The sequence below is a fragment of the Thermoplasmata archaeon genome (genome assembly GCA_038729465.1).
Classification (GTDB): domain Archaea; phylum Thermoplasmatota; class Thermoplasmata; order Thermoplasmatales; family ARK-15; genus JAVRLB01.
Map to the genome: position 1 here is coordinate 1 of JAVYRZ010000006.1, position 57,671 is coordinate 57,671.

The 57,671-nt window shown below is 33.0% G+C and carries 60 protein-coding genes and 2 tRNA genes (1 of these 62 running past the window's edge); 31 read left to right on the forward strand and 31 right to left on the reverse strand.

The annotated features are described in order from the left end of the window. Positions 1 to 76: 76 nt before the first annotated feature. The gene (locus QXQ25_02955; GenBank protein ID MEM0160667.1) at positions 77 to 427 is read right to left on the reverse strand and encodes a winged helix-turn-helix domain-containing protein; all 351 of its coding nucleotides are present in this window, start codon (positions 425 to 427) and stop codon (positions 77 to 79) included. Between the two features lie 179 nt (positions 428 to 606). Here QXQ25_02955 and QXQ25_02960 point away from each other — a divergent pair, with 179 nt between their 5' ends. From QXQ25_02960 to QXQ25_02975, 4 genes are read left to right on the forward strand one after another with little or no spacing between them, the layout of a single operon-like run. After that, positions 607 to 1,224, forward strand: a complete 618-nt coding sequence (locus QXQ25_02960) for a translation initiation factor IF-2 subunit beta (GenBank protein ID MEM0160668.1) — start codon at positions 607 to 609, stop codon at positions 1,222 to 1,224. A 13-nt stretch (positions 1,225 to 1,237) separates the two neighbouring features. Beyond that, a complete protein-coding gene (locus tag QXQ25_02965; protein MEM0160669.1) occupies positions 1,238 to 2,482 on the forward strand; it encodes a pyridoxal phosphate-dependent aminotransferase in 1,245 nt (414 codons plus the stop codon). Further along, entirely contained in the window at positions 2,479 to 2,832 is a 354-nt protein-coding gene (locus tag QXQ25_02970; protein ID MEM0160670.1) for a PIN domain-containing protein, read from the forward strand. Before QXQ25_02965 ends, QXQ25_02970 begins: the two co-directional genes overlap by 4 nt. Further along, positions 2,829 to 3,485 carry a DUF120 domain-containing protein gene (locus QXQ25_02975; protein ID MEM0160671.1) on the forward strand — a complete coding sequence of 219 codons (657 nt, stop codon included), beginning with the start codon at positions 2,829 to 2,831 and terminating at the stop codon, positions 3,483 to 3,485. The genes QXQ25_02970 and QXQ25_02975 overlap by 4 nt, the downstream gene beginning before the upstream one ends. A gap of 382 nt (positions 3,486 to 3,867) precedes the next feature. On the opposite strand, the gene pyrI is transcribed toward QXQ25_02975, so the two are convergent. From pyrI to QXQ25_02995, 4 genes are all read right to left on the reverse strand, one after another. After that, on the reverse strand, positions 3,868 to 4,335 hold the full coding sequence (gene pyrI / locus QXQ25_02980; protein MEM0160672.1) for an aspartate carbamoyltransferase regulatory subunit: 468 nt from the start codon (positions 4,333 to 4,335) through the stop codon (positions 3,868 to 3,870). A gap of 2 nt (positions 4,336 to 4,337) precedes the next feature. Next, complete coding sequence (pyrB, locus tag QXQ25_02985; protein ID MEM0160673.1) at positions 4,338 to 5,255, reverse strand: aspartate carbamoyltransferase; 918 nt, start codon at positions 5,253 to 5,255, stop codon at positions 4,338 to 4,340. Positions 5,256 to 5,793: 538 nt separating this feature from the next. Beyond that, on the reverse strand, positions 5,794 to 6,438 hold the full coding sequence (gene rpe / locus QXQ25_02990) for a ribulose-phosphate 3-epimerase (GenBank protein MEM0160674.1): 645 nt from the start codon (positions 6,436 to 6,438) through the stop codon (positions 5,794 to 5,796). Between the two features lie 68 nt (positions 6,439 to 6,506). Next, complete coding sequence (locus QXQ25_02995) at positions 6,507 to 7,508, reverse strand: class I SAM-dependent methyltransferase family protein (protein MEM0160675.1); 1,002 nt, start codon at positions 7,506 to 7,508, stop codon at positions 6,507 to 6,509. Between the two features lie 273 nt (positions 7,509 to 7,781). On the opposite strand from QXQ25_02995, the gene QXQ25_03000 reads away from it, so the two are divergent. Further along, positions 7,782 to 7,973, forward strand: a complete 192-nt coding sequence (locus QXQ25_03000; protein ID MEM0160676.1) for a 4Fe-4S binding protein — start codon at positions 7,782 to 7,784, stop codon at positions 7,971 to 7,973. 34 nt (positions 7,974 to 8,007) lie between these two features. On the opposite strand, the gene QXQ25_03005 is transcribed toward QXQ25_03000, so the two are convergent. Genes QXQ25_03005 through QXQ25_03015 form a run of 3 tightly spaced genes read right to left on the reverse strand, consistent with a single transcriptional unit; the run spans position 8,008 to position 10,777 of the window. Then, a complete protein-coding gene (locus tag QXQ25_03005; protein MEM0160677.1) occupies positions 8,008 to 8,781 on the reverse strand; it encodes a DUF126 domain-containing protein in 774 nt (257 codons plus the stop codon). Beyond that, complete coding sequence (locus QXQ25_03010; GenBank protein MEM0160678.1) at positions 8,778 to 9,956, reverse strand: aconitase X catalytic domain-containing protein; 1,179 nt, start codon at positions 9,954 to 9,956, stop codon at positions 8,778 to 8,780. Before QXQ25_03010 ends, QXQ25_03005 begins: the two co-directional genes overlap by 4 nt. A 47-nt stretch (positions 9,957 to 10,003) precedes the next feature. After that, positions 10,004 to 10,777, reverse strand: coding sequence for an HD domain-containing protein (locus tag QXQ25_03015; GenBank protein MEM0160679.1), 774 nt, complete (start codon positions 10,775 to 10,777; stop codon positions 10,004 to 10,006). A gap of 164 nt (positions 10,778 to 10,941) precedes the next feature. Here QXQ25_03015 and QXQ25_03020 point away from each other — a divergent pair, with 164 nt between their 5' ends. Then, on the forward strand, positions 10,942 to 11,394 hold the full coding sequence (locus QXQ25_03020) for an OB-fold nucleic acid binding domain-containing protein (protein MEM0160680.1): 453 nt from the start codon (positions 10,942 to 10,944) through the stop codon (positions 11,392 to 11,394). A gap of 1 nt (position 11,395) precedes the next feature. Here the strand turns inward: QXQ25_03020 and QXQ25_03025 are convergent, their stop codons facing one another. Beyond that, a complete protein-coding gene (locus QXQ25_03025) occupies positions 11,396 to 11,632 on the reverse strand; it encodes a 30S ribosomal protein S17e (GenBank protein ID MEM0160681.1) in 237 nt (78 codons plus the stop codon). Between the two features lie 254 nt (positions 11,633 to 11,886). On the opposite strand from QXQ25_03025, the gene QXQ25_03030 reads away from it, so the two are divergent. From QXQ25_03030 to QXQ25_03040, 3 genes are read left to right on the forward strand one after another with little or no spacing between them, the layout of a single operon-like run. Next, the gene (locus QXQ25_03030; protein MEM0160682.1) at positions 11,887 to 12,909 is read left to right on the forward strand and encodes a CoA-transferase; all 1,023 of its coding nucleotides are present in this window, start codon (positions 11,887 to 11,889) and stop codon (positions 12,907 to 12,909) included. After that, entirely contained in the window at positions 12,894 to 13,679 is a 786-nt protein-coding gene (locus tag QXQ25_03035) for a CoA-transferase (GenBank protein MEM0160683.1), read from the forward strand. The genes QXQ25_03030 and QXQ25_03035 overlap by 16 nt, the downstream gene beginning before the upstream one ends. Before the next feature lie 5 nt (positions 13,680 to 13,684). Beyond that, entirely contained in the window at positions 13,685 to 14,806 is a 1,122-nt protein-coding gene (locus tag QXQ25_03040; protein MEM0160684.1) for an acyl-CoA dehydrogenase family protein, read from the forward strand. A gap of 118 nt (positions 14,807 to 14,924) precedes the next feature. Here QXQ25_03040 and QXQ25_03045 read toward each other — a convergent pair whose 3' ends face one another. Then, entirely contained in the window at positions 14,925 to 16,064 is a 1,140-nt protein-coding gene (locus QXQ25_03045; protein ID MEM0160685.1) for an acyl-CoA dehydrogenase family protein, read from the reverse strand. Between the two features lie 163 nt (positions 16,065 to 16,227). On the opposite strand from QXQ25_03045, the gene QXQ25_03050 reads away from it, so the two are divergent. After that, positions 16,228 to 16,590 (forward strand): ribbon-helix-helix domain-containing protein, encoded by a 363-nt coding sequence (locus QXQ25_03050; protein ID MEM0160686.1) that lies wholly within the window; start codon positions 16,228 to 16,230, stop codon positions 16,588 to 16,590. Next, positions 16,580 to 17,599, forward strand: coding sequence for a cell division protein FtsZ (locus QXQ25_03055; GenBank protein MEM0160687.1), 1,020 nt, complete (start codon positions 16,580 to 16,582; stop codon positions 17,597 to 17,599). Before QXQ25_03050 ends, QXQ25_03055 begins: the two co-directional genes overlap by 11 nt. Positions 17,600 to 17,614: 15 nt before the next feature. Here QXQ25_03055 and QXQ25_03060 read toward each other — a convergent pair whose 3' ends face one another. The 5 genes from QXQ25_03060 to QXQ25_03080 form a co-directional block, all read right to left on the reverse strand. Further along, positions 17,615 to 18,205: a hypothetical protein gene (locus QXQ25_03060; GenBank protein ID MEM0160688.1), complete on the reverse strand. Its 591-nt coding sequence runs from the start codon at positions 18,203 to 18,205 to the stop codon at positions 17,615 to 17,617. A 284-nt stretch (positions 18,206 to 18,489) separates the two neighbouring features. Continuing rightward, complete coding sequence (locus tag QXQ25_03065) at positions 18,490 to 18,663, reverse strand: hypothetical protein (protein MEM0160689.1); 174 nt, start codon at positions 18,661 to 18,663, stop codon at positions 18,490 to 18,492. After that, complete coding sequence (locus QXQ25_03070) at positions 18,660 to 18,992, reverse strand: SCP2 sterol-binding domain-containing protein (protein MEM0160690.1); 333 nt, start codon at positions 18,990 to 18,992, stop codon at positions 18,660 to 18,662. The genes QXQ25_03065 and QXQ25_03070 overlap by 4 nt, the downstream gene beginning before the upstream one ends. 4 nt (positions 18,993 to 18,996) lie before the next feature. Continuing rightward, positions 18,997 to 19,626 carry a ribonuclease HII gene (rnhB, locus tag QXQ25_03075; protein ID MEM0160691.1) on the reverse strand — a complete coding sequence of 210 codons (630 nt, stop codon included), beginning with the start codon at positions 19,624 to 19,626 and terminating at the stop codon, positions 18,997 to 18,999. A gap of 3 nt (positions 19,627 to 19,629) precedes the next feature. Further along, positions 19,630 to 19,989, reverse strand: coding sequence for a hypothetical protein (locus QXQ25_03080; GenBank protein ID MEM0160692.1), 360 nt, complete (start codon positions 19,987 to 19,989; stop codon positions 19,630 to 19,632). A 192-nt stretch (positions 19,990 to 20,181) separates the two neighbouring features. Here QXQ25_03080 and QXQ25_03085 point away from each other — a divergent pair, with 192 nt between their 5' ends. Beyond that, entirely contained in the window at positions 20,182 to 23,466 is a 3,285-nt protein-coding gene (locus QXQ25_03085) for a DNA polymerase II large subunit (protein ID MEM0160693.1), read from the forward strand. Beyond that, on the forward strand, positions 23,463 to 24,230 hold the full coding sequence (locus QXQ25_03090; protein ID MEM0160694.1) for an ATP/GTP-binding protein: 768 nt from the start codon (positions 23,463 to 23,465) through the stop codon (positions 24,228 to 24,230). Before QXQ25_03085 ends, QXQ25_03090 begins: the two co-directional genes overlap by 4 nt. Here QXQ25_03090 and QXQ25_03095 read toward each other — a convergent pair. The 4 genes from QXQ25_03095 to QXQ25_03110 form a co-directional block, all read right to left on the reverse strand. Beyond that, complete coding sequence (locus QXQ25_03095) at positions 24,227 to 24,868, reverse strand: metallophosphoesterase (GenBank protein ID MEM0160695.1); 642 nt, start codon at positions 24,866 to 24,868, stop codon at positions 24,227 to 24,229. The two genes, QXQ25_03090 and QXQ25_03095, sit on opposite strands and share 4 nt — an antisense overlap. A gap of 33 nt (positions 24,869 to 24,901) precedes the next feature. Continuing rightward, on the reverse strand, positions 24,902 to 26,116 hold the full coding sequence (locus QXQ25_03100; GenBank protein MEM0160696.1) for an adenosylhomocysteinase: 1,215 nt from the start codon (positions 26,114 to 26,116) through the stop codon (positions 24,902 to 24,904). A 365-nt stretch (positions 26,117 to 26,481) separates the two neighbouring features. Next, positions 26,482 to 26,566: transfer RNA gene (locus QXQ25_03105), tRNA-Ser, on the reverse strand. A 65-nt stretch (positions 26,567 to 26,631) separates the two neighbouring features. Beyond that, the gene (locus tag QXQ25_03110; GenBank protein ID MEM0160697.1) at positions 26,632 to 27,603 is read right to left on the reverse strand and encodes a 2-hydroxyacyl-CoA dehydratase; all 972 of its coding nucleotides are present in this window, start codon (positions 27,601 to 27,603) and stop codon (positions 26,632 to 26,634) included. Between the two features lie 78 nt (positions 27,604 to 27,681). On the opposite strand from QXQ25_03110, the gene QXQ25_03115 reads away from it, so the two are divergent. Together QXQ25_03115 and QXQ25_03120 are read left to right on the forward strand one after the other, a co-directional pair. Continuing rightward, complete coding sequence (locus QXQ25_03115; GenBank protein ID MEM0160698.1) at positions 27,682 to 28,908, forward strand: molybdopterin molybdotransferase MoeA; 1,227 nt, start codon at positions 27,682 to 27,684, stop codon at positions 28,906 to 28,908. Continuing rightward, on the forward strand, positions 28,905 to 30,854 hold the full coding sequence (locus QXQ25_03120) for a molybdopterin biosynthesis protein (protein ID MEM0160699.1): 1,950 nt from the start codon (positions 28,905 to 28,907) through the stop codon (positions 30,852 to 30,854). The genes QXQ25_03115 and QXQ25_03120 overlap by 4 nt, the downstream gene beginning before the upstream one ends. Here QXQ25_03120 and QXQ25_03125 read toward each other — a convergent pair. After that, positions 30,844 to 31,698, reverse strand: a complete 855-nt coding sequence (locus QXQ25_03125) for a presenilin family intramembrane aspartyl protease PSH (GenBank protein ID MEM0160700.1) — start codon at positions 31,696 to 31,698, stop codon at positions 30,844 to 30,846. The two genes, QXQ25_03120 and QXQ25_03125, sit on opposite strands and share 11 nt — an antisense overlap. A gap of 92 nt (positions 31,699 to 31,790) precedes the next feature. On the opposite strand from QXQ25_03125, the gene QXQ25_03130 reads away from it, so the two are divergent. The 12 genes from QXQ25_03130 to QXQ25_03185 all read left to right on the forward strand — a co-directional run bounded on the left by QXQ25_03130 (position 31,791) and on the right by QXQ25_03185 (position 42,411). Beyond that, positions 31,791 to 34,073: a DNA topoisomerase I gene (locus QXQ25_03130; protein ID MEM0160701.1), complete on the forward strand. Its 2,283-nt coding sequence runs from the start codon at positions 31,791 to 31,793 to the stop codon at positions 34,071 to 34,073. A 68-nt stretch (positions 34,074 to 34,141) separates the two neighbouring features. Further along, positions 34,142 to 34,408: a hypothetical protein gene (locus QXQ25_03135; GenBank protein MEM0160702.1), complete on the forward strand. Its 267-nt coding sequence runs from the start codon at positions 34,142 to 34,144 to the stop codon at positions 34,406 to 34,408. Beyond that, positions 34,405 to 35,007 (forward strand): METTL5 family protein, encoded by a 603-nt coding sequence (locus tag QXQ25_03140; protein MEM0160703.1) that lies wholly within the window; start codon positions 34,405 to 34,407, stop codon positions 35,005 to 35,007. Before QXQ25_03135 ends, QXQ25_03140 begins: the two co-directional genes overlap by 4 nt. After that, a complete protein-coding gene (locus tag QXQ25_03145; protein MEM0160704.1) occupies positions 35,004 to 35,570 on the forward strand; it encodes an exosome complex RNA-binding protein Csl4 in 567 nt (188 codons plus the stop codon). Before QXQ25_03140 ends, QXQ25_03145 begins: the two co-directional genes overlap by 4 nt. A 14-nt stretch (positions 35,571 to 35,584) precedes the next feature. Further along, positions 35,585 to 35,740, forward strand: coding sequence for a hypothetical protein (locus tag QXQ25_03150; GenBank protein ID MEM0160705.1), 156 nt, complete (start codon positions 35,585 to 35,587; stop codon positions 35,738 to 35,740). Positions 35,741 to 35,772: 32 nt separating this feature from the next. Then, positions 35,773 to 35,988, forward strand: a complete 216-nt coding sequence (locus QXQ25_03155; GenBank protein ID MEM0160706.1) for an LSM domain-containing protein — start codon at positions 35,773 to 35,775, stop codon at positions 35,986 to 35,988. 9 nt (positions 35,989 to 35,997) lie between these two features. Continuing rightward, positions 35,998 to 38,094 carry an ATPase domain-containing protein gene (locus tag QXQ25_03160; protein MEM0160707.1) on the forward strand — a complete coding sequence of 699 codons (2,097 nt, stop codon included), beginning with the start codon at positions 35,998 to 36,000 and terminating at the stop codon, positions 38,092 to 38,094. A gap of 4 nt (positions 38,095 to 38,098) precedes the next feature. Beyond that, positions 38,099 to 38,515, forward strand: a complete 417-nt coding sequence (locus tag QXQ25_03165) for a THUMP domain-containing protein (protein MEM0160708.1) — start codon at positions 38,099 to 38,101, stop codon at positions 38,513 to 38,515. A 101-nt stretch (positions 38,516 to 38,616) separates the two neighbouring features. Further along, positions 38,617 to 40,002 carry a radical SAM protein gene (locus QXQ25_03170; protein ID MEM0160709.1) on the forward strand — a complete coding sequence of 462 codons (1,386 nt, stop codon included), beginning with the start codon at positions 38,617 to 38,619 and terminating at the stop codon, positions 40,000 to 40,002. A gap of 290 nt (positions 40,003 to 40,292) precedes the next feature. Further along, positions 40,293 to 40,365 (forward strand) — tRNA-Phe (locus QXQ25_03175). A 263-nt stretch (positions 40,366 to 40,628) separates the two neighbouring features. Continuing rightward, positions 40,629 to 41,765, forward strand: coding sequence for a DUF373 family protein (locus QXQ25_03180; GenBank protein MEM0160710.1), 1,137 nt, complete (start codon positions 40,629 to 40,631; stop codon positions 41,763 to 41,765). Then, positions 41,752 to 42,411 carry a 6-hydroxymethylpterin diphosphokinase MptE-like protein gene (locus tag QXQ25_03185; protein MEM0160711.1) on the forward strand — a complete coding sequence of 220 codons (660 nt, stop codon included), beginning with the start codon at positions 41,752 to 41,754 and terminating at the stop codon, positions 42,409 to 42,411. Before QXQ25_03180 ends, QXQ25_03185 begins: the two co-directional genes overlap by 14 nt. Here QXQ25_03185 and QXQ25_03190 read toward each other — a convergent pair. Next, positions 42,405 to 43,223 (reverse strand): fumarylacetoacetate hydrolase family protein, encoded by an 819-nt coding sequence (locus tag QXQ25_03190; GenBank protein MEM0160712.1) that lies wholly within the window; start codon positions 43,221 to 43,223, stop codon positions 42,405 to 42,407. The genes QXQ25_03185 and QXQ25_03190 overlap by 7 nt on opposite strands. A 489-nt stretch (positions 43,224 to 43,712) precedes the next feature. On the opposite strand from QXQ25_03190, the gene QXQ25_03195 reads away from it, so the two are divergent. After that, entirely contained in the window at positions 43,713 to 44,267 is a 555-nt protein-coding gene (locus tag QXQ25_03195) for a YceI family protein (GenBank protein MEM0160713.1), read from the forward strand. 21 nt (positions 44,268 to 44,288) lie between these two features. On the opposite strand, the gene QXQ25_03200 is transcribed toward QXQ25_03195, so the two are convergent. From QXQ25_03200 to QXQ25_03235, 8 genes are all read right to left on the reverse strand, one after another. After that, positions 44,289 to 47,285 (reverse strand): hypothetical protein, encoded by a 2,997-nt coding sequence (locus tag QXQ25_03200; GenBank protein ID MEM0160714.1) that lies wholly within the window; start codon positions 47,283 to 47,285, stop codon positions 44,289 to 44,291. 25 nt (positions 47,286 to 47,310) lie between these two features. Next, positions 47,311 to 48,048 carry a geranylgeranylglyceryl/heptaprenylglyceryl phosphate synthase gene (locus QXQ25_03205; protein MEM0160715.1) on the reverse strand — a complete coding sequence of 246 codons (738 nt, stop codon included), beginning with the start codon at positions 48,046 to 48,048 and terminating at the stop codon, positions 47,311 to 47,313. Then, entirely contained in the window at positions 48,045 to 48,860 is an 816-nt protein-coding gene (locus QXQ25_03210) for a UbiA family prenyltransferase (GenBank protein ID MEM0160716.1), read from the reverse strand. The genes QXQ25_03205 and QXQ25_03210 overlap by 4 nt, the downstream gene beginning before the upstream one ends. Before the next feature lie 89 nt (positions 48,861 to 48,949). Further along, entirely contained in the window at positions 48,950 to 49,513 is a 564-nt protein-coding gene (locus QXQ25_03215; protein MEM0160717.1) for an aldolase, read from the reverse strand. A gap of 13 nt (positions 49,514 to 49,526) precedes the next feature. Next, positions 49,527 to 51,008 (reverse strand): bifunctional phosphoribosylaminoimidazolecarboxamide formyltransferase/IMP cyclohydrolase, encoded by a 1,482-nt coding sequence (gene purH / locus QXQ25_03220; GenBank protein MEM0160718.1) that lies wholly within the window; start codon positions 51,006 to 51,008, stop codon positions 49,527 to 49,529. An 80-nt stretch (positions 51,009 to 51,088) separates the two neighbouring features. Then, the gene (gene pheT, locus QXQ25_03225) at positions 51,089 to 52,687 is read right to left on the reverse strand and encodes a phenylalanine--tRNA ligase subunit beta (protein MEM0160719.1); all 1,599 of its coding nucleotides are present in this window, start codon (positions 52,685 to 52,687) and stop codon (positions 51,089 to 51,091) included. Positions 52,688 to 52,759: 72 nt separating this feature from the next. After that, the gene (locus QXQ25_03230) at positions 52,760 to 53,419 is read right to left on the reverse strand and encodes a hypothetical protein (GenBank protein MEM0160720.1); all 660 of its coding nucleotides are present in this window, start codon (positions 53,417 to 53,419) and stop codon (positions 52,760 to 52,762) included. After that, a complete protein-coding gene (locus QXQ25_03235; protein MEM0160721.1) occupies positions 53,416 to 53,736 on the reverse strand; it encodes a roadblock/LC7 domain-containing protein in 321 nt (106 codons plus the stop codon). The genes QXQ25_03230 and QXQ25_03235 overlap by 4 nt, the downstream gene beginning before the upstream one ends. 431 nt (positions 53,737 to 54,167) lie before the next feature. Between QXQ25_03235 and lat the strand changes: the two genes are divergently transcribed. Further along, positions 54,168 to 55,481: an L-lysine 6-transaminase gene (gene lat, locus QXQ25_03240; GenBank protein ID MEM0160722.1), complete on the forward strand. Its 1,314-nt coding sequence runs from the start codon at positions 54,168 to 54,170 to the stop codon at positions 55,479 to 55,481. Here lat and QXQ25_03245 read toward each other — a convergent pair. Together QXQ25_03245 and QXQ25_03250 are read right to left on the reverse strand one after the other, a co-directional pair. Then, on the reverse strand, positions 55,468 to 55,947 hold the full coding sequence (locus QXQ25_03245; protein ID MEM0160723.1) for an acyl-CoA thioesterase: 480 nt from the start codon (positions 55,945 to 55,947) through the stop codon (positions 55,468 to 55,470). The two genes, lat and QXQ25_03245, sit on opposite strands and share 14 nt — an antisense overlap. Before the next feature lie 591 nt (positions 55,948 to 56,538). Next, positions 56,539 to 56,733 (reverse strand): hypothetical protein, encoded by a 195-nt coding sequence (locus tag QXQ25_03250; protein MEM0160724.1) that lies wholly within the window; start codon positions 56,731 to 56,733, stop codon positions 56,539 to 56,541. 684 nt (positions 56,734 to 57,417) lie between these two features. Here QXQ25_03250 and QXQ25_03255 point away from each other — a divergent pair. Together QXQ25_03255 and QXQ25_03260 are read left to right on the forward strand one after the other, a co-directional pair. Beyond that, on the forward strand, positions 57,418 to 57,579 hold the full coding sequence (locus tag QXQ25_03255; protein ID MEM0160725.1) for a hypothetical protein: 162 nt from the start codon (positions 57,418 to 57,420) through the stop codon (positions 57,577 to 57,579). Between the two features lie 13 nt (positions 57,580 to 57,592). Then, positions 57,593 to 57,671, forward strand: the beginning of a protein-coding gene (locus QXQ25_03260; GenBank protein ID MEM0160726.1) for a radical SAM protein. 1,412 nt of this gene lie beyond the right edge of the window; only the first 79 of its 1,491 coding nucleotides appear in the window; it begins with the start codon at positions 57,593 to 57,595; its stop codon lies beyond the right edge, outside the window.

The window sequence follows — 57,671 nt, forward strand, 5'->3', positions numbered from 1 at the left end:
TATTCTGTATCTGGAGCCATGCTGGTTGAAGTGACATTCATCCAAATATAATAAGTTAGTATTTTCTGAGATCAGATCAAAGAGTTTTTTTAAAATTGTCTTTAAGATCTCTTTCTCCTTTTGCGATAATAGATCTGGGTCTTCTTAACCTAAATCCAAGTTTGTGAAATATGTTTTGGCACTGTCTTACCTCAAGATCTATGTTATATTTGTCCAGCAAATATCTTTTCAGAAGAATGCCATCCCCCATGTTCTGAAAATAACCAAATTCGTGAGGATCCTTTCTTAAATCTCTATTAATATCATTGAGAATCTCGCTGGATAGTTTTGATGGTCTTCCAGATTTCTCTATATCATAAAATGCTCCTAATCCATCAGAGTTAAATGAATTGATCCAGCACTCTATTGTTCTTGGAGAATGTCTCAATATTTTTGCAAACTCATAAGACCATGCAGTCTATGATCGTATCTGGATTCAGAATTTCTTTTAATTTCATTCTGTATAGTAAAGATCATGTACATTTTAAATATATAAATATGCGCAATTATTTATTACGCCGTGTATAATAACAAATTATATAAGCAAAAATGTAATTAAAGGGTGCGATGAGTAATATATTTGATTATGAATCTCTGTTAAAGAGAGCTAGAGAAAAAATGCCTACACTGACAACTTCAAATGATCGATTTCAGATACCTGAAGCAGATTTAATGATAGAAGGTAAAAACACAATATTTCGTAACTTTGTAGAAATAGCAAAAAAGATAGATAGAGATCCATCGCATCTTTCTAAATTTTTATTACGGGAACTTGGTACTGCCGGTATTTTACAAGGAGATAGACTGATATTTAAAGGAAAAGTATCACCTATAAATGTAAAATTAAAGATTAATGATTACATTAAAATTTATGTCTTGTGTTATGAGTGTGGCAGTCCAGATACAATGCTTAGAAAAGAAGATAGAATTGAGATATTAGTTTGTAAAGCTTGTGGCGCCAGTAGACCTGTCTCAGCTAAAATTGATATTCGAGTGCAGGAAGAAAAAATTGAAGAGGGAAAGATATATGACTTGGAAATATCTGATTTAAGTAGAGATGGTGATGGAATAGCCAGAAAGGGAGAATATATGATTTATGTGCCAGGATCAAAAAAAGGGCAGAAACTCAAAGTTAAAATTGAAAAAATAAAAAAGAATATTGGTTTTGGATCTATCGTGAAGTAGAGGTGAATTTCTAATGACATTATCAAAAATGGTTAAAGAACAGCTTAATAGCCCTTCTCCAATCAGGCAGATTATGAAAATTGCGGAGAGACAAAACATCATTAACATGGGATTAAATCCTGATGATCTAATTTCTTTTGGTGGTGGCTGGGTCAATCATTATTCTCCAGAAGAGCTCAGGGATAGTTACCTAAAAGTTGTAAACGATAAGGAAGAGTTCCATAAAAGTGGAGCTTACAGTGCGACATTGGGCACAAATGAGCTTAGAGATAAACTTAGAGAAATGGAATACAGTATTTACAGGATGAAAGTTAACTTGGAAAACATTATTATTGGAGCAAGTAGCACTCAGCTGACGATAGATCTATTCAGGACAATATTAGATCCTCGTGACAGTGTACTGTTTTTAGATCCAACATATGCCAATTATATGGGGCAAATTGGTTTTGTAGATCCAAGTATAAAAGTTAGATTTTTGCAAGTATTGGACCCAGAGTCATGGCGATATTTTGGAGACAAAAAACTGATTTTTGAAAGATTAGAAAAAGAGTTTGAAAATAACAGACCTAAGTTAATTCTATTTCCTTCCCCCGATAATCCGACGAGTCAGATACCAGATTATGATTTTGTAAAATCTGTTTTTAAAATAGCAAAAGATTATAATGCTTATGTCGCCATAGATACTGCTTACAAATCTCAGTATTTTTCAGAAAACTATCCTACTTATTTTTCTGATGGACCTCTAGATTATGAAAATTTAATACTTATTGAATCTAATTCTAAGTGGGGTAGAGGGTTGGGAAGAAGGTTGGGATGGGTTATCGCAGATTCAGAGATCATAAATGCCTTAGAACGTGTACAGCAGGCAACAGTACTTTGCCCAGATACGCTCCATCAAATGGCACTTTACAATTATTTAGACCAGAACATTAAGAATGGAAACCTAAACAAGTATCTTCAAAAATCAAGAGAAATGTATAAAAAGGCAGCTACGGTAACAGCAAAGGCTATAGAGCAAGAGATAGGTTACCCATACTTAAAACCTGAGGGTGGACTTTATACAGTGATGAAAGTACCTTATAATGGTGACAAATTTGTAATGGACGTGTTGAAAAATACGGGAGTTCTATTTATTCCGGGTGCTGGTTTTGGTAAAAGCCTTGAAAATGGAGTAAGAATTTCTTATGGGCCACTTGTGCTAAATACTTCTCTCATCGAAGAGGGAATGGAAAAAGTAGGTGCATATCTAAAAAAATGAAAGTTGTACTAGATACAAATATTTTATTACTTCCATTTACCACGAAAATTAATCTTGACACAGAGCTGAACAGGCTAAATTTTACAGAAATTTATGTACCAACTTGTGTGGTTGAAGAACTAAAGAAACTTGCAATAAAGAATAACAATGCTAAATCTGCATTGAACCTTATTCATAAATATAATAACGTCATAACCACTAAAAAAGGAGATTTAGGTGTTATAGAGGCATCAGAAAAGCTAAATGCTGCAGTAGCTACCAATGATAAAGAATTAAGAAGAATTTTAAAGGAGAAAAGTATTATAAGAGTCATACCAAGACAAAAATCATATCTGATGGTGGAAAAATGACATTTAAGGAATTGGATATATTAAAATATCTGGCTTTGAAAGGAGCAGATAAACAATTTATTACCATTACAACGAATGCCTGCGCAAAAGAAATGAATATAAGCCAGCAATCGTTTTCTAGAAAAATTCTGATATTAGACAAATATAAATATATCAGCAGGTCAATGGGCGTAAAATCACAAAAAATTAAAATTACTGAAGAAGGCTTAACAGTGCTTAAAAAAGAGATGATTGATTATATGAAAATATTTGAAATGAATAACAATATAGAACTTGAGGGAAAAGTAGTTTCTGGGCTTGGAGAAGGGTACTACTATATGAAAGAGAGGAATTATAGGGACCAGATCATTAAAAAACTTAATATAAAACCTTTTTTGGGCACTCTTAACGTTAAGGTAAACAGTGAGTATTTACCTAAACTAGAATTGATTAGAGCTGCCCAAGGCATAGTAATAGAAGGATTTAAAACTGAAGATAGATCATTCGGAGACGTAATAGCTTATCATGCTAAAATTGAAGAGATTAACGCGGCATTAATTATACCAGACAGAACTCATTATACGGATACAATCGAGATAATTTCCGCAATAAAATTAAGAGATTTTTTCAAACTGAAAGATGGGGATCAGATAAAAATAATAATAAATATATAAAGAAAAGTTAGTATTAGTAATCCTCCGATATTTAGATAGGAAATACGCGGACTGTTTTTGATAGATGCTTATATATAAGAAATAATTAAAACTTCCAAAGCAAAGCTTTATCATCACAAAAAAGTATTGAAAAACATTTTGGTGATTGCAGGTTTGTTTGCAACTATTTTTATCAGAACATATCATTGTGAAAACTGTGAATAGGGTTAGATAGAGATCTGAACACATCGCTAAACATGGCGAAGATAGAAACGTTAAAAGCAGGTTAGCGCAATCTGAATTTACGTTTGTGGAGATTGCAACATTCTGCTAGCATGAAATATATCCGTACACTCTTGGGCATAGGGGCAAGGAAACTCCGATACTTTAGCTGAGGAGTAGCTCAAATTATGTTTTTTAAGATATCTTGTTGATCCATTTCTCGTTCACAATATTTGCATTTTATCTTAATTGGTTTTGAGGATATTGTTATAAATTCAGGTTCTATTGGTTCATTTTGATTAGTAACACAGCTTGGATTGGAGCATTTTACAATACCTTTTAGTGATTTCGGTACCTGAACTCTGTATTTCTCTGTTACTTCATAGTTTTTTATAATGTTTACTGTAGCAGAAGTAGTAATCAAAGATATTTTATTTATTTCTTTTTCGCCAATGTATCTATCTTCTATCTTTACAATATCCTTAAATTTTTTGGACTTACTGCTTACATGCATTAAAATACTAATTGTAGATCCAATATCGTCTTCAATTCCCAATATCTTCAATACTTTCAGCGCGAAACCGCTATCTATATGATCTAGCACTATTCCGTTTTTTATTTTTTGAACTTTTAATGTTTGTTCATCCATATTTATCTAGCTCCCAGTACCATGCTCAAAAGTGCCATTCTTATAGGCACACCATTAGCCGCTTGCGTGAAATACTTTGCGTTAGGTAAAGCGTCAACGTCTGTACTTATCTCATTTATGCGAGGCAGTGGATGCATCACTATTACATTTTCCTTTGCTTTTTCTAACAATTTTCTATCTATTATATAAGATCCTGCAACTTTCTGGTACTCGTTTATGTCCCCAAAACGTTCTTTTTGAATTCTAGTAACATAAATTACATCTAGATCTTTTATTACTTCTTCAAGATTGTCAGTAACTATATGGTTAACTCTGTCTGATATCTCTCTAATTATGTAATCCGGCATCTGTAAAAGTTTTGGCGATATAAAATAAAGGTTGGCACCAAACTCTGCCAATGCATGTGTTAATGAATGGACGGTTCTTCCATATTTCAGATCTCCAACAAATCCAATGTTAATGTTGTTTAACCTTCCCTTCTCTTTCTTTATGGTATATAAATCCAGAAGAGTCTGCGTTGGGTGCTGGCCAGCACCATCCCCTGCATTAATGACAGGGTGATCTGCAAAATGAGCGGCTAGTTTAGCAGCACCTTCATAAGAATGTCTTATTACTATCACATCTGAATACGCGTCGACCATTCGAATAGTATCTGCAAGTGTTTCTCCCTTTGCAAAAGAAGTGCTTTTGGGATCTGAGAAAGTTATTACATTTCCTCCAAGCTTGAACATACTAGCTTCAAACGACATTTTAGTTCTGGTGCTAGGCTCAAAAAAAAGTGTAGCAAGAACCTTGCCCTTCAATATATCTAAACTGTTTCCATTAACATAGGGAACCATTGTGTCAGCAACTCTGAAAATCTCTTCAATATCATCCTTTTTCAGGTCTTTTATAGAGACTATATCTTTTCCTTTAATCATTATTAACAGTTAATAAAATACTTTGATTTAATATTTTGCAATTTTTATGAATAAAATTCTGGTTGAAAAAATAAAAGCGCGTAAAACACAGAAATAAGTTAGCAAGTAAAATAAAGTTAGCAGTAATCCTCCAGTATTTAGATAGGGGATATATGGACTGTTTTCAATAGATGATTATATATAAGAAATGATTAAAACTGTCAAAGCAAAGCTTTATCATCACAAAAAAGTATTAGAAAAACCTCTTTTTGTTGCAGATTTGTTTGTAACTATTTTTATTAGAAAATATCATTGTGAAAACTGTGAATAGAATTAGACAGAGATCTGAACACATCGCTAAACATGGCGAAGATAGAAATGATAAAAGTAGGAGTGGTGCAATTTGAATTACGCCTGTGACGGTTATCCTGCTAATATGAAATATCTCTGTAAAAGCAGATATTCGTGATCCTAAAAAGCTCCGATGCTTTAGTTGAGGATTAGCTATTACAAAAATAATTGTTGCACATATTTATTTAGGCTATAGTAACTTTCTTGTTTAAAATATAGAATAAAACTTTTTTATGTTATCTGAAATATTGCCATTAAATATCGCGCTTGCAGCCACTAGATAATCCGCACCAGCCTCAATTATAGCCTTTGCATTACTTTGATTTACACCACCATCTACCTCGATCTTAATGTTCAAATTATTTTTTAGAATAATTTCTTTAATATTTTTTATTTTATTGAGTGATTCGATTATAAATTTTTGACCTGAAAAACCAGGATGAACCGACATAACTAATATGAAATCTATATACTTAAGAAAACCAGAAACCTTGAAAACATCTGTTTCAGGATTGATGGCCAAACCAATCATAATATTAGATTTTTTAGCTTGTTTCAATATTTTATCATCTTTAATTGTCTCAACATGAACAGTGATAATATCCGATCCTGCACTTATAAATTGATCCATATACTTTTCTGGGTGTTCAATCATTAAGTGGCTGTCTAATTTAGCCGATGTTACTCTTCTTATACTTTCTACAACAATAGGCCCAAAAGATATATTCGGAACAAAATGACCGTCCATTATGTCTAAGTGAAACATACTAATTCCATTAGCTTCGCATTCTTTTATATCTTTTTCTAAATTAGCAAAGTTAGCAGAAAGTATAGATGGCACTAATATAACCATAAGTAAGTTAATAATCAGGTATTATATTAACTCTTTTTTAATTGGTTTGAATATAGATTAAATATGCTCTATAATATCTTGAGGTCTGCTACAATATGCCATATATGTGGAGCATATGATTTTACTACGGAAAAATATAGAAGTTTATACTCAAATCCATATCTTTTAGAATAATTGTCTAAAACTAAACTCTTATTTTTCAATTCTTCAGTAGTCCATGTATTGTGAAAATGGATTGTTCCTTTTCCATCTGCCAACAATGAAAGTGCCTTAGGTATAAATTTTTCAGTATTTATATATCCCATCAAAATACGGTTTGCTTTTGCTTTATCAAAGTTTCTATTATCTCCTAAATATGGCTCAATATTATCAATATTATTCAACTTAATATTCTCTTTAAGATATTTAAAGGCAACAGGATTTAATTCACATGCATAAATCTTTATTGGCTTTTGATATTTTGCTAGAGGTAATGCAAAATAACCGATCCCGGCAAACATGTCTATAATTGTTTCAGAATCAACATTGATCTTGCTCATCCTTATTCTTTCATTCACGTTTCCAGAAGAAAACATAATTTTAATTGCGTCAAATTTATATTTTATACTATTCTCTATATGTATTGTTTCAGATTCATTCCCATAAATTATATCCATATCCGGAACTCTGATTATGTCATGAATCTTACCTTTCTCATTAAGTATGGTTTTGACGTTTAACTCTTTAGCGTAAACAGGTAAAATCTGATTTTTAAAAGGTTCTAGTATGGGTGGATATTTCAATATTAGCACAGATCCATATTTTTCCCATCTATTGGGAAGATGCTCCTTTAAACTTTCAGAAATATCTAACTTTGCCTTTATTTTTTCAAAAGGAGAAAGAGTCCCTGATCTCTCAGTACCGTTATATTCTATTACCTGAAGATCAGTATTTTTAATATACTCAGTTATAGGAAGTATCAGGTTGTTGTTAACAAGTTCTATTTTCCTAGTATGATCTAACTTTTTAGCTATTTCTAACTTTTTCCGGATTCTCTCTCCATTCTTTTTTTCTACTTTAACTGCATACATCTTTTTACTATCTAATAGATTTTGTCAAATCTTCGTTGATAAGATCTGGCCTGTTATCATCTGCTCTGTACATATGTAAATTTTCAGCTCGGTTTTTTTACATTTATATCACTACCATATATGAACTTTCCTAAAGATCAGATGCCTGACAGGTATCGCAAAAAAAGCCGGCCGTTAAAAAAATTTACTATTCAGGCAATGTTATCTCATGAAAAGATTTATATGAATTTTCGTATTAATGCTTTTAGTAGAAAATTTGAGGTGATTTATGAAATGACACAGAAACCAGTAGTCGATGAACCAACATGCATTGCTTGTGGAATATGCGCATCAGTATGTCCTGCGAATCCAATAGTTTTTGAAATACAAAATGTAAGTAAAGTAATACATCCAGAAGCTTGCATTGATGGATGCACTGAATGTTTAGATAACTGCCCAACTGGCTCTATAACAATTCAAAAATAAACACTCTCTTTTTTTATTTTAGATTTGCTAATTCTTATTTGAGAAGAGATAGTATAACATTTTTCAATTTTGGCACAGTATCGAATAACTCTAACTCAGATACTGAGATCCATTTATATTCAGTATGCTCCCAATCTATCTTAATAGTATCTATGTCTATTTCCCAGAGAAAGGTGTAAATTTTCCACAATGTTTCATGATCTCTCGTATAAATAAAATTTCCTTGTTTTAGAAGTTTTAAATGCTCTTTTTTCAGGCCTGTTTCTTCTTCTATTTCTATCATGGATCTGGATAATGGTTCATCCTTAGGCTCTATATAACCCGATACTCCAGCCCATTTATTTTTGTTTGTCTTAACTTTATCGCTTCTTTTAAGTATCAAAATCTTGTCTTTGTATTTTAATATCCCAGTAACTACTTCTACAGGTTCAATGTTTATCTCTATTTTATTGTCGTTAATCTTTACATAATCATTATCTGCGAATATATCTATATCGATCATATCTATTGTAGGAATATTGCTCATTACTGCACCAGTAGCTACAATCTCATCAATTTTTCTGCAAATCATCGCCCTTGGAGCAACATTATAATATTTTAGAGAGTAAATAACATAAGATCCTACAGTACTTCCTTTTCCTCGATCAAATACAAAAATAGAATCTTTAATCTCTCTATCTTTGCATAATCCACTATTTATTTTAGATGTTATTGAATCAACACCGCCCAAAAATGAAACAGATTCATCACATTTTATAACAGACCCTTCTGCCTTTCCTTTGTATATAGTTCTGCCTTCAATTATCATTTACAGACCATCTCCAAAAGTGTATAAATATCATAAAATACAGTATCCTGGTTAGAGTAGTTTGGTAATCTTAGATAGTAAACTGCCTTCCCTGAGTTTGTTGCAGTAACATTAAATTTTAGATTTATAGGTGCAACAACCATACAAGTGTCTGCATAAACTTTACCGCCAAAATCTTCTATCTGAGCCACGTAATTGTAAGCTTTCTGTTTTGTAGATCGCGACGTAAATAACCACAATTCTACATTATCTTTTTTCTTCTTGTTTTTTAAGTATAATGCAATTTCTTTTAATTCTAAATAGGATAAATGAGGACATCCTAAAGCCACGAGTTCCGGATCTTTATGGCTATTAAATTTCTCTCGATATTCTTTTATATCATTTTCCTCAATCGTTATTTTTTCTAATCCTTGGTCCGACATTTTCCATTCTGGTGTGATCATCTCAGCATGAAACATTGGTATTGCACCGGTTGCGTTCATAGCTGCACCTAGGCTTTTTAATGCACTTTCTGTATAGTCTCTGATACCTGTAATATAAGGTATCCCATTCTTAACTTTTTCTCCTATCAATAACCCAATTACAGCAAAGTCAGCCATTGAGGGTGTAAACTTCAAAACTATTTTTACAGTTGCCTTTCTATTTTCGGAAATGTGCAATCCGTATAATGGAGTTTTTCCCAACAATGCTGCAGCCATCGCAGATACCCCGCTTTCTCTATTGGTTCTGGCTCCAAGTATTGAATTTGCGTAAATTACAGCTGAAGATTCTGCCCAAGCTATATCATCACCAAACGATGGAATATTCTCAAAATAATAGGGGGTGCAAGTGTAAGTAGCGAGTACTCCCATTGATTTATAAAGATTTAAAATTTTGATCTGCTTTGCAATAAAGTCCGAAGATAAATTTAAATAGTGTGGGTACTCCATATCAAATCCAATGGGATTTAATGTAGTTTTTACCTTCACTTTCTCTCCTTTAAAATGTTGTAGAAAATCTATCCCACCATCCCCAATATTTTTATATGACACTCCAGAAATCTGCGCAGATTTTATTTCAATTAATTTTTCTGCACCAAAAATTGCACCTAAAGAATTTAACAACTCCATTGCTTTTTGCAGTGCAGTTCCTTTTTCTCCTTGTAATATTTGCTCTTCATCATTGCTTAAATACATATTTTATCAATATGCCTATAAAATATTAAAAATCTTGCATGTGTTTTTTAAATTGTATAACTTTTCTCAATGATTTTTTCTTCTTTTCCAATTTCAGCTACTACCTCAATGTATTCTTTTATGCCTGACGTGTTAATCTTGTTTTTTAGAAGTTCGTCAATCTGAAATATTCCTGCAGAATTACGCATTTTAATCTTTATAGATATAGGCACATTTGCACCTTCTCCTATTTCTATACTTTCTATAGCCATTGCAGACACAGAGTAAATATTTACCTTGCCGGCGTTAAATGGTATTCTGGCTCTGCCCTTTGCCATGTCTAGAGCATCAGCAATCTTAACTACACCTGCTTCTATTGTTAAAGGAGTTATATCTGAACGATGAGAATAGATGCAATGCAATATTTCTACTTTCATTATCTCTTTTTTCTCTTTATCATAGACATCTTTCAGTAAATTTTCTAATATATCTATCGCTAAAAAAGTACTTAATAGTTCGTGATCTACGCGATGTATGGAATGCCCGATATCATGTAAAATTGAGCCTAAAAAAACCACAACTTCTGCATCTTCATTTGAATATGCATAATTTTTAACAATTGTTGGAGTTATACCCTTTTTAATTAATATTCTTAACAGCTTTAATGCTATGTTAGTAACTATCCTTATATGGACAGGGCCATGATCACTAAAACCTAAGCGATCTATTGCAGTTATGTTTGATGCTTTCCATAGAGTATTTAGTTCAATACTTTCATTAACTTCTTTCAGTAATATTTCAAGTGTTTTATTATTACGAATTGGTAAATTAATATCGATCATAAAAGATGAATAGCATAATCTATTATTTTATAATTTCTAATGATCGGATGGTACAAATTTACAACTGAATTTTAGATATATAGTAACAAATAACTTAAACATCCATTTCTGACATAGAAACCTTAGATAGTTTAATTAATAACTATATCATATAGAGATATTAGATGGAAATAAAAGATCTTTATGCCCTAGTAGACGACCTTATAACTTACGATAAATTTTTAAACGAAATAGAAAAGAGAAGGGAAAAATATGGTGGATTACTTACAGATATTGCCATTGCTTATATTATAGTTGATGAGTACGGTAAAAATCCAGGTAATACGTATAAAATAAAATTTTTAATTGATGGAATAAATGCTACTGTAAGAGGTGAAGTGGTAGAGATCTCTGAAAAAGAAAATGTAAAATCTAAAGACAAGGTTCTTACAGTAAAAAAAGTAAAAATTAAAGATGATACAGGAACATGCATAGTTACATTCTGGAATGGAGATATTCCTAAACTTGAAAACGTAAAAATAGGGAGTAAAATAAAAATAGTAAACGGATACGTAAAAGAAAATGGTTATGGCCTCACCCTTTCTTTAGGCAAGTGGGGCGTTCTAATTATCGAATAAATTAAAAGTTTTCAATATTGTCTATACTAATTTCCCGTTCTGGTTTTTTAGTGTGCTTTACTATCCAGTATCTTGTAGCATATCCTGCAACTAAGTTTCTAATTCTTTTAGTTGGTACATTTGTATATAGATTAACTTTCTGTTTGTTGTTTTCAAAATCTCCATTAAATTCCTCAGGATATTTTTCCAATAGCTCTTTCGCAACATTTTTTATTATTAAAGGTCTAATGCTTCCCATATTATATCACAGTGTGAAGAGGTAAGGGCTTCTTATTTATATATTTTTTGAATCTTTGGATTTGTCAATTATCCGTTGAAAAATATTGAAAAGATTATCAATTAACACAGCTCATATCTTTCACAAAACAAATTAAATGATCAAAATAAAAGCAATGAGCACAAACAAAATGAAATAATATTTACATATCAATGAAAAATTGACAACATCCATATTTCGAAAGATTTTTAAACACTTCAAATATTATTATAGATATGAGTTATGGATTTGTTTTAGAAAACGGCATAGGCAAACTTGCTGGTTGGCATGATCCAGATTATATGAGGGAATGGTTTCGAGATAATAAAACCAGAGATTATACAAACAAGTTTATGTCTTTGTCCGACGCAGTTAGAAATTTTGTAAAAGATCAGGATTATATTGTTTTTGGAGGTTTTGGCCATGTGCGTACACCTATGGCGGCAATATATGAAATAATCAGACAGAAAAAAAGAAATTTGACCATGGGTGCAAAAACTGCTGTGCACGATGTTGATATTCTAGTAGCTGCAGGGGTTGTAGATAAAATAGAAGCTACATATACATTTGGCCACGAATTGAGAGGACTATCTCCTGCATCTAGGAGAGCAGTAGAAAATGGTACTGTAAAAGTGATTGCTGAATGGAGTAATGGTGGATTTGGATTACGATTGAAAGCAGCTGCTATGGGATTACCGTTTTTACCAAACAGAGGTGCTTTAGGCAGTGATACCTTAAAATACAGTTCTTCGAAAGTAGTAAAAGATCCGTTTAGCTACAAACCGATATCTTTGATTCCTGCATGCTATCCTGACGTAGCGTTTGTTCATGTGAACAGATCAGATATGTATGGAAACTCTCAGATTGATGGTATTACGGTTCAAGACATAGATCTTGCAAGAGCTACTAAAAGATTGATCATTACAACAGAAAAGATAGTTAGCAATGATCAAATACGTATGCATCCTGAGAGAACTGCAATACCCTATTTTTTAGTTGATGCCGTGATAAAAATACCATATGGTGCCCACCCGACAAATATGCCGTATTTATATTATTCTGATGAAGAAATTATGGCAGAATGGTTAAAAGTATCAAAAACAAGTTTAGGAGTTGAGAATTATCTTAAAAAATATGTTTATAATGTTGAAAATTTTAAAGAATACTTAGAATTAGTAGGTGGAATTGCAAAAATGAAAAAACTGAAAAAAATAGAAAAATTAGAGCTTTTACCAGATCTTAAATGGCTGGAGGCTTGAAAAAAATGAGCTATACATCTGTAGAGATGATGACCGTCGCTGCAGCGAGGGTGTTAGAAGATAAGAAAACTGTATTTGTGGGGACCGGGTTACCGTTATTATCCGCGATGCTGGCAAAACGTCTGCATGCTCCAAATCTTACATTAATATTTGAATCAGGTTCAATTGGCAGTTTGGTTCCAAGAGTCCCATTATCTGTAGGTGACTCGTTATCTTTTTACAAAGCATTGTTACTATCAGGAATGGATTACGTAATGTCTGTAGCTCAGGGCGGTTTTGTAGATTATGGATTTATTGGAGGTGCTCAGATAGATGCATATGGAAATCTAAACACTACTGTAATAGGATCATGGTATAAGCCAAAGGTTAGATTACCGGGAAGTGGTGGTAATAACGATGTTGCATCGTTTTGCTGGAAAACTATAATTATTATGAAGCAGGACAAAAGCAAGTTTGTAAAAAAGTTGGATTTTATGACCTCTCCAGGGTACATAGATAGCAAAGGTAGAGAACCTAGAGGACTACCTAAAGACACTGGGCCATTCAGGTTAATTACACAATTAGGAGTATATGATTTTAATCCGTTGACAAAGAGAATAAGATTGATAGAAACATATCCAGGCATAAGTTTACAGGATATACAAAATAACAGCAGTTTTGAAATAGAAGTTTCAGACAACGTAAAAGTTTCTGATGCACCAAACGACAATGAACTGAAGATTATGAGAGAGCTTGATCCATTAGGTGTGGTAATATCTTTTAAAAAGTGATTTACATGATAGAATTAAAAGAAGAACAGAAAATATTGATAAATACAATAGAGGAATTTGCAAAGAAAAAAATAGAGCCTATAGCTAAAAAGATAGATGAGGAAGATGAAATACCTTCAGTGCTTTACAGAGAGCTTAGAGATATAGGGTTGATGGGAATACTGATCCCACAGAAATATGGTGGTTCAGAGCTGGATATGCTTACATATTCATATATTCTAGAGATTGTAGGGAGATATTCAGGTGGTTTAGCTCTTAGCTTAGAAGCACAGAATAGCCTTGGACTCTCACATTTATATATTTATGGTAATGAGAAGCAGAGAGAGAGATATGTGCCAGAAGTAATAGCTTCGGCAAACCCGATTGCCTGGGCTTTAACAGAACCTCAGTCTGGAAGTGATGCAAAAAATCTTCAGACTAAAGCTCTAAAAAAAGATGACAAATATATAATAACAGGATCTAAGATATTTATTACCCATGGAGTGCATTCAGACTATTTGATATTATTTGCTAAGACTGAAAAAGGTATATCTGCATTTATAGTAGACGGTCATGCTAAAGGAATTGAAAGAAATGCAATAAAGAATAAATTAGGTGTTAGAGGTACAGAGACCGCAGAGATATTTTTAAACGATGTGGAAGTTCCGGAAGAAAATCTGTTAGGCAAAGAGGGTGAAGGATACAAACAGGCAATGAACATCTTAGATGCAGGTCGCATAGCTATTGGCGCTATGGGCGTTGGTCTAGCACAAGGTGCATTTAATCTTGTTGTCTCATACATGAAAGAAAGGTCTGCTTTCGGTTCAAAATTAGAGAATTTTGAAGGTTTACAATTCAGGCTAGCAGAGCTGGGAACTGAGCTAGAAGCGGCAAGATTAATGGTTCAGCAATCAGCGCTCTTAAAAGATCAGGGAAAAACATTCAAGAAACAGGCTTCTATGGCAAAATATTTTTCGAGCCAGATCGCCATGAAGATCTCAAACTTTGCAATTCAGGTACATGGTGGGTATGGATATTTTAGAGATTTTGGAATAGACAGATATCTTCGTGACTCAAAACTTTTGGAGATAGGCGAGGGTACCAACGAAGTGCAGAGATTGATTATATTCAGAGAGCTCATGCGATAAAATATTAAAAAAGCTCATTTAAAAATCAAGAGTATGGTTTAAGTCCTTGGGGCACTAAGCGTAACGCTAGCATATGAAATTCTTGGTTGCAATAGATGATGTAGTTACATAAAGATGCTCACTTACTAACATGTCTTGATATTACCATCCTCATTGCCTCTGAGGTACCAAGGCTCAAAGTCAGATTATGAACATCTCTTGCCAATCTTTCGATTACAGTGCCTCTTGTATATCCATAACCGCCCCATATTTCAACAGCATTAGATATGTGCCTAATTGCTGCTTCTGAAACAAAGAGTTTAGTCATAGCAGCTTCTTTGCTGAAATCTTTATTTTGATCTATTAACATTGCAGTATTATAAACCATCAATCTTGCAGATTCAAGATCTGTGGCCATGTCTGCAATATACTTCTGAATAAACTGGTTTGAGATAATTGCATTACCTCCACTGTTCCTGGTTTTAGAAAATGATAAAGATTCTTCAAAAGCCCTTTGTAACATTCCTAGTCCTAATGCAGAGAGATTTACTCTACCACGATCAAAAGTAGATAATGCAACTTTAATCCCTTCATTTTCATTGCCTATTAAATTTTCTTTTGGTACAGGAGTATTTTTATAATATAATCCCGCAATGGCAGAGCCTCTAAATCCAGTCATTTTTATTGGATCTCCAACTCTAAAATTTTTAAATGATTTTTCCACAAGAAAAGCAGAGATCCCCTTTCCTTTTAATTCAGGCTTCGTTTTTGCAAAGATTATAAAGTAATCAGCAACGCTGGCATTGGTTATAAAATATTTAGACCCATTCAAAAGATAGAGATTTGTGTTTGGGTCATAGGTTGCTGTACTATTTATTCCCGAAACATCGGTACCTCCCGTGGGTTCGGTCATAGCAAAAGTTCCTATTTTTTTGCCTGTTACAATCTCTTTTAATATCTGTTTCTGAGATTCTGAACCATATAATAATAGTGTCTGGTTAAACAAACTTTCTACTTCTAGAATAAAAGCTGTATTAGGATCTACCCTCGCTACTTCTTCAATTATAATATCTAATTTCAACCTGCTCTCTCCAATCCCACCGTAAAGTTCAGGTATACCATACTTTAGTATTCCATAGTCCGCCATTGCTTTTAATGAATCTAATGGGAAAGTTTCCATTTCATCCCATTTTGACGCATTTTTTTCAAGTTTCTCTTCGCAAAAACCTCTAATTTTAGTTTTGAATTCTTCTAATTCTGGAGTTAAGAAAGAGATCATTATTATTCACCATTGGTTCTATATTCATACTTCATTATTAATTTTTTTCTAATCTGTAAATTCAATTAAAAATATAATAAATTATCTTAATTATTTAGAAAAATATATATACTATTAAAAGTTATGTATATTTGTCTGACAATTAAGGATAAAGGTGTATACTATGTCTGATCTAGATAAAGAATCTGTTAGGATTACTATAAGGATCTCTGGAGAAGCTTATGAAAAATTAGATGAACTTATAAAAAATGGTTCGTATAGAAATATTTCAGATGTCATTCGTTCTGCAATTTTGGAATTTATATCTAACAAATTTCCTCCCCAGAATATAGGGAAAGTAACTGTAGATATTCCAAAAAATACAATGGAACAACTATCTCAGCTTGTTGAAGCAGGAGATGCAGTTTCTAAAGAAGAAGAGATTAGAACTGCTATAAGAGAGTATTTAAATCGTAAGTTTAGAGAACTGGCCCGTGCTAGGTTAGATAAAGAATTTTTTAAAGGTGCAGAAGGTAATGAATCTTGAGTATTACAAAAATAAATTTGACGATAATAAAATAAAAATTAAAGAGGGTTTTAGGATATGTGCGGTTGGTGTAGGAGGAGCTGGTTCTAATACAATTAACAGAATAAGCAGATTCGGATTAAAAGACATATACACAATAGCTATAAACACAGATCCTATTCATCTAAGCACCATAAATGCCGATAAAAAAGTGCATTTGTCAAGTAGCCTTTTGCATGGGTGGGGAACTGGAGGAGACATTGAATTAGGTGAAAGGGCTATTATAGCTGCCATGGATTCCTTAAAGACCTTATTTAATGATTTTGATATTGTATTTATTATTGCTGGATTTGGCGGCGGAACCGGAACCGGTGCGACTCCTTTAATTGCAGATCTAGCAAAAAAGTCAGGTGCATTAGTTGTTAGTATTGTTTCAATCCCCTTTTCTATAGAGCGGGCAAGGGTTACAAAAGCTAAACAGGGAGTAGCAACACTTATAAATTTTTCGCAGACCATTATAATGCTTGAAAATGACAAACTTATGCAGCTTCTTCCTAATTTTCCCTTAGACAAAGCTTTTTTTGTAATGGATCAGCTCATAAGTGAGATAATATTAGCATTTTATAATATGCTAGTACAGCACAATGGCATAAATATTAATTTTTCTGAAATTAAAAAGATTTTTTCTAGTGGTAAATTATCTACTATATTATTCAGTGAAGGAGAGATTAATAACCTAAAAGATCTGGTAGATGATACTTTAAATCATCCGTTAATAGAATTAGACTATAGCAAGTCTTCTGATGCTTTAATTTATATAAACTCTGGAGAAGAGCTGACGCTCAGTGAAGTTATGTCAATCATTGATTCCATAGGATCGAAGATGAACAAAAGAGAGAGTATAATCTGGGGCACTAACATTGATCCAGCACTGAAGAACAAGATTAAGCTACTATGCATTTTAACAAATATACAATTACCATTCTTAGAAGTAAAAGACGATGATTCATTAAACAACATTTTATTTTAAAAAAAATTAAAGGAGTTATAAGGTATCAAAACCACCTATATCTTCATCTTTCTTTCTTCTTTTAAACTCGTTGTGCCGTTGCTTAACTGCTTTTTTAATGAGTGGATGAATCTTCGGTTTTTCTATAGTTTCTTCAACCAAATTATTATCTATTGGTTCAGGATGCTTTTGCCATTCTTTTATCTTTTTGTTTTCACTGTTAACGCTTTCATTCTGTATATGAAGGCTCATTACACCTCCAATGTATGCAAATATTGCCAGTATTAATAAATTTGGTGGAATATAATGTAAAAAGCTATTAAAGTTAGATATGTAATTGCTTAATGCATTTAATGGGACATATACGAACAAAAATACATTTTTTAAATATTCTGCATGTAAGGTATAAACTATTTGGAAGTTAGATAACATGTAAATAAATATAATCACAATAGAAGCAGGAATCAATACTGCAACTAATCCTTTTACCGGACTTCCTGATTTCCTCCCAGCAACATAACCAGAAATCATAGGCCCAAAAATAGGTATCCACCATAATAAAGCGTATATTACTACCGCGTAGAACATGCCTTTTAAAATGCCATAAGTTTTTTTAATGTTGATCATTTTTATCATCTTTTTGTCTTATTTATGTCTGACAATAATACATTATATAATACTATTATATAAACTTTTTTATTATGAACGTCAGACTTATCTCAGACAATAAAAAATTCAGAGGGTTAATAATAGATAATTTTTTATCTAAACACTGTATTTAGCGGTTTATTTATAAAATAATCAATATAGAATTTAACCTATGAATCAGAAACGTTGTGTAATGTGGAGAGGCAAGGTAACCCTGCTAATCTTTATTTATCAATTATTACAACAGAAAAGACGCTCTTTTATTACTTGTTTTTCAGCGCTTTTACAAACTCTTCATAGTCTTTTTCGTCTATTTCCAAAATTAATGACCCGATATAACCACAGTCATTGCATTTATAAATCTCTCCCATCATCATGCCGCCTTCATAATAGATATTTGTCGATCCACATTTCGGGCATATTTTAAATCTGGTCATTTCAAAAGATCCGTCAACAACAGCTTATCGCTTAAAGATGCTTTTACTACTAGCTTTTTTGTAATATATGCAGAAAGTGCATCTAGCTCTTTATTCAATATCATATTAAAATTTTCAGTGGTAATTTGAACTCGGATATCTGGTTTTTCAATGGTGCCTTCAAGTACCTCTGACAAGTGCATGTTCTTTAAGTAAAGATAATAAGAACCATTATCTGTAAACTCAATCTGGATACTTCTTTCTAATCCAGCAATGCTTTTCTTCAATTTATCATTTTTATCTGCACGTTCATTGAATCTATTAGCTAATTTATCTAAGATTTCTTTCATATTTTCACAATCCATATAGATCCAGAGTATTTAAATTTGTAATGCTTTTCCAAGACATCCTAACATATCTCGGATATGATCCATGCTCTTTAAAGTAATTTTTTAAAAATGTGATTGTTTTAGGATCAGAAGGGTATCCTGACCCAAAATCACCAATGATCTTTTTCAATTTTTCGATCTCTCGATCTCTTGTAACCTTAGCAATTATAGAAGCCGCTGATACGATTGGGTACGTACTGTCTGCTTTGTGTTCTGATATAATCTTATATTTATTGTTGGTTAGCTTCATAATATTGTTCCCAAACCTTACTTCATTAACGTCTACCGCATCGACGTAAATTGTGGTACAATGCATCTGATTAATAATTTCTGCAAATGCATTTAGTTCTATGGCGTTAAGTGTCATGCTCTTCCTTAAATTATCTATCTCACATGCATCTATCTTTTTTATTATAATTTGATCTGCTATATTCTCTAATTTCTCAAATAATATTGTTCTAGCTCTTGGAAGCAAAGTTTTGGAGTCTCTAACTTTTATATCTTTTAACTTATCCAGTTCACAAGAAAATCCAGCAACTATCAAAGGACCGATTACAGGGCCTCTCCCAGCTTCATCTAATCCTGCAATAATCATAGTTTATTTATTATCTAAATAATCTTGGAGCTCTTCATATATATATCCCATCACAATATCTCCACGGGGAAATAATTCTTCGTCTTCTAATGAATCAGAATAATATTTTTTTATGGTATTTACTATTGCCTCAGCAATGGATTCATCTTCATCTTTTATCTCTAATCCATTAAGTTCTTTTTTAATATCCTTTAAGAATTTATCTGATACATCAAATTCCTCATCTTTCTCTACAAATATTCCTTTCTTCTTCATGTCTATTATCAATGCAATCAATAATTCTTCTATTTCTTCTTCAAGTGTCTGTAAATACTCATTTTCTGGTAACTCTTCATCTTTTTTATTTTGTTCTTTTTTAGCCATAAAAAACCATATTTATAGGTAGTATTTAACATTTGTGAGCTGGATTTTTCCCTTATCAGATTGAAGGTAAAAGCGAGCTAAAAATTTATACTTATGATAATATAGATTTTATAATAAAAAATTATATCTAAAAATATTGTACAGTACAAATAAAAAAATTATTTTATACCGTTTTGCATGAGTCTATGTAAAATGATATCTAATGAAATGAAAAATTATTTTGAAAATTTAGAAAAAAAAGTGGAAGAATGTTATAAACTGGCAGATAAAGCTAGGGCTCTGGGAAAAGATCCTGAATTGAAGGTAGAAATACCTCTGGCAGAAGACATGGCCAGCAGGGTAGAGCAGATCATTGAAATTTCTATTTCCAAATATATTAGAGAGTTACTGTCCCAAAAAATAGATAGAGAAACAGTTGCAATAATGGTTGCTAAAAAAGTAGCAGAACAATACAAAAATAACAGAGAGTATGCTATTAACAAAGCCGTGAGAACCGGATTAGCGATTTTGACAGAGGGAATTTTAGTAGCACCACTGGAGGGGATCACAGACATAAAAATAGGGCGTAATGAAGATAATTCAGAATATTTATCTATTTATTTTTCAGGGCCAATAAGAAGTGCTGGTGGTACGGCCCAGGCAATGAGTGTATTAATAGCAGATATTGTCAGAAAAGAGTTTGGTATAAGTGCATATAATGCAACTTTAGAAGAGATCGAACGATATAAAGAAGAGATTCAGTTATATTCTCATGAAGAACATTTACAGTATGTACCAACTTCAGAAGAAATTGAAACGGTTGTAAAAAATTGTAAAGTGTGCATTGATGGAGAAGGTACCATTGAGAGAGAGATAAGCGGATACCGAAATCTGCCAAGAGTTCAGACAAATAGAATAAGAGGGGGTATGTGTTTAGTGCTGGCAGAGGGAATAGTGTTAAAATCTAGAAAAATTAAAGGAATAGTAGATAAGCTAAAGATTGACGGTTGGGATTTTCTGGAAAAAATAATTAAAAAGGGAGATGATAAAGTCAACGTTGAACCATCTGAAAAGTTCATAGAAGATGTAGTTGGTGGGAGACCTGTGTTTTCACACCCCAGTGCTGTGGGTGGGTTCAGGCTAAGATATGGTAGGAGTAGAACTGGAGGGTTGGCTACAATAGAAATTAATCCTGCAACTATGGTTGTTCTAGATGACTTTATAGCAATAGGTACACAACTTAAACTAGAAAGACCAGGGAAAGCGGGCGGAGTGACAATTTGCGATTCTATTGAGGGACCGATCGTGCTTTTGAAAAATGGGGACCTGATTCAGATCAATACTGTATCAGATGCTAAAAAGTACAAAGATCAAATTGCGAGAATAATTGATGTGGGAGAGATATTGATAGGGGTGGGCGAATTTTTAGAAAATAATCATCCGATTATTCCATCGAGCTTTAATGAAGACTGGTGGAAGGAAGAGATTATTAACAAGGGTATATCATATACTAATAATATAGACTTTGATTATATATGGGAATTAGCTGTTAAAGAACAGGTACCTTTACATCCCAAATATACATTATTCTGGCACGATGTACAGGTTTCAGACATATCATTCTTAAGAGATTATCTCATTGAAAACTCAACGTTTAAGAATAATACACTATTTATAAAAAAAGACGATAAAATAAAGAATATATTAATAGAACTATGCGCACTGCATAAAGAAACAGATCATTATGAGATTTCAGAATTAGGGAAAGCACTTATATACAGTTTAGGATTAGAGATAAGAAACTCTAAAATATATAAAGTAAGAGATAGTGTAGCTAAGGACTCTATGAGCTATATAAATGAACTTGCTTCAGTAAAAATATATCCACGAGCTTTATCAAGAATTGGTGCTAGAATGGGCAGGCCTGAAAAAGCTGCAGAACGTAAGATGGACCCACCAGTTCATGCACTTTTTCCAATAGGGGATACACCTCATCATAAAAGGTCCATAAAAAATGCTGCTGAAAGCAATGAAAATAACGGAGAAGTTGAGATCAAGATCGGGATTAGAAAATGCCCGAAATGTAATAATTATACCACTTCAGCAGTTTGTCAGAAATGCATGGTGTTAACTGAATTTATTAGGCCAGAAACTAAAAAATTGCAAATTGACGAAATATGGGAAAATGCTAAAAATAATCTGGGCTTAGATGAGACACCAGAAGTAAAAGGTGTAAAAGGGCTGATCTCTAAAGAGTTTTTATCAGAAAATTTAGAAAAGGGAATATTGAGAGCGATTCATAATGTTTTTGTATATAAGGATGGAACAATCAGATTTGATATGAGCGATCTCGCCATGACTCACTTTAAGCCGGTGGAAATAGGGCTAACGTTATCTAAAGCATATGAACTCGGTTATTCAAAAGATTACACTGGAAAGGATCTGGTAAATGAGAATCAAATATGCAATTTAAAGGTGCAAGATCTGGTAATATCCAGATCTGGCGGAGAATATATCAAAAAAGTAGGAGATTTTATAGATGACCTTTTAGTTAAATATTACAGGCTACCTGCGTTTTATAATTTTAAAGATTTAAATGATGTGATTGGGACACTTGTAATGGGGTTATCTCCACATACTTCTGGAGCTGTGCTGGCCAGGATTATAGGATTTACAGATGCACATGTTTGTTTTGCACATCCTTTTTTTCATGCTGCCAAGAGAAGAAACTGCGATGGAGACGAAGATTCTATTCTATTACTTTTGGATGGACTGATAAATTTTTCCAGGCATTTTTTACCATCAACACGCGGGGCTTTGATGGATGCACCATTATTGCTTTCTACAAGAATCGATCCCACAGAGATTGATAAAGAAGCTTTAAATGTAGAGATCATGGATCATTATCCTTTGGAATTTTATCATGCATCTTTGGAATATAAGAATCCAAAAGAGATCTCTAAATATATAAAGACCATAAAATCTATTATTGATAATGATCCTTTTGATGGATATATGTTCAGCAATGCCACAGAAAACATAAATAATGGAGTTATAGACAGTGCATATAAGACACTCGCGAACATGCAAGAAAAAACTGATGCACAGCTGAATTTAGCAGTAAAGATCCGAGCTGTAGACGCTCAAGATGTAGCTTCAAGGGTCATAAATAGTCACTTTATCCCCGATATTATGGGAAATCTCAGAAAGTTTGGAACTCAGACATTCAGATGCAGCAAATGTAATACTATATACAGAAGAATCCCGTTAAATGGAAAATGCAAGAAATGTGGTGGAAACGTTATACTTACCACCTATAAGGGTGGCATTGAAAAGTATTTAAAAACCACAAAGAACATAGCTGAGAATTTTGGTGTACCGCTTTACACAAAGCAGAGAATCGATTTACTTGAATCATCTATCAACTCTATCTTCTCAGAAACTGAGGAATTAAAGACAGTTAATAAAAATATAAAAAAATTGGAGGATTTTTTATGATTGCAAATCTATTTGTAGTGGGACCTGCAGGATCTGGAAAAACCACCTTAACAGGTGCCTTTAGAGACTGGATGCGAGATCAAAATTACGAAGCGATAATAATCAATCTAGATCCGGGTGTTGAGACGTTGCCATATACACCTGATGTGGATATTAGAGAATGGATCTCATTAGATTCCATCATGGCAGAATATAACCTTGGCCCGAACGGTGCGCAGGTTTTAGCAGCAGATTTCATAGTGAATAACCTCGATAATATAAACAACGAGATATACAATTTTGATACTGATTACGCGATTTTCGACACGCCTGGGCAACTGGAACTGTTTGCATTCAGAACTTCCAGTGAATATACTTTTAATACACTAAGCGAGAACAAAGGAATGCTGGCATTTATGATAGATCCGATATTAGCGTCTACTCCTTCAGGTTTGATATCACAGCTTTTGCTGGCTAATACTGTATTTTTCAGATTTCAATCTCCGTATATGAACATCCTTACCAAATCTGATTTAATAAGCAATGAAACGCTCGATCAAATTATAAAATGGAGCGAAAATTCTGACGAGCTTTATGAAGCATTGATGAATGAAAAAGTAAAATTTAACTCTATGCTGAACCTTGAAATTTTTAAGGCTTTGGAGAGCTTGAAAGTATTCAGAAACATAACTGTTACATCATCAAAAGATAGTACTGGTTTCGAAGAAATATATAATCAGATCCAGCAAATTTATTATGGCGGCGAAGATATCGAAAAGCGTTAATCTTCACTAAACAATTTAACAAAGATCTCTTTTCCTAGTTCTATGACTGCGTATTTTCTATCTTTTGCAGCGCCGGGGTTAACTATTACAGTATTACCATGTTTTAAAACACCTTGATTTTCGTGCAGATGTCCGGCAAGTATCAATTTGGGCGGAATTTTATCTATTGCAGCCCTAATACCCTTATTGCCAACATGTCTTGAACGATCTTTAAAGAGCGTGTCTAAAAAGCCATATGGTGGCTGGTGCAATAACAGTACCGAATCTTGTGTAAGATTATTTAACAGGTAATCATATGCTTCCAGATCTGTGAACTCAATGCCCATGTTTATTGTCGAAATATCTGCACCACCAAATCCTACAAATCTATATTCATTTACAAAAAATACATTCTTATGCATGTTTATGACATTGTAACAATTCATCATTTCCAGTATTTTTGGTGGATCGCAGTTTCCAGGGATCGTTAGCATGGTAGTATAATTCAACTTGAAAATGTCTGAAGCAGCTTCACTTGGTCCAAAATCTGTAATATCCCCCAAAATTGCTATCAAATCTGGATTATGTTTAGTTATCAACTCTTCTATATAAAAATAAGACACTTTGGAATGCAAATCTGCAAGTGCTAATATTTTCATCAATTTCATCCAATTTGAGAAATAAAAAATAAGTTATGTTCCCGTTTCCCAATCTTCGTAATATCTTTTTTGCTCATCATTTAACTTATCTAAAGAGATATTAAAGTTTCTTAATGCCGCTTCAGCTACATATTCATCTATCTCTTCAGGAACTGAATATACCTTGTTCTTTAAAGTATCACGCTTTTTAACCACATATTCGGCAGTCAACGCTTGCAGAGAAAAGCTCAGGTCCATAATCTCAACAGGATGTCCCTGGCCGGCAGCAAGATTTACGAGTCTGCCTTCACTTAGAAGATATATTTTTCTATTATCCTGAAACTCGTACAAATCCACGCTTTTTCTAACATTGCTTTTAGAAATAGCCATCTTTTCGAGATCTCGTTTTGATATCTCTACATCAAAATGCCCGGCATTGGCAAGTATGCATCCGTTCTTTGCAACCTTTAAATGCTCGGCCCTAACTACATCTTTCATTCCCGTAGCCGTGATAACAAAGTCTGCATTTTTAATAGCCTCTATCATGGTGGTAACATTAAAGCCATCCATATGAGCTTCCACAGCCTTGACAGAATCTATTTCAGTTACAGTGATCTTTGCTCCTAATCCTCTTAACCTGTTTGCAATGCCTCTTCCACACCATCCATAACCGGCAACAACTATATTTTTTCCTGCCAATGAGAGGTTTGTAGCGGTCATTAAGCCATCAATAGTGCTTTGTCCAGTTCCATACCTGTTATCAAACAGATGTTTCATCTTTGCATCATTTACATCAAAAATCGGAAACTTTAAAACACCTTTTTTTTCCAATGCTTTTAGTCTTACAACACCAGTTGTAGTTTCTTCATTTCCGCCAATCACTTTAAAGTCCTTACTTTTATGTATTAAATATGTTAAATCTCCACCATCATCAATTATTATGTCAGGCTCAAAGTCTAATACTTTATTCAGATTTTCATAATACTCTTCGTCAGATTCTCCCTTGCGAGCATAAACATCAATATTCTCTTTCAGGGCATTAACAACAAGATCATCGGAGCTGAGAGGATTGCAAGATGCTAATTTTACTTTTGCTCCTCCGTTCTTTAACGTTAGCGCAAGCACTCCAGTCTTTGCTTCTACATGTAAAGCCATACCAATCTTCAAATTTGCAAAAGGTTTCTCCTTTCTAAACCTATTTTCTATCTCGTTCAGTATGAACATATGAGATTTTGCCCAATTTAATCTTAACACACCTTCGTTTGTCATAAATAATGATAATATTTCCCGCTTAATTATTTTTTCCGATTTTTTAACAGTTACGAGCAAAAACTCAATATTGTGTGTTTGATATTATATTATTGTTATCTGGCAAAAGAGTTCACCTTTAACCCTAACTTTACAAAAATTGTGTGTATGCTGGTTTTTTTACTGTATCCAATAACATGAACGTTTATTTATGAGCTTTTTAGGTATATATATGACCAATTTTTAAGGTATTGGAAAGCTGTATATCAAAAATTCTTTTATTTTAGTGGTTCAATAATACGTTTTATCTATATTTTTTCAATAACTTTATCCATCGCGGTCATAAGTAATCATTGCAATCAGATAGGTTTAAACTTTTAGATAAGCGCCGAGGGGGAGATTTGAACTCCCGGGCCCTTACGGGCAATAGATCTCGAATCTATCGCCTTAGCCGGACTAGGCTACCTCGGCATATTAGGTACGATATATCTCTGGATATATTATATTTTTTAGTATTATAAGAAACAATATTCAAATCATAATAGCATATCTATGAAACTTTCAAGCCTAATCTTAGTTCTTTCATCGAGATTTATAGGCTGATTTCCTTCAATTGTTAAGATTGGAACATCTATATTTTCTTTGAGCACCATATCAGTAATCTGACGGTGGCAGAAACTCTGCACGTAGTGGATCAACCCATCGATTTTTCTTGTTTTTATTTCTTTTTTAATATCTCTAATCCGGTCAAAGATTGAATATGGATAGGTATATGATAGATATCGATCCATCCAATTTAAAGTAGGATATGGCATAGAAAATTGCCTTTGAACCTCGTTGAATACTACATAAGCACCATTTTTCTCTAAAAAATTGTATATATCCAGGAAAATTGGGGGAACCCCGACATACCCCAGTCTGATACTGTGTTTTATGGGATCTCTCGCTTCACTAATCTCTATTATATTTTTAGCATTTTTAATGTAAAGGTCAAGATTGCTATTAAAATCACTCGTTGATATCAGATAACTATGATTTTCTTCACTATGTATCTTATTTTCTCGATATGTTAATTCATCTATTTTCCATGCAAGGTTTCTTGCTTCCTCTATTTTAGGTAATACTGCATCGATATCAGAATAGGATACATTCAGAAATCTCATAAGCCTTTCAATTTCTATTTTTAATGCCTTCTCATCTTTAGGGTATGGATAAGAAAAGGGATAAGTCCTTATTTTTTTACTTTCAAGAGTTTCTAATAATGAATCAGTATTGCTGCAATCACCACGGATCACTCCTACCACCAGATCCATCTTTTTTTCGATTGCCACCGAATAAAGGCCTTTGATCCAGCTACAAACTGTGGCAGGATATCCAGACTCTTCTGCAAACTCTATATATTTTACAGGATTATTAGAAGAAATAAATACATTATTTAAATCATATGGCACGTTTCCCGAAGCAAACAAAGGTTCTATCGGCACTGTTGTTGTTATTCCAATATTCATCAAAAAAGACATAATTTATGATATTATATATAGTTTTATCACGCAAAGTTAATATTTTATAAAATAATATTAATAGTGATGAACAACAAAAAAACCATGTATGGATTTATAAATATAACCCCTATAGATGAAGCATTAAAAATAATTTATAGCTTTTCAGATCTTGTTAAACCTAGCAGCTTTGAAATTGTAAATATTAAAGATGCTATAGAGCGCATCAATTTCGAAACTATTTTAGCAGATAAAGATTTACCGGAATTTAACAGGTCTGTAGTGGACGGCTTTGCATTGAATTATGAATATACACTTAGTGCCAGTGCTTCAAATCCTCTCGAATTTAACCTGAATTCCAGGATAGAACAAGATAATGATGCGATTGAGATTTATACTGGAAATGAAGTTCCTGTAAATACTAATGCAGTTGTAATGGCAGAAGATGTGGAGATTGATGATAAAAAAATCAAAGTATTAAAACCGTTGCGTAAATTTGAAAATATATCTCTTAAAGGAGAGGATTTCAAAAAAGGGGATGTAATACTGAATGCAAATAAAATAATAAAGCCCTATCATATTGCAGCATTGGCAGCGATTGGTATTCAATCTTTAAAGGTATATTCGAAACTTAAGGTGGGAGTGCTAGTAACAGGCACTGAATTAACTGGCAAAGAACCTAAAGTTCGAAACTCTACCGGACCATTTATTTTAAGTTTATTATACAAACAATATATAGAATGTTTAGATTTAGGAATAGTAGAAGATGATCTGGAATTAATAAAAAACAGGATCTGGGAATCATTAGGAACAGTGGATATTTTGATTACTACGGGGGGCACAAGTTTAGGCAGAAAAGATTTTGTGCCTGAAGCTCTGGATTCTTTAGGGAAAGTATATTTTAACGGCGTTAATTCGAGGCCTGGCAAAACTGCAGGTTTTGCAGTAGTAGCTGATAAACCTGTGTTTTTAGTTTCTGGTTTTCCGGTCGCTGCAATGGTATCTTTTGATGTTTTTATCTGGCCGTTCATAAAGAAAGTACTTAGAATAGATGACTATACTCCATCTATTATTAACGGCTACATGACAAGAAAAGTAGCCAATCCCTCAGGTGTTAGATCCTATCTGAGAGTGTATGTATATTTAAAAGATGGTACGTACAGAGTAGAGCCAATGCGCATAACAGGATCTGGAATTCTGTCATCTCTGACAAAAGCCAATGGCATGGTTATCATACCAGAAAAAAAAGAGGGAATTGAAGAAAATGAGCTCGTAGCGGTTCAGATGTTTGATAAAGTAGGTGAAAAAATATGAGCTTGGTATTTCATGACATGGTTTCGATAGAAGAAGCAAAGATGAAAATATTAAAATTTGCGGATATTAGGTTAGGTTCAGAGACTGTAAACATTGATGATTCTATACATCGTATACTGGCGCAGGATATAGAAAGCAACATTGACTCCCCACCATTTGATAGAGCTGAAGTGGATGGTTATGCGGTTAATTCTCAAGATGTGGAATATGCCGAAGAAGATCATCCGGTTCTTCTAAATATTGAAGGCATGGCAAAGATAGGAGAAAAAGCTTTATTGCTACATGGCAACGGAAATTGTATAGAAATTGCCACTGGCGCTTTAGTTCCTTCTGGTGCAGACAGCATTGTAATGGTAGAATACACAAAAAAAGTTGAAGATAAAGTTGAAATATACAGGGCTACTGTTCCCGGAGAAAATATTAGTCAGGCAGGATCAGATATAATGCGAGGAGATATAGTGTTGAGGAAAAATAGTGTGATAACAGCTAGAGAGCTTGGCATCTTAGCTTCTGTAGGGCTCAGAACTATAAATGTAAAAAGACAGTTAAACATTGCAATATTATCTACTGGCAACGAGCTTGTAAAACAGGGAACAGAGTTACAAGAAGGTGAGATTTACGACACTAACGGGTTGTTGATTAAAGCTGTTTTAGAAGAGATCCCAGGGGTTAAAGTAGATTATCTAGGAATACTTAAAGATAATTTTGATATTATCAAAGATTATATTTTGAAAGCATTAGAAAAATACGATGTTATTTTAACCTCTGGAAGCACGTCTGCCGGAGAAGGGGATGTGTTGTACAAAATATTATACGAATTTGATGATCCCGGTACGATCTTTCATGGAGTGAAGGTAAAGCCTGGAAAGCCTACTTTGTGCGCTATCCATAAAGGTAAAATATTGATGGGTTTGCCCGGATTTCCAGTATCTGCACTGATGATTGTACACTCTATATTGATACCTACAATTTATGATATCTTAGAGATAAGTCATGAAAGCAAAAAAACTATTAATGCAGAGCTGCCATATAAACTTAAAACCGCATTAGGGAAAACTAACTTAGTGCCTGTAAACATAATTAAATCTTCACGATACACAGCATATCCAGTCGTTGGAGACAGCGGCTCTATTTATAAGCTAAACTATGCAGATGGATATATAGAAACTCCTGATAACCGGGAATTTTTAGAAAAGGGAGAATCAGTGAAAGTAACTTTGTTTTCCCAAAATTTAGAGCCCAGTAATCTGATATTAATAGGCAGTCATGACCCAGGGGTAGATCTCTTGATTAGCTTGATACCCAGAAAACTCTCTGTCAAAATCATCAATATAGGGTCTATGGGCGGAGTAATTGCAATATCTCGTGGAGAATCGCATATATCTGGGGTGCATTTACTAGACAAAAACAGTTTAAAATATAATGAGTATTTATTAGAGAAGTACGGTTTAAGCAACTGTAATCTAATCTCTGGCTATAAAAGAATGCAAGGTATTGTGTTCAAAAAACAAAATCCTTTTAATATAAAATCTATTAAAGATCTCGTTGATCAAAGTTTAATATTTATTAACAGAAATCAAGGTTCAGGTACTAGAACTCTTATAGATTATTATCTAGAACAGATTTATGGCTCAGAATTTAAAAACATTACAAAAAACATTAGAGGATACAAAAATGAGGCAAAAACTCATTCAGCAGTAGGAGCTGCTATAGCGCAGGGCAGGGCAGATATAGGTATAGCAATAGAACATACTGCGCATCAATATGATCTAGGTTTTATTCCATTAACGGAAGAACATTACGATTTTCTAATTTTAAAAGAGAACATAGAAAATGAATATGTTCAATTGTTTCTAGAGTCTTTAAGAAGTGAGCAGTTTAAGAAATTGCTGGAATCAAACTTTAAAGGATATAGAATAACTGATGCAGGAAAGATCATAAAATAATGAAAATAATATATCCTATTAAAAATCCGCATAAAGCGCCAGTGTTTAAAAATGGGAGCCCAGCCTGAGGCTTTCCTTTTGTTGCCTGAAATAATAAAAATATCAAGCCAACAATACTTCCGAACAGAGCTGTTAATCCGACAAAAATGTTTAGATATTCCATAGAAGAGATCATGAGTACTGCCGGAATTATCGCATCTCCATATCCCAGATAGAAAGCTCCTCTTTCTGTATTTTCGGATAATTTAACATCACTTCCATATGAAAATTCTGAGTTTTTAGGTATTACAAAAAGAGCAGGTACTTTATTAGATACTACAGTTTCTGCTAGAGACACCATATGCTTTGTTTTGTATACCGCCAAAGCATCATATATTGCAAATACTACGAGCAGTAATATGGCCGGTAAAACACCCAACGACATACCTATTATTACAGCTACTCCAGCACCGGCTATTACGCCAACAGTATCTACAATGTACCACTCTGGCTTAACTATTACTAAAAATATTATAACTATTGGAATGATAAACGACAGATACTCTGAAAAAGGTATATTTAAATAATACAGTATCGGCGGGATAACATATAAAAAAGCAAGGAAAATGACCAGATAGAACATGTATTTGATAATTTTGTCTAAATGCTTTCTTGCCAAAAACAAAATAAATGCAGTCACGGCGATCAGCGATACTATAAAATAGATAATTAAGAGAGGATTATTTTCCTGTCCTGGAAAAGCCTGATAACTAACAGGAAATAGAGGTAGAAGTACTATTGCAAATAGCTGAGTAATGATAAATAGTAAACTTACATTGATGAGACTAACCTCTAATTCTTTCATTAATTACTCTAAACTAGTACAATATCTATAAATCTTTTGGTTCCGGCAATCTAAATATATATATACTAAAGATGCAATTCGCCTTACCTGTTATGAAAATTCTAATAATAGCCGAAAAGTTCAACGTTGCGCAAAAAATTGCATATTATTTGTCAGATGGCAAATCCAAAACTGTTAGAGATGGAGCTCAAATATATTTTCATTTTGAAAATAATAACAATGAATATTTTGTAATTGGATTAAAAGGGCATGTTATAGAATTAGACTATGAAAAAGATCTGAGCCACTGGAATATAGAAACCATTAAAAAATTGCCAAAAAGCAAACCTATAAAAATTATAAAAAATAAAGGCATAATTAACACTCTTAAAAAATTAGTAAAAAATATAGATCAGATCATAGTGGCTACAGATTACGATCGTGAGGGCGAGCTTATAGGCGTAGAGGTTCTTGATGCACTGGATGCAAAAAATTTTAAGAGAGCAAAATTTAGCACTATAACCAAGAACGAGATAAAAGATTCGTTTGAGAATTTGATTGACGTTAATTTTAAGCTGTCAGACTCTGCAGAATCAAGGCAGTTTGTAGACCTTGCATGGGGCGCAGCACTGACCAGATTTCTGTCTATCATTGCAGAGCATAAAGGCAAGAGTTTCTTGTCTGTAGGAAGAGTGCAAAGCCCTACTTTGGCACTGATCGTAGATCGGGAAAGGCAAATTTTAGAGTTTATACCTGTTCCTTACTGGAACATTTTTGCGGATTTTAAACATTCTGTTAATTTTACTGGCTCGCACATAAAAAATCCGTTTGAAAAAGATCCTGCAGATATATTTAATAGCATTAAGGATGAAAAAAAAGGAACTGTTAAAACCTTTGAAAAAGAGACTCGAAAAATATATCCTCCAATTCCATTTAATACAACTGACTTTTTGAGAGAATCTACAAAACTAGGCATTTCAGTGTCAAATAGCATGAAAATTGCTGAGGATCTGTACATGTCAGGATATATTTCATATCCTAGAACTGACAATACTGTTTACCCTAAAGCATTGAATCTTACGATAGCACTGAAGAATATTATGGGATCTGAATTTGACAGAGAAATCAGTGAGATTCTATCTCAGGATAAAATAATACCTTCCAGAGGAAAAGTTTCTACGACCGATCATCCTCCTATATATCCCGTAAAACCTGCCAAAAAGAAAAGCTTGAAAAAAGCATACTGGGATGTTTACGAGCTTATAGTGCGCAGATTTCTGGCAACATTAGCGCCGTCGGCAGTGACAAGTAATGCAAATGCAATGATTGAAATAAAAACCGAAGATTTTTCAGCTAAAGGCTTAAAAATTATTAGTCCTGGTTGGTCCAAGTATTATCCATATATAAGAATAGTAGAACAAGAGTTACCAGATCTAACTCCGGGAGAGCTGATACCAGTTTCTGATATAAGAAAAGAAGAAAAAATGACCTTGCCGCCACCTAGATATAATCAGTCCAGTTTATTAAAAGAAATGGAGCGATTGAAGCTTGGCACTAAAAGTACCAGGCCTGAAATCATAGAAAAATTGTTTACCAGAGGTTATATTGAAGGAAATCCTATCAGACCTACAAATCTTGGATTTGCGTTAGTTGAAGCATTGGAAAAGAACAAAGTTGATGCAGTAAAGCCTCAAATGACCGAAAAATTAGAAATAGATATGGACCAGATAGTTGAAGGGACTGTAAACAAAGAAAAAGTTATAGATGACTCTAATAATATGCTAGCACATGTTATTTCAGAACTGGAGTCCAAGCAGGATCAGATCAGATCAGAACTTAAAGAAGCAATACGCTCCGACACCATATTTGGTAAATGTCCAAAATGTGGAAGTGACTTAATTCTCGTTAAGTTCAAGGGAGGAAAGTTTCTAAAATGCTCATCTCCCACATGCGATTTTAGAACTTCATTGCCAAAGACAGGAAAAATCGAGATCACCGATCAGAAATGTGAAATTTGTGGATCTCCGCTGATTAAAATAATCAGGAAGGGACAGAGTGTAGAACTTAGATGTATAAACGATAAATGTGAATTTAATAAGAAAAAAGATTATTTAGGTAAGTGCCCAAATTGCGGAAAAGATCTGGTAGTTAGACAATCTAAAAATGGTAAGCGATTCGTGGGTTGCACTGGCTATCCAACCTGTACAGTTACTTATCCTCTTCCACAAAAAGGCAAAATCACATTCACTGGAGAAAACTGTCCAGTATGTAAAGCTCCATTGATAATTTTAGATTTTGGAAAAAGTAAGCGTAAAGTCTGTGTAGACTATAAATGCGCGTATAACAAAAAGAGCTCTGATAGATCAGAGACAATAAAAAATAAGCATGAAAATTAAAAAAATATAGCATATATGTGTTTGTATTGAAAGAGTTTTTATAAAACTAGGTAATTTACCTTTTTGCAATGTCTAATATTAAAAATCAAAATGATATAGTAATGATCCCAAAAGAGCTATTACCTATATGGAAGATGAGATTAAAAGATAAATTTGATTTAATTGTGTCTGATTCAATTTTAAAAATCTTAATTATAGCACATTACAGCAAAGGCAGCTGGAAATGGCATAGAGCATATGAAGAGATTGTAAAGCAGTATAAAGAAGAAGGATATAACGTGAAATCGGCTCAAGAAAAAGCGAATATATTGATCAAAGCATTTTCTGGACTATGAGAAAAAAAGATATTGAATTACTGTTGCAGAACCTAGACTTTTTAGAAGATTCAAACAATTTACTGGAGCAATATCGAACCCCTGCATCTATAGCGGCAGATCTATTGCACATTGCATATATGCAGGGAGATATATCGAATAAAGTTGTGGCAGATCTTGGTTGTGGTAATGGAATTTTTGCAATAGGTGCTGCAATTTTGGGAGCTAAGAAAGTGTATGCTTTAGATATAGATCCAAGGCAGTTAAAAATTGCGGAAAAAAATGCAAGAAATTTAAATTTAGGCATAGAGTATATAAATAAAGATGTTAAGGACTTTGATATAGAATCAGATACCATACTTGAAAATCCACCATTTGGATCGCAGACTAGAAACGCGAACATACCTTTTTTAGAAAAAATTAAGTATGGAAAAATATCTTATATTTTATACCATAAAAAGAGCATTGAATTTGTTTATGCAAAGATTAAAGAACTAGGTTATTTTATAGACTTCCAGAAAAGTTATAGTTTTGAACTTCCATATCAATTTAGCTTTCATAAAAAAGCAAAAAAATATATTGAGGTAATATTATTAAGGGTAAAAGGTGAATTTACTTGAAAAAAATTGTATTGCCAGGAGAAAAAATAGGTGCTGCAGAAGAGTATTTGCCAGGCTATGGTACAAAAGAAGAGAATGGTATGATATATGCTACCGTTGTGGGGGAAGTATTAACAGATTCGAAAAACATGATAATATCTGTAGTTCCAGCAAACCCGATAGGTGAGTTAAAAGTTGGAGATTTAGTGTATGGAGTGATAACAGACCTGATGAAAGATTTTGTTATTGTACAGGTGATAGTAAATGGAGATTTTGAATCTATAGCTGGTGGTGTACAAACAGGTACCGTTCACATATCTAAAATATCAAAAGTATATGTGGACAAAAGCGACGAAGAATTCAAAGTGGGGGATATAGTGAGAGCCAAAGTGATCAAGGTAAAGCCTTCTTTGCAGTTAGCGACAAATGAGGATGATTTAGGAGTGATAAAAGCATATTGTGGTCGCTGCAAAAAAGCTTTAATAAGAGAGAATGATTTACTTGTTTGTACAAGATGTAAAAGGAAAGAGAAGCGTAAGATAGCAAAAGATTATGGACTTGTAGAATTTAAATATAAAAATTGATGGGAGGATTAAAAATGAAAAATAAAAATAATAAAAATAGCTTAGACAAAGAGGTAAAAGATCTAAAAAAAGAAGTGCAAGAAATGAAAACTGCATTAAGAGACCTTATTCAGTTTGTGTTTAAAGATGATGATGAAGAGGATGAATTCGGACCTTTTTCTAATAATTAGAACGTGAAAAAATAAAGTAGGTGAAAAATAGTATGGCTATGCCTTTGAAAGTGATGGAAGAGTTTTTGAATAAAAGAGTATCGATGCTATTGAAAGATAATAGAATATTAGAAGGTAAACTTGTAGGTTATGACGAATATATGAACATGATCCTAGAAGATACTGAAGAAACTGCCGCCGAAACTGTGAGAAAGTTAGGAGTTGTAGTTGTAAGAGGTAACAATGTAGTGAGAATTTCAGCAAAATAGTTGGTGAACATGGTAAAATGCATTAAATGTGGTGGGGAAATAGATAAAGATACACATACATGCAAGAGCTGTGGTTATGTTTATTCTTCCGAAGAAATGGAAAAACTACTAATGAGCGATAACGTAAAGCAATGGTTATCTGATAATGTAAGCGCAGATCAAGTGGAAGAAAAAGACGTTTTGCAGAAATGGTTATTAGGAGATGATCAATCTCTTGAGAAGCTAATTTCGGAGATTGACAGTGGTTTGAGAGAGCTTACTGAGGAAGAGATCAAATCTATAGATACGAATATCTCTTCCAGATTAAAAGAGCTAGCTTTTAAACAGAAAGAATTTGAAGAAAGAGAGCATAAGATCATTGAGCTGGAGAAACAGTTACAGAACCTTTTAGATAAATTTAAAAAAGAAAATGCTAGCATCAATGACATATATAATGAAAATATAGCCCTTTTAAAAGAAAACAATGAGCTAAAATATTTACTTTCAAAACAAAATAAAAAGATCTATGATTATGATAGTTTTATGAGCGAAATTGGAAAACTGCTGGATGTTGATCCCTCTAAAGTCGGCGGTGTTTACATATTCAAAAAGAGGATAAAGGATATAATTTATCAAAAAGAGAGTTTGGTATATACACTAAACAGCAAAGAAAATGAGCTGGAATTGATAAAAGGGCAGTTAGAAAATGCTTTAAATACATTGCCGAAGGACTTAAAAGCTTTAGAAAAGAAAGAGCTGGAGTTAAATCAGCTAAAAATATCTTTAGATAATTTAAAAAATGAGTTAACTCTTCGAGAACAGCAGTTAAAGCAAGAAAGTTTTTTAATGAAAGAAAATGAAGAAATTGGGAATATTGAAGATTTAAAAGCAGAGTTAGAAAAAAAGAATGCAGAAATAGACAGATACAGATCAGAGCTTAAATTCAGGGATGAGCTTTTGTCTTCTTCTTCAAAGAAGATTGATATTACATATCTTTCAGAAAAGATGGGTGAGGAGATACAAAAATATAGGTTAGAGATTGAAGATTTAAAAACTGCGCTAGCTTTAAAAGAAAAAGAATCTGAAAAGCTTTCTGAGAGGCTAAAATATAAAGATGAAGAAATTAGCAGAAGAGAGACGGATCTAAATTATAGGGAGAAAAAGTTGCAGGAACAGTTAAAACAGTATGAGATGGATAAGATAGAAATCTCTAATTTTAGAGAACTGCAAAAGCAACACAATCTGGAAAACCTAAATGAAGCAATAAAATTAAAAGAAGAAGAGTTGAGGACTAAGACAAAATATTTAGAAGCAAAAGAGCGCGAGATAGAATTGAAAGAGAAAGGGTTGATACAAAAGGAGATTGATAATTCTAAAGAAGAAGTGGCATTGGAAATAAAGCAAGAAAAAGTAAAGACTGGGACTCGAAGACTTGATGATCTTTTATTTGGTGGTTTTCCGATTGGGTCAAACGTCATAGTTTACGGTCCTGCTTATTCTGGTAAAGAAGTATTGATTTATTCATTCATAGCGGAAGGATTGAAGAAAGGAGTTATCTCCATCATTTTGCTATTAGACAAAACTTTAGAAGAAGTTATGCAAGACATGAAATTTGTGTTACCGGAAATTGAAGAATACAGGACTAAAGGATTATTATATATCATCGATGCGTATTCTAGAAGCATTGGAGATAAAACAGTAGTGGAAGGGGTTGAATATATAAGTTCGCAGACAGACGTAAATTCAATTATGAACAGCATCGATGAGATCGTACAAAAAAATAAAAGTTCTGAAAAATATTACAGGCTAGCAGTTTTAAGTTTGTCAACTCTGCTTACATTTATGGATAACCAGCAATTATTGAAGTTTTTACAGCCATTTACTACTAAGAGAAAAAGGGATAAAGGAGTGTCTATGTACATGATGGAGAAGGGAATACACAGCGAAAATGAGGTACAGATGATATCGTATCTTATGGATGGAATAATTGAATTTAAAACTGAAGGCTCTAAAACATTATTGATGGTAAAAGGCGTTTCTGAAGTTCAGAGCAGATCCTGGATAGAAGTTACACCTTCTAAGACTGGATTAATAATGGGCTCTTTTACTCTCGGGCACATAAAGTGAGTAAATGTATTTTCTAATCAGCATAAGACACAGTTACTTGAAATCTCAGGTATTGACAAAAATTTTAAATTTTTGTGTATCAAAAGAAATAGAGTTACTGTATGAACAGTATAACGGAAAGATATTGCTTAATACTGTTGATATAAAATATTTTTTAGATACACTGGAAGAGTTGTCTACAGTTCAGGAAGTATATAAGATAAATGGTTTCACAGATCTGAAAGCTATTTTCATGGACAAAAAATACAATACTTTCGCAGTACGCACAAATACAGATAACTCTGCGAAGTACAACCAGCAAGTAGGAACCATAATTTCAGAATCGTTTCCAGATCTAAAAGTGGATTTAAAGAATCCGGATATTACTGTGCATTTAGAATATTTAGGAAAGGCATGGTACTATTTTGTAAAAGTTATCTAAAATATTATCATATCATTGCTTTAAAAATTAATTCTATATTTTATGATAAAATCAAGAAAGTTTTAAATAGTAAGGTTGATATAAAATTAGATGGTGAAAAGATGAGAATTTTGTTTGTATCTCCTCCTACAAGTTCTGTAGTAAAAGAGATATTGAATACTACGACACCTCCTTTAGGCCTTGCGTATTTAGCTTCAGTTGCACGTCAGAAAGGAAATGAAGTAAGGATTATAGACTCTTTAGTGATGAATATGAGTTTTGATAATCTAGAAAAAGAGATCAAAAACTATAATCCTGATATCGTTGCGATTACCTCTACAACTTCGATGATATATGATGCTTATAAAGTTTCAGAGATATCTAAGAACATTAATAATAAAATTAAAGTTGTGCTAGGTGGTCCGCATGTCACCTTTACACCTGATATCACATTTAGTGAAAATCCAAATGTTGATTTTATAGTTCGTGGCGAGGGAGAAACTGTATTTTCAAATCTATTAGATTTTCTGGATGGAAATTATAATATAAGAGATATCAGAGGTTTAAGCTATAAGAAAGATGATAAAGTTATAAACAATCCTCCAGAATTATTGATAAAAGATATAGATACAATACCATTTCCTGCATTAGATCTATTGCCTATGGATAGATATATGATGGACAATAGACCTTTTGGAACAATAATGACTTCTAGAGGCTGTCCTTACAACTGCTCATTTTGCTCATCGTCATTGCAATTTGGAAAACAGTGGAGAGGTCATTCAAGTGAAAGGGTAATAGAAGAATTAAAAATATTATCGGAAAAATATCGGAAAAAAGAGATAGAATTTCTGGATGATACGTTCACGTTGAACATGAAAAGAGCATTGGAACTCACTGAAAAGATGAGAAAAGAGAAGCTGGACATTACCTGGTCGGCGTCTTCAAGGGTTAATTTATTTACTGATGAATTAGCAAGATCCATGAAAAATGCCGGGCTACACACAATATATTTTGGAATAGAATCTGGTAGCCAAAAAACGTTGGATTTTATAGGGAAAGGAATAAATTTAGATCTGGCTATCCAGGCAGTGAAAAAAGCTAACAATGCAGGGCTGCATTCTCTTGGTTCATTTATAATAGGATTCCCTGATGAAACAATTGAAGATGTAAAAAATACAATTAATTTTTCCAAAAAATTAAAAGTGACGGTAGCTCAGTTTACCATTGCCACTCCCTATCCAGGTACCAAACTTTGGGATTATGTGACGGAAAAGAAGTTGTTGCTGTCAAGAGACTGGAGAATGTTCACGACTTTAAGCCCGATAATCAAGCTGAAAAATTTTACATCTAAGCAAATACAAACATGGCTTACGAAAGCATATATCAACTTTTATTTCAGGCCCGTGTACTTAATAAAAGATATTGTAAAAGAAAACGGATTTGCATTTCGTAGAATATTACATTTCCCAATACATTCAATCAAGTCACTCACTTCTAAAAGTTGATTTTCATTGTTTTTACGAAATAAAAAGAAAAGTTTTATTTATAATGTGTTTGGAAAAGCTGTAAAAGTTCGATTCTTTAGCGAGAAGGTACAAGGGCTTCTAACAATAGAAAAGTTCATATAAATTAAGGTAATAAGAGATTTGCTCAGAGAACTAGTCAGCAAGCAGGAAAGAGAAATTCTGAAATCACACGTATGGAGAGTGCAATGCCAGTATTATCTACTACTCTTTGAGCCAGAAACACGATCCTTTGGTGTGAAGATATCTACTATTTAGTTAAGGGTAGAGAAGCCGTGGTAGCTCAGTAGGGAGAGCGCAAGACTGAAGATCTTGAGGCCGCTGGTTCAATCCCGGCCCACGGCACTTTTATATAAATTCAAAGGCATAACTATTTTTAATATCCATATACTAAAATCTATTATATTTTGATAGATAGGCATTGTATATCTTTTAAAGAGAAGTTATGGATTTTGGAGAAACCGCTTACTCTGAAGATCTTTTATATTTAAAAACAGCCCAAAGATTTAGAGAAGATTGCATCAATTCAGAGTTTAACGAAGCCTGGCAATGTCATAAAACAAACTATATAAAATTTAAATAATAAGAGGTATTAAAGAAAATTGAGAATGTTAGATATTGTTTTGTGCATAGATCGTGACGATGATATAGGTAGAAAAACCGGCCTTCATGGGCCATTTATTGGCCGTGATATTAATCTGAAAGTTGCTAATGCGCTGGGATTGGCAGATCCTGAAGACTCTGATACGAATGCAATATATGGGGCAATATCTACATATGATGCTTTGAAAAACGAAGGTAACGATGTAGAGGTTGTGACAATATGCGGGGATGTATCAGTGGGAATAAAATCTGACAATATCATATCTGCGCAGCTAGATTCTGTATTTTCACAGCTTAAACCATCTGGAGTTATTTTGGTTAGCGACGGCGTTGAAGACGAATTTATTATGCCACTTATAACATCAAGAGTTACAGTAAAACACTTGAAAAGAATAATTGTAAGGCAGAGCAAGAACCTGGAATCTTCTTATTATATTCTCGTTAAAGCGCTACAGGATGAAAAAATATCAAGAAAAATAATGATACCTCTAGCATTGATACTTCTTGGATTCAGTGCCGCAATAATATTTATACTTACCTATGCTATAATATATCCAACTGCGAGATTGCCAGATCCAGCTACTTTTGCACTGTCCGTTATTACATTGGTGTTAGGAGCTTATCTACTGGCAAAAGGGTTTAAGTTAGGAACAGGCATTAGAAATGGGATACATAAAATCAGGCAAAATTTTGTAGAAGCAAAGTTTTCATTTGTAGCTAATGTCATAGCTATATTATTAATAATTGAAGGAATTATATATTCATTTCAGCAGACTGCGGTAACAACACAGTTTATTTACAAAGCTTTGATATTTTTGAAGATTTTCGTGCTGTGGAGCTTTGCAGCCGTATTGGTCAGAGAAGGCGGGGCAACTTTTGATACATGGTTTCATGATCATAAAGTACCAACTGGATTCTGGGTCGCTACGATAACTGCGGTTGGAGTTACGTTAGCAATCTACGGTTCGCTCTATTTCTTTACAGTACAGTTGGGATTTGCATCTGTACAGAACAGTCTCCCGGCAATAATAATCATAGTTATAGGAATAGTACTGGTACTATTTGCAGGTTTAATGCATCGAATGTTCAGGTACTATCATTCTCTCAAAGGTGAAGAGGCAGAAATTAATGAACTACACTGACTGGAAAAATTATTATTATTTAATACTGAAAGAGTTTAGGTTTGATGCTCAAAATGATATTAATTCTTCAAAAACATTGAGTGGCATATTAAAAAGTAATTATTTAAAATATGATGACTTGGAGGCCATACTTAAAAATAGGGATGTTTTGGTAATTGGTGCATCAAAGACAATGAACATATCTACATCTTTTATAAATAATAAAGTGTTGATATGTGCTGATTCAGCGATCTCTAACCTACTTGATAGAAACATTATTCCAGACATCGTGGTTACAGATCTCGATGGCCCAATAAATGATCTAATATATGCTAGTAAAAATGGAGCTATTATGGGGGTTCATGCGCACGGAGATAACATAGGCAGACTGGAATTAGTTAGGCATTTTAATATATTATACGGAACTACTCAGGCCGAGCCACTGTCTAATATATACAACTTTGGCGGCTTTACTGATGGGGATAGAAGCGTGTTTCTCGCTCATGAATTTAAAAGTAAAAAGATATGGCTTACCGGTTTTGATTTTGACAATGTTTCATTTAAAGAGAATTTAAACTTAAATCAAAAAAAGAAAAAGTTAAGGTTTGCACAGTTTCTTATAATGGAACTGAAATATAAATATAAAGCAAACATTTCTTTTTACTGAGAAATCATATTATGGAGCGTTCCTATCTTTTCAATAGACAGATCTAATATATCTCCGTTCTTTAGATATACTGGTGGTTTTCTAGTAAATCCTACGCCCTCAGGTGTACCTGTAAAAATCACATCTCCAGGCTCTAAAGTCAGAACATTGCTTATAAAGTGTATTATATCAGAGATCTTAAAGATCATATTTTTGGTGTTAGAACTCTGCATAATTTTTCCATTCAGTTTTGTTTCCAAGTTCAAATTTTGAGGATCACCAATTTCAAATTTATCTACGATCCAAGGGCCTATAGGCGCAAACGTATCAAAACTCTTGCCTATAAACCACTGATTGTTATACTTAAACTGATGGTCTCTAGCGCTTATATCATTAAATATTGTATAGCCTGCAATGTAGTTGTCCACTTCGTCTTTTTCAATGTATTTGCCTTTTTTACCTATTATCGCAGCCAGTTCTATTTCATAGTCAAGCATCGTTACGATCTTTGGGGCTATTACAGGATTGCCATGGCCGATCACTGCAGTACTTGCTTTCTGAAAAATGATGGGTGCTTCCGGTGGCTTTTCACCCTGCTCTTTAGCATGGCTCTGATAGTTTATACCAACTCCCAGCAGTTTCGATACTTTTAGTGGTGGATCTAGTATCTCCGGTATTGCTTCATATAGATCTCTGCTGTTTTTAACCAACGCTTCAAGATCTTTTACATATTCTTCATCAAGTAGTTTGTTAATGCTCACATTTTTTGGCAATGGTACAAAATTGTTTTTAGTAACTGCATATTGTTTTTTCTTAAAATATGCTAATTTCATAAGATTGATTAATACAATTATCTATTTGAACTTATAGACATTGCCAAAGTCTATATTGATCTATAAATTTAATTTAGAACCTTATTTGCAAATCCTTCCGATCAGTTTTCCGGCAATAACAGCAACATAAAAAATATCCCTTTTTTTAGATACAGATCAACATAGGTAGTTATAAATGCTGGATATAAAACACATATAATAAAACTATAGAAATAAAACATGATAAATGCCATAAGATTAGTAGAGAAAGAACGCTATGCTGGAAATAAACAGTTAGATCTCATATATATAATTATAGATAAAAAATCTCAGAAAATGGCCGATTTCTGAGATATTAAAATATAGAAAATACATACTTTAAAAGAATATTTATTACAAATGCTTTGTAATATGGAATGAATCTAATGTTAAACAATAATTGATTTAAAGGTTTATTTCTGCTATCAAAAGCACAATAAAGCTTATATATTAAAATTGAATTGTAAAAATATGGCAATTTTAGATGAACAAAAAACAAATATTTGGAATATAGACCCTGCGCACACAAACATTGAGTTTTCTGTAAAACATATGATGATCTCTTCAGTAAGGGGGAGATTTGAATCATTTCAAGGCAAGCTTTTTGGAAACGTAGACGAAATAGAGAATGGAAATATTGAGATTTTTATAGATTCAGCCTCAATCTCAACGAAAGAAAAAGATAGAGATAACCATCTTAGATCTCCAGATTTTTTCTATACCGAAAAATATCCAAAAATCAAGTTTATTAGCAGTAAAATAAAAAAGATTGATAATGATACCTATGATGTTACTGGTGATCTGACAATCAGAGAAATTACAAAACCAGTAACTGTAAGAGCAAAAATAGAAGGAAAAATTACGGATCCATATGGAAATGAAAGAATCGGAGTTAGTGTAAGTGGCTCTATAAATCGTACAGAATGGAACCTTAAATGGAATTCTATCGTTGAGGCTGGCGGATTAATGGTTGGAGAGATCGTAAAAATCAATGTAGAGCTTGAAGCTATAAAAACTAAAAAATAACAATTTTTATGTAAATAGTTACTATGAAATGTTATCTATCGACTGCGCTTCTGGTACTAATAAAATAGGGAATCCAAGTTTTCTTTCCAGTTCTTTATATTGAATTTCATCTATCATTAAACGCCCATATTTTTTGCAAAGATCAAGGTTTATCTGCATTACTTTGATCTTTGCTTTGTTCAATTTTATAGAATTCTGCTCTGCAATAATACCATATGATTCCAAAACATCTTTCATGCTTTTCACAGTTAATTCTGGAAAAAATGTAGACAGGTATTTAGATATCCTTGTCACGCTTGTGTCTTTTATATCATATAATTTATTTGCAATTAAAAATAAGTCTGAGCATATCGATAGAACATCATTTTTAATTTTGAAATCTTTGAGTTTTTCAAACAGACTGGTATTTAATTCAAATATATATGCATCTTCATTTTTATTATTTAAGCCTAAGTTTTCTGAAAAGTTATTTATAGCATACACTGGTGTATAATCTCTGTATTTTTCAATATCATTTATATTATCGTGAACGATCACCAGCGGCTGTTTGCTTATACCCTCACTTTTGAGGTCATTTGGATTGCAAATTAAGCTTTGATTCTCTGAAAATGGCAGAGAACAGATAAAACCCTGCTGTGTAAAATATCTGTAAATTTTTAGATTCACATCTCTGTCTCCATGAATCATGCTCATAAACTTTTTTAAGCCAGATTCAGTAAACGTGTAAAATAAGCGGTTGTCCTTATTTATAAGCTTGTTCTTTAAACAGTCTTCGACAAGATCATAAAAGTCTTTTTGGTCAATATACTCTCCCTTAATTTTCTGTGCTCTAGTATTCGATACCCAATATAAACTATGGAAATCTGTATTCTTATTCAAAACTTCCAAATCTAAAAAACTCTGAAATAGCTCAAAATATTCAGCCTCTAAATTTAAAAATATGGAAGGTAAAGAATCATCTTCAGTGACAAAGACAGAGTTGTAATCTATAATTTTTTTAAAATTCAGGTTATTGCCACCACCTAGTAAATCAATATTCACAAGATCATACTGTTCGTCAGTTTTGATATATGCGACAAGCTTAGTTAATTTAGTGAGATCCAGATCTTTGGAGATCATTCCGAATTTCTCAGAGTCTTCGGCACTTAATTTAAAAAGTGCCAGATTTTTAACATTTGATAGAATACTGCTGAGTAATGTATTACTTATTAAATTTGTGTTGGTAGTTGATAAAAATATACTAAGATTCTCTTTTCTACCAGTTACCAGAATGTCTGAAAATGAGAGATTTGAGTATTCGTGAAACTCATCAGCAAACAATATAATCTTATCTTTTTCTTTTCTAAACTGGGTATATATCCAAATTTTTGTTAAATAAGCAGATAACAAGAAAGAAGACGCACTAGCACCCACTTTACCGCGTTCTCCATTTATCAAGATTATCTTTTTTTTGTTAATACTATCTTCCAAAGAGAATTTAGGAGTTCTAGTACAGACCATACGCCTCAAAACGTTATCTGTTTTTACATAGTTCACTATCCTCCTAGTTGAGTTTAAATCTAATGGAGTATAGTTACTGTAATCTTCTATAAAATCCAGTGCGTGAATATTTTTGGTAAGTTTCTTAAATATTAATCTAGAATGTTCTCTATTTAGTATGTATGAAATATCTATAAATGTTGATCTGGGAATATCTGTTAATCCGATTATGGTATGCTTTAATATATCTTCAATCTTTGTGCCTATCAATCCGTTTTCAATGCCTGATTTTGCCTCTGTAACTGATTTCAATGTTAATATTATATCGTCAGTAAGCCTCGAAACAGCAATGTCTTTTTCTGAATTTGAATAAACATCCATCAGATTGATTCCGATCGGAGATTCAGTTGGAGCTATGTATACTATATTGCTGAGATATACAGGATCTATCTTTGAAATAATATCTTTAACACTGTTTCCCACAGGATCCAAAAATATTAGTGTTGCATCCTTATCCAGCGATTGAAGAAAGGTGTTAATTAAAAACGTACTTTTTCCATACCCAGTCTCTCCAAATACTGCAGTATGCTCTCCTTCATTCAAGCTCATATGGATTTTTGAATATTCAAAATTTTTAAACAAACTTTTGCCAACTATTATATCAAACTTGTTTTTAGACGCAACATATTGTTTGGAAATAGAAAAATAAGAATATGCAAGCCCTGCTTTTTCTAGCATAGAAGTAGGAAAAATAGTAAACTGGCCAAGTTCTCTGGGAATCATTATCTGCCTTTTAATGATTGACCGTTCAAATTTATGGTTTATAACATTGTTAAAATCTGCATTTTTTACAAGGAACCTGTTACCGCCCTTTTCAAAAGCGGTTTTTAAAGATTCTAAAATTGCTGATTCAAGCATATGATATTTCTCCGCTTCTACGGTTACGGTAATCTGAACCCTGTATGCTACGTCTGCACACTTTATTTTATATTCATACTGATCTATGAGCTTATTTTGCTCTTTGGTTACAAAATCCTTAACAGGTTCGTATTTTTTAGCTCTATTGCTCAGAAAAGGGAACTTAAAATATGTGCTCTGCAACAAAATCTGTATGCATACCTCACTATCACGATCTGATTTTAACAATAATCTTACAATATGCTCAAAAACTGAATCTTTACGTTCCATTACTAGAAACGGTTCAAACTCAGATCCTCCTATTTTTAGCTTTTTACATAAATAATGCTTTTCAGGTGAAAAATAAGGTGCTTCTGAATAGATAAACTGATAATTAAACGATGGATAAAGTATTGTTAATAAATTGAAAAAATGGTTAAATTCTGATGAATCTTCAAGCCATATATAAAAATTTAATTTGTTTTGTGAAAGATAGAGTTCAAAGCTGAATTTAGATAATACAACATTGTGAAGCGCAGTAAAAAAATGCTCTGCGTTTTTGAAAAAATCTTGAATATATTCTATATTATCTATTGGAATAATTAACCTGAAATATTTTCCCAACCTATCTGTTTTACGCATTTGCTATCCTCCCCCAGATATTTAGCTATTTTTTAATCTCTTCTATTATCTCCCTCAATAGTGCTTCTACTCCCTTTACCTCTTCGAGGATTGTTCCGGTAACTATTATATCTGCTCCAGAAATACAGATCTCTCTGGCAGTAACTGCATTTCTGATCCCACCTCCAACTATAAGAGGAATGGTTATATTCTCTTTTACTGATTTTATCATTTGTGGCGAAGCAGACATTGCTGCTCCAGAGCCAGCCTCGATATAAAATAGTTTCATGCCCAGATACTCTGCTGCAATTGCATATTTTACAGCAGTTTCAACATCCTCCCTCTTTATAAGCTCTGCCTCGCCAATCCTTCCAACAGTCATGCCAGGCTCGATCACAAGGTAGCCCATAGAGATAGGCTCTATCCCATAATCTTTTATTATTTTAGCACCAGCTACCTGTTGCCTGATTACATATTTCAAATTTTTAGAGTTTAGCATACTCATAAAATATATTGCGTCTGCGTATCTGGATATTGCTTTCACGCCATTTGGAAATAGAATGATCGGTGTGCTATAGCTCTTTTTTATCTTTAAGATCAAATTGTCAATAGTTTCAGATGTTATGTCTGTAGAACCGCCAATCATAATTGCGTCTGTGCCTGCGGCTATGCTTTTTTCTGCAAGCTCAAGACTTTTATCTATATTTTGTTTTGCGGGATCTATAAGGACCATGTGTAATTTTTCAGATCTCAGTTTATTTTTTATATACTCATAAACTTTCATAAAATGCCACCGATTACATATGATAGCAGGCCAATGATCATCGCATACTTTGCAAATGTTTGGCCAGCTCTTGGACTTCTAAACTGTATAATCGCCGCATATAAAAAAATTATGTCTGCAATAATCACAATAATCAAATAATATATTTTCAAGAGTCCTAATGTGTATGGGATGGGGCTTATGGATATAGCTACAATTAACAATCCTACAGCGATAATGTTTGAGTTCCTTATCCCTATTTTTTTAGGTAGCGTTTTTCTGTTTATGTCCCCCTTAACATCTTCCACATCTTTTATTATCTCTCGCCCAAGATTAGAAAAAAAGGCCATCAACGCAAAAAAAGTGATAATGTATACTTTATCAAACAGAACACCTGCAAAAATGAATAGAGACATTACCAATAGACTGATCACTACATTTCCAGATATTCCTGCATTTTTTAATCTATACTCATAAGAATACAATAAAAGTATTGCGATAACTGTAATAATAATTGCCAGGTAATTTGTAAAAATAGATATTATCAATGCGGCTATAAATACATATATTGCCAAGTTCCTGGCGGTAGATCTTTTGATAAGCCCTGAAGGAATAGGTCTTTTTGGATGGTTTATTTTATCCAGATCTGCGTCATAATAATCATTTATGATATTTCCTCCAGCAGTGACTAAAAACGTTATTGCAAATCCTATTATGATCAATTGAAAATGTATGTAAAATTCTAATCCATATAATATTATGGCCACAACTAAAATAGATACCCCTGACATCAAACAGTTAATAGGTCGAATGATCTTTAAATATGGATTCATCTTACGCTCTTAAAAACTTGTAAATATAATAATTTTGCTATCCTTTAAAATATTATTAATCTCTAAAAATATAAAAATGGATAAACATGTTACTTATTAGCATGTTCAAAATAGTACTTGATCTTGGATACACTTTCAACGATAGTAATCCACTTGAATGCCTCCATTAAATTACTGCCATGTGCAAATGTACCATGACCTTTTACAACAGCAGCCGGATATTCTTGCATAACCTCTCCTAACCGTTCAGCCAGCTCTACTGAACCCACCGCATCTTTTACTTCAATGACTGGAATCTTATCAAGGTAAAGTTTCCCTTCAATATCTACCGGTATTATCTCCTTCTCGATCAAAGATTCAACGATCGCAAATGTAGTATGCGCATGTATTACAGCCATGGAATCTGTATTTAAATATATGGCTCTGTGCCCTTTTGACTCTACTGATGCATATTTATATCCTGGGTCTTCTAGATTGTTCAGATCTACTTTTACAATGTCCTCTTCAGTAAGTGCCCCTAACATAGCACCCGTCTTTTTAATGTACATACTGCCATCAATTCTTACGCTTAGGTTTCCACTGTGACTTGAAGCAACTAGCCCTCGGTCTTCTAACATCTTTCCAATCTTTTTCATTTCTAAATAATAATTCATACACTACACCTCTTTAATGTTTAAAAACTCTGTATCCTGTAAAAACTAAAGATATTTTATTTTCATTTGCAGCCTCAATTATTTCGCTGTCTCTTATAGATCCTCCAGGCTGTATAATAGCACTGATCTTATAATGTGCTGCTTCATCTATATTGTCTCGAAATGGAAAATATGCATCTGAGGCTAACACTGCATTTTCTGCCTTAGTACCAGCTTTTTTTAATGCAATTTTCATGGCTTCAATCCTGCTAGTCTGACCGCCACATACTCCTATAACCTGCCCTTTCTTGGCTACTACTATGGCATTGCTCCTGACATATCTTACCACTTTCCATGCAAATTTTAAATCTTCAATCTCTTCATTAGTTGGTTTGCTTTCAGTTACGATCTTGAACGTATCTAAGATCTTTGTGTCTGCATCTTGATATAGATATCCTCCATTTACTTTTTTTAAGTCTTTGTCACGTAACGGAATGCTTTTTATTCTGATAATTCTTGTATTTTTCTTAGATTTCTTAAGCAACTCTAATGATTCAACACTGAACGACGGAGCTATGATTATTTCAGTGAATAGTTTTTTTAGTTCCAGCGCAGTTTCAAGGTCTAAGTTCCGGTTTAAGCATATTACAGAGCCATAAGCAGATTCTGGATCAGATTCGTAAGCTCTTACGTAAGCGTTTTTGATGGTATCTCCAATAGCTACGCCACAGGGGACAGTATGCTTTATTATGCTCACCGTTGGCTCTTTAAATTCAAAGGTTAGGTTTACTGCATTGTCCATATCTAATATATTGTTAAAAGATAGCTCTTTTCCATGCAGTTGCTCGAACCAAGGTTTTTCTGTTACATAATAAACTGCTTTTTGATGTGGATTCTCTCCGTACCTTAATTCTTGCTGTTTTTCAGCCCATATAAGCAGAGTGTCTGGAAAATCTGTGTTTTTGAAAAGCCTCCAGAAACGATTATATATTATAGAATCATATTTAGAAGTGTAAGCGAACGCTTTCAGCGCTAGCTCTTTTCTTAGATCTTCAGGAATGAGCTGATCGTTCTTTAATGTTTTAATAATCTTAGCATAGTCATCAATATCCACTACTGCCGTAACTCTTTCAAAATTCTTGGCAGCTGCCCTGATCAATGAAACACCACCTATATCTATGTTTTCAACAAGTTTATCATCATCTATAACCTGCCAGAATGGATAAAGATTGCAAACTATCATATCCAGCTTCTCTATGTTTAACTTTTTTAGTTCATCTATCTGATCTGTTTTCGCCAGGATACCTCCAAAAATAACAGGATTTAATGTTTTTACTCTTCCATCTAAGATCTCAGGATATTTTGTCCATTCTTCTATTTTTATAGCTTCTATGCCGGCCTCATTCAAAAACTTATGCGTGTTTGAAGTTGCAATAATGTTATGTCCCATCTTTCTTAAGGCTAAAGCAAAATCTGCTAAATTGGTTTTGTCATAGACTGATATTAATATATTCATAGAGAAAGTAATACATATCTTAAAAATAAAATTTTTTATATTTTTATAAGAACGAAGTAAATAAGATTTCTGTTAGCATGTTACACGATCTTTGACTCAAATCCGATAGTTGGATTTGCTATTTCGAATTTTTCAAGAATGTGTGGATGAAACTCTCCAAAGAATCCAATTTTTTCATTATTATGCAATATAGAAGCTGCTCGACCATCTATGAAAAAAGGTAAAGTTGTGGGTTCTATATTAATTTCTATTCCAATCTGGTTAAATAAAGACTCTACATACGATTTTATGTCCGTAAAACCAGCTTTAGAATAGACGGCAAGGCCTGCTACATGCGTTTCTTGGGATTGATTGTATATCACATCCCCAATTTCAAAAATTTTCTGTGGTAGTGGATTATGACGATTTTTGTTCAAAATATTAAATAATGACGGTATCAGCATGTTGCGTATTAAAGTTTGATCTTCAGTTACAGGGTTAAGTAACGAAATATCTTCCGTTGAACTAAATTCGTTGATAGATGGAATTAGAGTAAGAGTAGTGACTTCTATAAACTGAAATCCTGTCATTACGGATCTGTACCTGTTTTTTAAATCTTCAAGAGCAGAACTGAAACCAACAGTATATATTTCTGGAAGCGTCAAGACAAAGTTTTCAAATCCAAAGCCTTTTGCTATATCTTCTATTATATCATTTTCATGCATAATATCCATCCGGTAAGGAGGCGATTTTACCCGCAAAGAATTACTGTAAACGTGTGCCTCATACCCCATCTTTTTTAGTGATGATAATAGTACTTCGTCACTAAAGTCCATCCCGAGCAATCTTTTTATATGCTCTTTTTTAATTGTATAAGACTGATACTTAAGATCTGGTAAAATCAGATCTCCAAAAGGATAGTGTATTTTTACTTTGTATAATTCAGCCTTTCGATCTGCAAATGCAGTTGCCAGTATATTCAAAGTGAAAATCAATGTTTTTAGATCTGTTCCTGTACAATCGATCAATACATTTTTCGTATTTGATGTTATCTCTGTAAGTGACCCATTTATTATGGGTGGAAATGATAAAATATTATTGTTAGAATCTTTTATAACTGGATATTTTTCAAAGTTTTTTAAAATATCGCCATACTCTTTCCCTTTTGCATGCTCTCTTAATATCTCTTTTAAATTAAGTACCTTTTCCATACCTAAAGGTTTAAAGGTAGTTTTTATAGGATCTGCCGCAAAGTAGTAAAATGGAGCTTTCACTTTATCAAAATCATGTAATCCGATCGCAACCTTTTCCCTTTTTCTGCCAACTGTTAAATGCAGTTTTTCTTGAGTTTCCATCATATCCTTGATAACCTGATCATTGACTTTTAAGTTTTTAATCAATGCAGAAACAATGTATGGTCTAATTCCAATAAGATCAGAATCTACAAAAAAATCTATCTTTGAGCTCCTTGCTTTGTACTCTTTTAAGTTATCAGAAATGAGTATATTATTGATGGCTCGGGCCAGACCTTCTATGGGTATTAAATCCGGGCGATCAGGATAAAGTTCGATATCTATCGAATCCTCATCCTCTCTCTTTATTTCAATTCCTATTTTTTCTATTACTGGCTCAATATCTTTTATGGATTTAATATCTGTAAGTTCAAACAGCTCGGATTTCTGAAATTTTACGACTACCATCCTGAATAGTAATTGAATCATCATAAATATAACTTTTCATATTTTGACAGTAAAGAACTTGAGCTTTAGAAGTTATATTGCTTTTTTACATAAATCATTTAAAGGGCAATGTTCACAGTCTGGTACTTTTTTACAATATAGCTTGCCAAGTAAAACAAGTAATGCATGATACTCTTTAAATTGGGAAACATCGTCTCTCAATGATCCGTAAAACAATTTTTGAGCTTTTGTATAATCTTTCTTGTTTTCTTTGATGTCATAACCTAGCCTTTTTAGGATTCTGAGAGTGTATAGGTCTATTACAAATACCGGTTTGTCTGCAGCATATAATATAATAGAGTCGGCCGTTTCTCTGCCTATCCCGTTAATTTTAATTAACTTTTCATAAAGATCTTCCTGTGATAAAAAAAGCTCAAGGTTTCCATTAAAATCGCGTATTATAATTTCTACAAAATTTTTAATTCTTCTTGCTTTTTGTCTATAAAAACCAGATGCTCTTATCTGTTCAGCCAAGTATTTATCACTGATTTTGAAAAGATTTTCAAGAGTCATCAAGTTTTTAGTTTTCAGATTTTTTATTACCTTCTCTACATTTTTCCACGAAGTATTCTGAGTTAGTATAGCACCTAATATCATCTCTAATTTAGAATCAGCTGGCCACCAATGTTGCTCTCCAAAATAGCTATAAAGTTTTTTATATATTATACTTAAATCTAGGCTTTCAGAGATCATTGTATTTTCAAGGATATTTTGTTAGCGATTTCATCTAAATTTGAGTTTTGTGGCATTATCGATATAAGAAAATGGCGATCTTTGTATGGTAACAACATCAAGAATCCTGATTCGGTATCTATAATTATCTTTTTTAAATTTTTATATTTTAGCTCATTGTTTGCGGTTATCGCCGCACCATAAATAGTAGCGCACATAATAGAGAAAGTATCTTTATTTAACTGCTCTGAGAGTACGGAATCTTCCATTGTACCATCCCTTCTAATAATAGCAACACCCGTCAAGTGCAATTCTTTCTTTAGATTCTCTAAATCCATACTGCATCAGCTTCCCTATATTCAATGATATAGATATTAGGTTTATAATATTTTCTGTTATTTCGATGGCAGAAATAAACGTTAAATCAATTGTTATTTAACATTAAATTCATACGTATTACAATGCATTTGTAATAGATTTTCTTTAAAAGTACGTATCTTCTACATTTTAATATCTTAGAAATCAGCCATTTTCAGGAACTTTTTACCTGTAACTATATAAACGTGATCTAATGGTTTATTTCTACCCATAATGTTATTTATCTGTTAACAAGTGAAAATTTAAAATTACAAATGCCATTCATTACAAAACATTTTTTATTTTCAATATTTTATTTTTTTCTGAATATTAACAGTTGTGTTTTGACCTTTTTTATGCATAGATCACCATTATTAGAAAATATTATATCTATAAAATGCATTTCCCCTTTATGATAACTCCAAAAAACGTTCCGGATATTTTAGGCAAAAGAATATTACTAGATGGCTATGATTTGGTCCTTGACTTAGAGAAAAGCAAGGGTGTATGGCTTTATGATTCTGCGCATAGCAAGAACATCTTAGATTTCTTTGGTTTTTTTGCAACTTCCCCACTAGGTATGAATCACCCGAAAATGTTTGAGCCAGAATTCTTAAAAGAGTTGAACCGAGCTGCATTAAACAAAATTGTAAATAGTGATATATATACTGTCGAAATGGCAGAATTTGTAGACGCACTCTCTAAAACTGCACCAGATTACATGAAATATTTCTTCTTTGTAGAAGGCGGTGCTTTAGCTGTCGAAAACGCACTAAAAACCTCTTTTGATTGGAAAGTAAGAAAGAATTTTGAAAAAGGATATAAAAAAGAGGTCGGTCAAAAAATTATGCATTTAAAGGAAGCTTTCCATGGTAGAACTGGATATACTATGTCTTTAACTAATACTTTTGATCCCAAAAAAACACAATATTTCCCAAAGTTTTCTTGGCCACGCGTTACTAATCCAAAAATTAAGTTTCCATTAAATGAAAAGAATTTGAGAGAAGTAATAGAGTTAGAGAAAAAGAGCTTGGATGAGATGCAACATGAAATAGATGCAAATAAAGATGATATCGCAGCATTTATTATGGAACCTATTCAGGGCGAGGGCGGAGATAACCATTTTAGAAAAGAATATTTTGAAGCGGTCAGGAAAATAACCTCTGATAACGATATACTATTCATAGTTGATGAAGTTCAAAGCGGGTTGGGTATTACTGGAAAATGGTGGGCACATGAACATTTTAATGTTAAGCCAGATATCATTGCATTTGGTAAAAAAACACAAGTTTGTGGTATAATGGTCGGGCCTAAAGTAGACGAGGTAAAAGATAACGTATTTCATGTGTCAAGCAGAATAAACTCTACATGGGGCGGTAATATTGTTGATATGGTTCGTGCAAGAAGATATATCGAGATTATGATTGAAGATAATATATTGAAAAACGTTGAAAAAGTAGGTGCATATTTCATAAAATCTTTGCAGGATTTGCAGGACAAGTATCCACAGTATTTGAGCAATACAAGAGGCAGAGGCTTGATGGTTTCTGTAGACCTTAAAGACTCGAAAACCAGAGATAGCTACTCTAAAATTCTATTTAAAAATAACTTATTAACACTCATCAGCGGTGAAAAAGGTATTAGATTTAGACCTCCGTTAATTCTTGAACCAGATCATGTTAATAAGGCGATTGAAATTTTGGAAAAATCTCTCAAAGAGCTTTAACCCTTTTTAATCTCTCTTTTTTTCTTTGTAATGCTTCTTCAAATCTTTTATTTTCAGCATCATTTTTTAATATTAACCTAGGCACTGGTGTTGGTCTTCCGTGCTCATCAATCGCAACATATGTTAAATATGCAGTGCAAGCAATAGCTTTAGTTCCATCTGCTCTTTTTTCCGTAAATACATCAACCTGTATTTCCATAGAAGTAGTGCCTACATAGTTTATCCAGGCTTTCATTATAACACTATCTCCAAGCGTTATAGGTTCAATAAAACTAAGATTGTCGATATTGGCTGTTACTACATTTTTGCGGCAATGTCTTATTGCAACAAGGCCTGCCAACTTATCGATCCATTCTACAAGTCTGCCTCCAAAAAGATTTCCATAAATATTAGTATCTGCTGGTAATACTGAATAAACAGATTCTGCTCGGGAATCATCAACATATTTTCCATTATCTGATGTCATGGATTTATAATAATAAGCAATACTACTAAAAGTTTTCTTATATGATTATGAGGGCTCGTTGTTTCATGATCCATATATTGAGACTTGAGAACTCTAAAAAACTTGGCATTAAATTTACAGAGCTAATTAAGTGAGCTTTTTAGTGTTAATGAAAAACAGATCTAAAATTTCGATGAGTACTAAGCACTTTAACTGGAATAATGGATATTCTGATAAGTTATCCGAATAAATACACATTCATGGCTGTTCTGAGTCACCTAATAAGTATAATATCTTGGATCCAATAGTAATTATTACTCTTGATAATTATGACTTTTTGCCGGTAAAGAAGTAAAAGCCAGATGTTTTAACGAGAATTAGACGTTTAGCAATTTAAAAAAATTAAAATAGAAGTGTTTGATAATAAAGCCACTATACAAGTATCCAGTGTAAAGTACCAAAGACGAAATATTGGCTAAGAGCACTTGAATACACAAAGAACTGACTGTAAAAGATGGACACGCAATCCTTAAGAGAGGATAGAAGGTCAGATTTATGCGTTGTTAGAAAATAGTCAGAATAAAATACTTATGTTTTTAAAGTGAATAGAGGTTAGACCCATCCAACACGGTCTATTTCTCTTTCTTTTTTTGTTTTTTTCTTGTATTCTTTATAATGTTCTTTGCATAAGTGTGCTCTTTTTTCTCCTTCTTTCAAATTGAATATTTTCATTGCTTTATCTTTTCCTACTGTTTTGTAAGATTCTTCATTGCATCCGGAAACACTACATGTTTTTGTTTCTGCCATAATATTTACCTCAACAAAGTTACATTATGTTGTAATATGTGAACTACCCCTCAGCTAAAGCATCGGAGCTTCCTGCTTCAACGACCGCTCTCTGCTAGTACGGATATGTTCCCTACTTGCAGGATGTCGCGATCTCTGCAGGCGTGAATTCGGATTACATTCACCCTACTGTGCTGGTTATTTTTATCAGCAATGTTATATAACACGCAGATGTTTATAAACATTTTTATTGATTGCTATGCCGGTAATATAAGTTAGATTTTTAACAATTATTTCTAAAATGTAGCAAAAATTATCTAAAAAATAAGCAATGAGCATATAAAAGAGCAAAATATTCTCGCACTCAATTTCCGGCATGGTATTGAGGAAAATCAGTGCATCTTCTTTCTGAAGATCAGAGAATTACTGCTTCTCTCAAATTTCTAACAGCATTTAACTTTTTTATCCTCTTTCTTTGCAAAAATTGACCTTGAATTTCTGCAATACCTATTTATCTTTTATAAAAATGAAGATTACTGGGTTCATGTATAAATAAAGTACTAACATCTTTTCCAATCTGTCAAATAGGGCTTTTTGCTAAAAATTTAAAAAATACAAAATATAATTTTAACAATTTTTGTAATAAATATTTATATATTTGTTAATAATTATCATAATTATAATAATTAGAATAATGTGAAAAGCATGACTAATAAAGAAGTATCTGGAACTTATCACAACTGTCCGGAAGACTTTTTACAGGCAGTGGAGCTAGAAAATATGATTCTAGATATCTTTATAAACGGCCCAGAAAGATCTATGTTGGGCAGACAATCAATGATTATTGAACAGAACAATGTTATATAAGAAGGTGACAAAAATGGTTGAAAAAGTTGATGAAAATGTGGTCTTGCAGGAAGGCGGTAAAATAGATACAACGAAGCTTGTATCACAGTTTC

Coding starts and splice junctions, on each gene's coding strand:
- pheT (MEM0160719.1), bottom strand. CDS start 52,687: ATGGTAGTCGTAAAATTTCAGAAATCCGAGCTGTTTGAACTTACAGAT.
- QXQ25_02975 (MEM0160671.1), top strand. CDS start 2,829: ATGACATTTAAGGAATTGGATATATTAAAATATCTGGCTTTGAAAGGA.
- QXQ25_03235 (MEM0160721.1), bottom strand. CDS start 53,736: ATGGATTTAGAGAATCTAAAGAAAGAATTGCACTTGACGGGTGTTGCT.
- QXQ25_03135 (MEM0160702.1), top strand. CDS start 34,142: ATGTCTAATATTAAAAATCAAAATGATATAGTAATGATCCCAAAAGAG.
- QXQ25_03180 (MEM0160710.1), top strand. CDS start 40,629: ATGTTAGATATTGTTTTGTGCATAGATCGTGACGATGATATAGGTAGA.
- QXQ25_03195 (MEM0160713.1), top strand. CDS start 43,713: ATGGCAATTTTAGATGAACAAAAAACAAATATTTGGAATATAGACCCT.
- QXQ25_03250 (MEM0160724.1), bottom strand. CDS start 56,733: ATGGCAGAAACAAAAACATGTAGTGTTTCCGGATGCAATGAAGAATCT.
- QXQ25_02965 (MEM0160669.1), top strand. CDS start 1,238: ATGACATTATCAAAAATGGTTAAAGAACAGCTTAATAGCCCTTCTCCA.
- QXQ25_03245 (MEM0160723.1), bottom strand. CDS start 55,947: ATGACATCAGATAATGGAAAATATGTTGATGATTCCCGAGCAGAATCT.
- QXQ25_03115 (MEM0160698.1), top strand. CDS start 27,682: ATGAACAACAAAAAAACCATGTATGGATTTATAAATATAACCCCTATA.
- pyrB (MEM0160673.1), bottom strand. CDS start 5,255: ATGATTAAAGGAAAAGATATAGTCTCTATAAAAGACCTGAAAAAGGAT.
- QXQ25_03040 (MEM0160684.1), top strand. CDS start 13,685: ATGATAGAATTAAAAGAAGAACAGAAAATATTGATAAATACAATAGAG.
- QXQ25_03005 (MEM0160677.1), bottom strand. CDS start 8,781: ATGATAATTGAAGGCAGAACTATATACAAAGGAAAGGCAGAAGGGTCT.
- QXQ25_03125 (MEM0160700.1), bottom strand. CDS start 31,698: ATGAAAGAATTAGAGGTTAGTCTCATCAATGTAAGTTTACTATTTATC.
- QXQ25_03165 (MEM0160708.1), top strand. CDS start 38,099: ATGTATTTTCTAATCAGCATAAGACACAGTTACTTGAAATCTCAGGTA.
- QXQ25_03200 (MEM0160714.1), bottom strand. CDS start 47,285: ATGCGTAAAACAGATAGGTTGGGAAAATATTTCAGGTTAATTATTCCA.
- QXQ25_03095 (MEM0160695.1), bottom strand. CDS start 24,868: ATGAAAATATTAGCACTTGCAGATTTGCATTCCAAAGTGTCTTATTTT.
- QXQ25_03100 (MEM0160696.1), bottom strand. CDS start 26,116: ATGACAAACGAAGGTGTGTTAAGATTAAATTGGGCAAAATCTCATATG.
- QXQ25_03035 (MEM0160683.1), top strand. CDS start 12,894: ATGGCTGGAGGCTTGAAAAAAATGAGCTATACATCTGTAGAGATGATG.
- QXQ25_03215 (MEM0160717.1), bottom strand. CDS start 49,513: ATGAATTATTATTTAGAAATGAAAAAGATTGGAAAGATGTTAGAAGAC.
- QXQ25_03230 (MEM0160720.1), bottom strand. CDS start 53,419: ATGATCTCTGAAAGCCTAGATTTAAGTATAATATATAAAAAACTTTAT.
- pyrI (MEM0160672.1), bottom strand. CDS start 4,335: ATGGATGAACAAACATTAAAAGTTCAAAAAATAAAAAACGGAATAGTG.
- QXQ25_03030 (MEM0160682.1), top strand. CDS start 11,887: ATGAGTTATGGATTTGTTTTAGAAAACGGCATAGGCAAACTTGCTGGT.
- lat (MEM0160722.1), top strand. CDS start 54,168: ATGATAACTCCAAAAAACGTTCCGGATATTTTAGGCAAAAGAATATTA.
- QXQ25_03065 (MEM0160689.1), bottom strand. CDS start 18,663: ATGACCAGATTTAAAATATGCCCGAAATGTGGATCGACAAATATCTAT.
- QXQ25_03000 (MEM0160676.1), top strand. CDS start 7,782: ATGACACAGAAACCAGTAGTCGATGAACCAACATGCATTGCTTGTGGA.
- QXQ25_03050 (MEM0160686.1), top strand. CDS start 16,228: ATGTCTGATCTAGATAAAGAATCTGTTAGGATTACTATAAGGATCTCT.
- QXQ25_02960 (MEM0160668.1), top strand. CDS start 607: ATGAGTAATATATTTGATTATGAATCTCTGTTAAAGAGAGCTAGAGAA.
- QXQ25_03120 (MEM0160699.1), top strand. CDS start 28,905: ATGAGCTTGGTATTTCATGACATGGTTTCGATAGAAGAAGCAAAGATG.
- QXQ25_03255 (MEM0160725.1), top strand. CDS start 57,418: ATGACTAATAAAGAAGTATCTGGAACTTATCACAACTGTCCGGAAGAC.
- QXQ25_03185 (MEM0160711.1), top strand. CDS start 41,752: ATGAACTACACTGACTGGAAAAATTATTATTATTTAATACTGAAAGAG.
- QXQ25_02995 (MEM0160675.1), bottom strand. CDS start 7,508: ATGTATGCAGTTAAAGTAGAAAAAAAGAATGGAGAGAGAATCCGGAAA.
- QXQ25_03130 (MEM0160701.1), top strand. CDS start 31,791: ATGAAAATTCTAATAATAGCCGAAAAGTTCAACGTTGCGCAAAAAATT.
- QXQ25_03025 (MEM0160681.1), bottom strand. CDS start 11,632: ATGGGAAGCATTAGACCTTTAATAATAAAAAATGTTGCGAAAGAGCTA.
- QXQ25_03210 (MEM0160716.1), bottom strand. CDS start 48,860: ATGAATCCATATTTAAAGATCATTCGACCTATTAACTGTTTGATGTCA.
- QXQ25_03190 (MEM0160712.1), bottom strand. CDS start 43,223: ATGAAATTAGCATATTTTAAGAAAAAACAATATGCAGTTACTAAAAAC.
- QXQ25_03045 (MEM0160685.1), bottom strand. CDS start 16,064: ATGATCTCTTTCTTAACTCCAGAATTAGAAGAATTCAAAACTAAAATT.
- QXQ25_03170 (MEM0160709.1), top strand. CDS start 38,617: ATGAGAATTTTGTTTGTATCTCCTCCTACAAGTTCTGTAGTAAAAGAG.
- QXQ25_03150 (MEM0160705.1), top strand. CDS start 35,585: ATGAAAAATAAAAATAATAAAAATAGCTTAGACAAAGAGGTAAAAGAT.
- QXQ25_03160 (MEM0160707.1), top strand. CDS start 35,998: ATGGTAAAATGCATTAAATGTGGTGGGGAAATAGATAAAGATACACAT.
- QXQ25_03110 (MEM0160697.1), bottom strand. CDS start 27,603: ATGAATATTGGAATAACAACAACAGTGCCGATAGAACCTTTGTTTGCT.
- QXQ25_02970 (MEM0160670.1), top strand. CDS start 2,479: ATGAAAGTTGTACTAGATACAAATATTTTATTACTTCCATTTACCACG.
- QXQ25_03140 (MEM0160703.1), top strand. CDS start 34,405: ATGAGAAAAAAAGATATTGAATTACTGTTGCAGAACCTAGACTTTTTA.
- QXQ25_03080 (MEM0160692.1), bottom strand. CDS start 19,989: ATGGCTAAAAAAGAACAAAATAAAAAAGATGAAGAGTTACCAGAAAAT.
- QXQ25_03085 (MEM0160693.1), top strand. CDS start 20,182: ATGATATCTAATGAAATGAAAAATTATTTTGAAAATTTAGAAAAAAAA.
- purH (MEM0160718.1), bottom strand. CDS start 51,008: ATGAATATATTAATATCAGTCTATGACAAAACCAATTTAGCAGATTTT.
- QXQ25_03090 (MEM0160694.1), top strand. CDS start 23,463: ATGATTGCAAATCTATTTGTAGTGGGACCTGCAGGATCTGGAAAAACC.
- QXQ25_03060 (MEM0160688.1), bottom strand. CDS start 18,205: ATGATCAACATTAAAAAAACTTATGGCATTTTAAAAGGCATGTTCTAC.
- rpe (MEM0160674.1), bottom strand. CDS start 6,438: ATGGTTATATTAGTGCCATCTATACTTTCTGCTAACTTTGCTAATTTA.
- QXQ25_03055 (MEM0160687.1), top strand. CDS start 16,580: ATGAATCTTGAGTATTACAAAAATAAATTTGACGATAATAAAATAAAA.
- rnhB (MEM0160691.1), bottom strand. CDS start 19,626: ATGATTATTGCAGGATTAGATGAAGCTGGGAGAGGCCCTGTAATCGGT.
- QXQ25_03155 (MEM0160706.1), top strand. CDS start 35,773: ATGGCTATGCCTTTGAAAGTGATGGAAGAGTTTTTGAATAAAAGAGTA.
- QXQ25_03015 (MEM0160679.1), bottom strand. CDS start 10,777: ATGATCGATATTAATTTACCAATTCGTAATAATAAAACACTTGAAATA.
- QXQ25_03205 (MEM0160715.1), bottom strand. CDS start 48,048: ATGAAAGTTTATGAGTATATAAAAAATAAACTGAGATCTGAAAAATTA.
- QXQ25_03010 (MEM0160678.1), bottom strand. CDS start 9,956: ATGTATTTAAGCAATGATGAAGAGCAAATATTACAAGGAGAAAAAGGA.
- QXQ25_03020 (MEM0160680.1), top strand. CDS start 10,942: ATGGAAATAAAAGATCTTTATGCCCTAGTAGACGACCTTATAACTTAC.
- QXQ25_03070 (MEM0160690.1), bottom strand. CDS start 18,992: ATGAAAGAAATCTTAGATAAATTAGCTAATAGATTCAATGAACGTGCA.